Origin of the sequence: Streptomyces sp. 7N604 (assembly GCF_052245475.1) — a bacterium.
Taxonomy (GTDB): domain Bacteria; phylum Actinomycetota; class Actinomycetes; order Streptomycetales; family Streptomycetaceae; genus Streptomyces.
The window spans coordinates 1-56,896 of sequence record NZ_JBQQBX010000022.1; the positions used below are offsets into that span (position 1 = coordinate 1).

Consider the following 56,896-nt stretch of genomic DNA (forward strand, 5'->3'; position numbering starts at 1 on the left):
TGGGTGGGGGGGGGTTTTTTCCCCCCTGGGGTGCCGTCTGGGGGGCCCGGGGCGGAACGAATGCCCACAACCGGTCAAGCCGGGACCAGTTCCAGGCGGGCGCCGAACTCCCGTACCACCGACTCCTCCCCGAACGGTGCCAGCCGGTGCCGCAGGTCCCTGAGGTATTCCGCCCCGCGGTTGGACCGTAGCCCGTCGAGCATTTCGACGGCCCGCGTGCCCGTGTGGCACGCCAACTCGATCTCGCGTTGCTGGACTTGCGCGGAGGCGAGCAGGACGAGGCCGATGGCCCGCCGCCGTACGCGCGACTCCGGGTGCCCGGCGAGCGATTCCTCCGCCTTGCGGCACGCGGCCTCGGCCTGGCCCAGGTCGCGGTGGCAGTGCGCCAACTCGTCGGCCAGATAGGCGTAGTCGAAGTGCGCGATCCACGGTGGATCGTCGCCCGTTCCCGCGGAGGACGAGCCGTCGGCCCTGTCCATGGCCGCGACCGCCCGCGCCGCCACCTCCTGGAACGCCCGCGCATCCCCCATCAGCGCGTGCCCGCGCGCCTCCGCCGCGAAGAACATGGCGTCCGCGCGCGGGGTGACCTGCCCGCGCGTCCCCTCCTGAGCGGCGCGCGCGAGCTGCGCGATCTCGCGCGGGTTGCCGAGCGTCGCGGCCAGGTGGCTCATGCCGGCCGCCAGCACGTATCCGCCGAAGCCCCGGTCCCCCGCGGCCTGGGCGAGGCGCAGGGCCTGGATGTAGTAGCGCTGCGCGAGCCCCGGTTGGCCGGTGTCGACGGCCATGTAACCCGCCAGCTCGGTGAGTCGGGAGACGGCGGCGAAGAGGTCGCGGCCGACCGCCTCCGCGTAGGAGCCGCAGAGCAGCCCGGACACGACGCTGTTGAGGTAGTGCACGACCACGGGCCGTACGTGACCGCTGCCGAAGCGGTGGTCGAGTTCGACGAGGGCCGTTGTCATCGCCCGTACGGCCGCGACGTCCGCGCGTCCGACCCGCGCCCCCGCCGTACGCTCCACCCGCGGGTCGCCACCCGTGATGAGCCAGTCGCGGCTCGGCTCGACGAGCGCGGAGGACGCGACCGAGGAGCCGGAGAGGAAGTCCCGGCGCCCCACGTCGCTCCGCCACAGCTCGCAGACCTGCTCGATGGCGCCGACGACCGTGGGGGAGAACTGCAGGCCGATGCCTGAGGCCAGGTTCTTGCCGTTCGCCATGCCGATCTCGTCGATCGTGACCGTGCGGCCGAGTTTGCGGCCGAGGGCCTCCGCGATGATGGCGGGGGTGCGGCCGCGCGGCTGCTGGCCGCGCAGCCAGCGCGCGACGGACGTCTTGTCGTAGCGCAGGTCGAGACCGTGCTCGGCGCCGCACATGTTGACCCTGCGGGCCAGGCCGGCGTTGGAACAGGCGGCCTCCTGAATCAGCGCCTGGAGCCGTTCATTGGGCTGACGCGCTACGAGTGGCCTGGCGGCCATGGCACTACCCCCTTAGTCGATGCAAGTGATCTCTGCCCCGCCGTGATCCCGTAAATTCCTTGTATTGGCGCAGTTCAGCGTCTTCAGTGGTCTTCGTCAGCCTTCAGTGTTTTTCAATGGTCTTCTGTGGGACTGACCGGAACTCAGCGGGTACTTCCGGATGACTCGTGCGCTCTATGCCGCATTAGGGGATACCCACGCGTCGCAAACCATTCGCGTGCGCGCCCCCGCCAGTGCACCTGTGCGCCCCGCGTGCCAAAAGGTTGCTGCCGGGAAACGGCGGCCGGGCCCGTAACCCCTGGTGACGAGGGAAGTTGTGATGAACGTGGATGAGACCATCGGAGTTCCCGGAGCCGCCGGAGTCGCAGGAAACGTCGGCGCGCGTGGAGTCACCCGCGTCGGGACCGGCACGGGCACCGGCCCCCCTCAGGTCCCCAGGCAGCGGGGCGAATTGCTGCTCGACATCGCGGTGCGGTACGCGGAGGAGCGGCAGTGGGATGTGTTCCCCGGGACGTGGCTCGAGGCGAGCCGGGGAAACGTGGGCTGCTCGTGCCGGGACGCGAACTGCCCGGCCCCGGGCGCGCACCCGGCCCGGCCGGACTGGGCGGCGCAGGCGACGGCCAGCGCGGTCGGCGTGCGGCGGCTGTGGTCGAAGCAGCCGCTGGCGTCGATCCTGATGCCGACGGGGCGTACGTTCGACGCGCTGGACGTGCCGGAGTCGGCCGGGTGCCTGGCGCTGGCCCGGATGGAGCGGCTGGCGCTGCCGCTGGGCCCGATCGCCTCCACGCCGGACCGGCGGATGCTCTTCTTCGTCCAGCCGGGCGCGGCGACGAGGGTGCCGGAGCTCGTACGGAAGCTGGGCTGGCCGCCGCGGGCGCTCGATCTCGTCGGGCGGGGCGACGGGGACTATGTGGCGGCGCCGCCGACGCGAGTGGGGGCGCGGGGGTCGGTGCAGTGGGCGCGGCAGCCGACGGCGGTGAACCTCTGGCTGCCGGACGTCGAAGAGCTCATCAGCCCCCTCGCGTACGCCTGCGGCCGCGAGGCGGCAGCTTCCCGCGCACGCTAGGGGCTGCTGCTTTCAAGCTTGGGGCGTAGGGCTACGGGGCGGTCGGCTTGAAGAGATCTGCGGCCGGGTGAGCAGTGGGCGGCGTCCCGGTGGCTTCGACGAACCACTCCCGACCGAGCAGCAGCCCGAAGACGGGGGAGGGAAGCCGGACCAGCGCCCTGAAAATCCGCGCGCCCCGGCCGGTTCCCGTCACCTGGGAGCGGTGGGCGGCAAGGGCTGCTTGCTTCTGTGCGGCGAACCGACGCACGTCGACCGAGTGTGTGATCGCCTCGCGCGGGCTGTACGCGGTACGAAGCGTCTCGGGGTCGTAGCGCAAGGGGACCCTCAGTAAACGTGCCAGCCCCACCAGACGGCCGACGACATCGCGCGGCATGGTCGCCTCCAGCAGCCGGGGCACGCCTGCCAGTTCGGCGGCGCGCTTGCCCACCTGATGCGCCTTGATGTGATCGCGGTGGCCATAACCGCCCTTGGCATCGTGGATCAGCAGAACGTCGGCATTCTCCTCGCGAAGGATCTTCGCGAGTCGCTCGGCGGCCTCTTCCGTTTGCGCCCTCATAAAGCGTGCTCGATCCGGCGGATCCGGGTAGAGGTCCTTGCCGTGGCCGCTGTCGGCATATCCCAGGTGGGCGACACGAACCACGCCGAGCACGGACGCACTCGCCCGCAGTTCGCCCAGACGGGGCGGCTCGCTGCCCTCCGGGGCGGCGCCCATCAGCCCGTCGGTCGCGGCCACGATCACCGTCCGATGGCCGTCGGCAGCGGCGCGAGCGAGCGTGCCCGCAGTGTGCAGAACCTCGTCGTCGGGGTGCGCGGGAAAAGCCACAACAGTTGCCATGGGCCCATTCTGGCGCCCTTGGCAGCAGAGGCGGCATAGTGCCCGGCAGGGGGCAGGGGCGGCCGGGCAGGGGCGGCAACCACAACCCGGGCGAAGAGACCACCGCGGCGCGAAGCAGTACCCTGCGCCCGCCCCGTCATGGGCGGGCGGTCGTGACGTCACCGGCGGGCGGTTGTGACGGTCCGCTGCGGGGAGAAGCTTCCCCACGTGCCGTCGGGGAGTTTGGCGCGGATCTTCACCGAATACGTCGTGCCCGGCTGCTCGCCGACGTAGAAGCTGTGCGTGGCGCGGCCCTTGGGTGGGGCGGCGCCCCATGTCAGCGTCGTGGCGAACTTGCCGTCGAGGTAGATCTCGTACGCCGCGATCTCGCCGCCCGTCTTCGGCGGCACCCAGGACAGGTCGAGGTAGTGCTTGCCCGCGGCGGCGTGGGTCTTCGCCCGGAAGCCGGTCGGCGCTGTGCCGCCGCCGCCCGGCCCCGGGGCGGTGGTGAGGTCCAGAGCGCGGGCGGCCGGTGAGCCGTTGTCCGCGGAGTCTCGCGCCCGGACCGTGAACGTGTAGTCCGTGCCGGGCCTCAGCCCGGTGAGCAGCGCCGTGGTCTCGTCGCCGCTGACGCTGTGGATCTTCGCGTCGCCCTGGTAGATGTCGTACGAGGCCACGCCCACGTTATCCGTCGACTTGCCCCAGGTGAGGGTTGCGGCGCGGCCGCCGTCGGCCCGGCCGCGCAGGCGTCCCGGACGGGTGGGCGGCTCGCGGTCGTCGGCGGCGGCCGCGGACAGTGTGGTGACACGTATGTCCTTGCTCGCCATGGAGAGGTTGCCCGCAGCGTCCCGGGCCCGGACGGTGAACGTGTAGACGGCCGACGGCTTCAGGCCCGCGACATCGACCATGTACCGCTCGCCGGTGACCTTCTTGACCAGCCTGCTTCCCTCGTACACCTCGTAACCGGCGACCTCGACGTCATCGGTGGAGCGGCTCCACATGACGTGGACGGAGGTGGAGCTGCTGGCATGGACCGTGACGCCGGCCGGGGCCGAAGGGGCCTGCGTATCCCCGCCGTTCGCCCCACAGGCGGACAGGCGGGTGGTCAGGCAGGCCGTCAGGAGGAGGGCGGGGGCGGCAGAGGTCAGCACGGCGAGCCCGGGAATCCGTCTCACGGTCATGCCTTCCATTCGGCGACGATGAACGGAATGGTCTAGACATATATGGCACAGGTGCCGGTCCTCATCAAGAGGCCACAACACAGTGTCCGCACCGTGATCCGCCGCCCCTATCGTTGGCCACGGTTCGGGGGCTCAGCGAGGCCCCCCGCCCACGGGGACATCGACACGGGGACACGAAAGGCGCCATACGTGGTACTGGAGCCAGAGCACATCGACCAAGCGGCGGGATCGGCGGCTGCGGGAGCCGCAGCGGCGACAACGACCGGGGCCGCGCCGCCCGCCGTCCGTATCCACGGACTGTGGAAACGATTCGGCGAGCAGGTCGCGGTCGCCGGAGTCGATCTCGAGCTGCCCGCAGGCCAGTTCATCGGGCTCGTCGGCCCGAACGGCGCGGGCAAGACGACCACGCTCTCCATGATCACCGGCCTCCTGCGGCCCGACTCCGGCCGCGTCGAGGTCGGCGGCCACGACGTCTGGCAGGACCCGGTCGCGGTCAAGAGCCGGATCGGCGTACTGCCCGAGGGCCTGCGCCTGTTCGAGCGGCTGTCCGGCCGCGAGCTCCTCGCGTACACCGGCCGGCTGCGCGGCCTCCCCGGCGAGGAGGTGGACAAGCGGGCCACCCAGCTGCTGGACGTCCTGGACCTGGCGAGCGCGCAGCACAAGCTCGTCGTCGACTACTCGACCGGCATGCGGAAGAAGATCGGCCTGGCGGCCGCCCTCCTCCACAATCCCCAAGTCCTCTTCCTCGACGAGCCCTTCGAGGGGGTCGACCCGGTGTCGGCGCAGACGATCCGGGGCGTGCTGGAGCGCTACACCGCGTCCGGCGCGACCGTCGTCTTCTCCAGCCATGTGATGGAGCTGGTGGAGAGCCTGTGCGACTGGGTGGCGGTGATGGCCGCGGGGCGGATCCGCGCGCACGGGACGCTCGCCGAGGTGCGGGGCGGCGCGGGCTCGCTCCAGGCCGCCTTCCTGGAGCTGGTCGGGGCGGGCGGCCGCGGCTCCGGACAGGACCTGGACTGGCTTGGCGGCGGCGCCCGATGACCACCGCCGCTGCTGCTGTTCCTCCTTCTTCTCCTTCTTCTCCTCCTTCCTCGCCTTCGGCCGCCTCCGTCACGCCCGTCTTCGTACGGCTGAAGCTCTCCCTGCTGCGGAACGGGCTGCGCCAGTCGTCGGGGCGTACGGCCGCGTACGTCGCATCGATCGTCGTGACGCTGCTTTTCGCGGCGCTGCAGATGCTCGGTCTGATCGCGCTGCGCGGCTACGCGCACGCGCCCGCGCTCGTCGTCACGGTCATCGCCGTCATCGCGCTCGGCTGGACGGTCATGCCGCTGTTCTTCCCCAGCGGCGACGAGACCCTGGACCCGACGCGGCTGGTGATGCTGCCGCTGCGGCCGCGCCCGGTCGTCGTGTCGCTGCTCGTCGCCTCGCTGATCGGCGTCGGCCCGCTGTTCACGCTCACGCTCGCGCTGGGCTCGGTGATCGCGGTCGGACGCGGGGGCGCGGGGGTAGCGGCGGGCGTGGTCGCCGTACCGCTGGTGGTGCTGGTGTGCGTGGCGCTCGCACGGGCGGTCGCGGCCGGGAACATACGGCTGCTGACCAGCCGCAGGGGGCGTGATCTTGCGCTGCTGAGCGGCCTGGTCGTCGCGGTGGGCGCGCAGTTCGTGAACATCGGCGTGCAGAAGCTGGCCCAGCCGGACGGGCTGAAGGTGCTGGAGCCGGTGGCGGACGTGCTGCGCTGGGTACCGCCGGCGTCGGCGGTGGACGCCGTACGCGCGGCGGGCGACGGCTCGTACGGGCAGGCCGCGGTTCAACTGCTGCTCAACGGGGTGGCGCTGGCGCTGCTGGTGCGCTGGTGGCAGCACAGCCTCACCCGCCTGATGACCAGCCCGGACGGCTCGACGCTGCAGGCGGCCACGCGGGAGGAGGGGAAGGAGGGCCGCGGCTTCGGTATCGCCGGGCTGACCCGGCTCCTTCCGGCCGGCCGTACGGGCACGGTGATGCTGCGGACGCTGCGCTACGCGTGGCGCGACCCGAAGGCGAAGGCCGCGTGGGCGACTTCGCTGGCCATCGGGCTGCTGCTGCCGGTGGTGACGGCGGTGCAGGGCGGCGGCAGCGTGTATACGGCGTGCTGGTCGGCGGGACTGCTCGGCATGCTGATGTACAACCAGTTCGGGCAGGACACCTCCGCCTTCTGGATGGTGGCACTGACGATCTCGACGCCGCGCGACGCGTACCTGGAACTACGGGGGCGGGCCATGGCGTTGGGCGCGGTGGCGCTGCCGTACGTGACGCTGGTGGTGCTGGCGGCGGCGGCCTTCATGGGGCAGTGGCAGGCGATCCCCGACGCGCTGGGCCTCTCGCTCGCCCTGCTGGGCGCGCTCCTGGCCACGGGCGCGCTGGCCTCGGCACTCTTCCCGTACTCGATCCCCCAGGACAGCGGCTACAAGAACGTGGCGCCGGGTCAGGTGGGCCTGGCCTGGATCAGCATCCTGGGCGGGACGCTGGTGGGTGCGCTGCTGTGCGCGCCGCTGCTGGCTCTGGACATATGGCTGCATGTGTCGGGTGGCCACGCCTGGCTGTGGCTGATCCTCCCGCTGGGCGCGGCGTACGGGCTGGGTGTCGCGGTCCTGGGCCTCCGCTTGGCGGCACCGCGGGTGGCGGCGCGCCTGCCGGAGATCCTGACGGCGGTCAGCAGGAAGTAACGGGCTTACTTGCCGCGGCTGCCCGCGCGTACGGCCCCCTGTGGGCCTTGCTCCGACCTGGCCCCGCGACCCTGGGACCGGCTGGGCCCCGGACGTCTCGGCCAGTGGGTGACGCCGGCCCCGGGCCAGTACGGGGAGTCACCGGAGGCCCTTCTCAGCGCACCGCGCTCACCAGTCCCGCAACGGCCGCTCCGCCCAGCGTGTACGCCGCTGCGTACGGGGAGGCCGTGGACACAGCACCTGAAGTCGTCGGTGTCGCAACCCGGTCGCGGCCTGCGCCTGCGGCCGCCGAAGGACACCAGGAAGGCCGTCAGCGACAGCACGCAGAGCAGCCCGAAGGCTCCCGCGACGGGGGGTGAGGAGCCACGCCTGCCTGCGGCCGTTCCGTCGGAGCCGGACGAACCACACTGCGCCCGCCAGCGCCACCGCCGGGGTGGCGACCACGAGGAAGCCCGCGGACGCCGCGAAGGCGCGGCCGCCTCCCGGCCAACCGGGGGCCAGGGACCGCCACAGCCCCTGGCCTAACACGAACGTTCCGGCGATGCCCCCGGCGATGGCCGCGGGCACGGCCATATAGGCCAGAGCGTTCCGCCACTTCGACTCGGGCGGGTGCTGCCTGCCCGTCTCGCCCGCGCGCGCCGCAGCCGCGGCCTCCGCCTTGGAGCGCGCGCCTGCGGCGGCGCTTCTCGGCCTTTACGGCCCGTCAGTTGGCGGCGGCCTGGGTGGTGCGCCAGGTCGGGAGGAGCTCGTCCAGGAGGGCTTCCGTGCGGGGCGGGAGGCCGCGGGCGCCGCCGCTCAGGGCATGGTTGCGCTCGATCAGGGCCTCCGCCGTCGACGTCAGCAGCGCCGTGTCGCCGGTGGCGTGGACGGCGCGGAGGAGTTCGTTCCAGAGGCGCTCGTCGGCCGGGGCGGACACCAGCGAGGTGTTGAGGGACTCGATGGCCGCCGCCGGGTTGTCCGCGCCCAGGTGGTGCGCCGACAGCGCCAGCGCCACGTCCGCGACCAGCAGCGGCAGTTGAGCCTCGATGATCTCGTGGGAGAGCCAGCCGTAGCGGCCCGCGGGCCGGTCGGCGAGCAGCGGGCCGCGGGCGAGCGCGAGGGCGTCGGTGAGCAGCCGCTCCCGTACGGACGCGCGGCGGGCGCCGCGCCCGGCCGTCGCCTCGTGGTGGAGGGTGCGCAGCACGTCCAGGTCCGAGACGACGGACGAGGCCAGAGTCAGCCGCCCGGTGTCATCGGTGCGCAGCCGCGGCGCGCCGTCCGGGTCGTTGCCGAGCCAGCTGCGCAGCCGCTCGATCAGCGCGTCCCGTACGTCCTCGGTCGCGCCGCGCGGCCACAGACCGGACGCCAGGACGCGCGGGTGCACGCCCTCGCGGTGCAGCAGCAGCATGGCGAGGGCCTCGTGGAGCAGCGGGCTGCGCTCGCCGTCGGGGTCCTCGAGGCCCATGACCTCGTACGGGCCCACGAGTCGCGCGTACACCGCGGGCCGCCCTCGCTCGGTGATGTCCACCATGAAGGGCAGCCGGGACACGTCGGCGCCGCCGTCGCCGCCTCGGCCGCCTTCGCCCGCGCCGCCGTCCGGGTCGAGGTCCGCGGCCGCGAACAGCTCGACCACCGCCGCGTGCTGCTCCTGCGGCAGCAGCTGGGCCTTGAGTTCGAGGCCGAGCAGCGGGGCGAGCAGCCGGCCGTCGGAGGTGATCTCCAGCTCCCAGGTCGCGCCGGGGAGGCCGTCGGACGTGGCACCGACGAGGTAGCCGATGCCCAGCCGCCCCGAGTCGGCGGCGAGTTCGGCGATCTCAACCGCCTCTTCCTCAGTCGGCTCGGCGGCCAGCAGTACCAGGTGCGGGGCCCACTGGGTGTGCTGCGCCTGGCCGGTGCGGCCGGTGAGCACCGAGTCGTGTCCGGCGTTGCCGAGCGCGCGGCGCCGCTGCCCGGTCTCGGCCCGCATGTCCTCCAGCAGCGCGGCGACGTCCTCGACGTGGCGTATGCGGGTCGGGGCGAGGGCGCCGAGCTCGGCGCCGAAGCCGACGAGGGTCACGGTCAGCCGGTCCGACCAGCCGTTGGTGGCGAGTTCGGCGGCGACGGACGCGAACACGGCCGTACGGTCGGCGGCCCGGCCGGACAGCGAGACGATGCCGGGGACGGCCTCGAGGTTGAGCAGCAGGCGGGCGTCGTCGAGCGTGCCGAGACTGACGAGGCCGGGGTACGGGGCGGCGGCCTCGTCGACGTTCTCGATCGACCGGAGGTCGGAGCGCTGCACACGCCAGAACGTCTGGTCCTGGCCGAGCTGCCAGGGCGCGGGCGGCTGGCCGGCGGGGTGGGCGAGCTGGAGGTGCAGCTCGGCGTCGGTGAGCCACGCGGCGTAGACGGTCGGCAGCGTCTTGGACTCGGCGCCGAGGGCGGCGGCGAGCCAGCGCAGCGCGCGGTCCAGATCGCGTACGGCGTCGGGGTCGGCGCCGACGAACAGCGAGTCCTGGATGTCGGCGGCCGCACCGGTGGGCGTGGCGAGCTCGGGTGTACGGCCGCCGACCGCGCGCATCGCCGACTGCCATAGCGCGGCGCGGCGGCGCCGGCCGAGGGCGGCGAGCAGGCCGGCGGCGAGCAGCGGGGCGCCCATGAGGGCGTCGGAGAGGCCGAAGGAGGAGCCGGATTCGGCGGCGGGGGTGGCGACTTGCTCGTGCCCCCCGGTGGGGCCGGGGTCGGCGGGGAGCTGCTCGGGCCCTGTCGGGGAGTCGGGCGTGACGGAGATGGGCTGCGTCACGCTGTCGCCGCCGCTCGGGCTCTGCGTGGGGCTGGACTTGTCGTAGTCGGCGATCTGCTCGCGGACGTTCTCCGGCACCTTCGGGCCGTCGTCGGGCATCTCGACGAGCTCGCCGCCGTGCGCGTCCGCGGGCATCTCCATGATCCAGCCGGGGCGGATGAGGCTGGCCTGCGAGAGCCGCGAACCGTCCGGCTGTACGCGGTCCTTGTTGAGCTCGTAGATCTCCTTGTAGCGGCGGCCGTCGTCGAGGTGCCGCTCGGCGATCTCCCAGAGGGAGTCGTGGTGGCGGCCCTCGGGCGGCTGGATGCGGTAGAACTTCGTACCGCCCTGCTCCATCCGCGCCTTCTGGCCGCCCTGCACCTTGGTGTTGTCCGCGTGCTGCGCGACCTGCTGCGCGGCCTCCGCGACCTGCTCGGCGACGAACTGACCCGGCGTCTGCTGCGCGGCGGCGACGGTGGGGCGCTGGTTGCCGTCGAGCTGCTGGCCCAGCTGCGACAGGCCGGGCGTAAAGCTCGCGGCGGTCGCGCCGACCAGCAGCAGCGCGGCGACCAGCTGCCGCGCCAGCATCTGGCTCGGGCCGGCCCCGGGAATCCGCACGGGCACCCCGACCCCGGACAGCTCCGCCCTGGCCTCCACGAGCACACAGGCCGTGAACTGCGCCCACGCCACCCAAACGACCACGGTCAGCACCTTGATGAAGACGGTCGCCGTGATCTCCTGCTGCAGCGTGTCGAGCGACGGCACAGTCCTCGGCAGCGGCCACCCCACCTGCGACGCGAGCGCGAGCGGCACACCGACGAGCAGCACGGCCAGCGCGATGAACGCGAAGAAGGCCTTGACGAAGTCACCGGCGGTGCGTTGGCGTCCGATCCGGACGGGGGTGGGGCTGCTGGTGCGCGCCATGGCGGGGTTCCTACCTATGCCTTCGTTCAGGTCACTTGGGCCCATAAGGGTGTTGGTCTGATGAGCCTAGTCACCGGGCGACGGGGTGTCGAAGCCCGTATCGAGCGCCGGGTTCCGCGCGCGGCTCCTTCCCGGATGGCGGCGGTGACTACGAGCAGCCGGGGCAGGACCGCAGCGAACATCCCTGGCCAGACGTGTCGACCTGACACCGCCTCTGGGCCCGGTGCCAGCTCTGACTCGCAAACGCGACGTATCACATGACCCAGCGCAGTGACTGTGCGATGGCCTCGCACAGCCTGCCCAGCGCTCCTCCCATGCCACTCAGCGGGACGGAGAACGAGAGCACCAAGTACCCCACGCCGCCCGGAATGTGGACGTGGAAATCCAGGTTGGTCGCACCGAGGACGTGCACGGCCTCGCCAGCCGGGAGAGCGAAAGTGGAGATGTTAGCCGTGCCCTTCCTTTCCGCGAGGGCCTTCGCCAATTCCTCGGGGCAGATGGGGGTTTGGCCCCGCGTAGGAACCATCGACACCAGCAGCGATGCAGGCATGACCCTGCCATTGTCGGATTCCGACTTCAGAAAGAACTCCAGCGCACCGTGGGCCACACCCACTTCTGCCGTATTACGCAAACTGGCCCAGATATTCTGTTTCACCTCTGACGAGAGGCTCTTCCCCCTAGTATGCGAATCCACGAAGGTCTTCAGCTGTGGGCGCCAGTGCTCATGGGTAAGGTCCACTCGAAACCAGTCGCGGGGTACAAGGAGCTTGTAGTCCCGTGGTATCGCGGGAGGAGGCCCTTCACGAGTCACTTGGCCATCACAATGGGTGTGCCGCTGGCGTCGAACAGGCGAATGCCCCGTACGATTCCTGCAAACATCTTGGAAAAGGTGTCCCAGCCTTCTGAGGTGGGGGTACTCATCTCCATCACGATCACCGTACCGTTGGTCAACGGCACCTGTACTTGTATGAACGACGTCCAAACCGGCTCGTCCACGCCGGATTGCGTGAGTGCACCGTCCACGCTGCCCTGTCTGTTGCCTATGCAAGAAACAGCTGGCCCGCAAGGCAGTTCGATCTCTGAAACTTCGCCGATGTCCAGATTGCGGAGCGTGGCAGCCAGAAGCTCGACGGGGCGCTTAGAGTCTGGATTGTCGAGATCGAACTTGGAGACAGCCACTGTGGCCGTGCAGCGCGCGCCGTCAACCTCCACCAAACAAAAGCCTGCGTACTCTATACCAGCATACAGGAAGTGATCATAGTTCGCAGCGCACATTGCTGCCCACTCGACCTGTAGCTCGGTATCGGCGCTTGGCAATACCTCCTGGGCCAGCTCCAACAGCAGTTCGGCAGTGTGGTCCAAGTCCTCGACTGTCAGAGGGATTTCCCAGAATTCCTCCGGCATCAACCACCGGACGTAGATGTCCCCACCGCCACTTGGTATTTGCAGCTCTTCCTGGGTGGTTGGCGCGGTCATGCTGGGCCCTTATTCTCTGGCAATTCAAGTTCCTTCGCCGCGGGGTGATAATTGGCAGCGAAGGGGTACGGCCCGTAATACGGATAGCGGGGAGGCACATCGGCTCCGCCCGCACGGGCGATCCGCGCGACGTTGCGGTACTCGCGGGCACGTGCGCGCACGTTCTGCCGACTCGGATCTCTCCAGTGAGCGAGGGCGCTCCGGACATAGAAGTACAGCAGGGTGCCCAGAAGTGTCCCCGCTACAACCAGATAGATCAGCTGGTTCCTGCCAGATTCCCAATACTGGACGTACGCCCCCCAGTAGACCCCGAAACCGGAGCCGATGAGCGCCAGCGGAACTCCGAGTACGGCACCGGACCGGAACATATGAAGCTCATCGAGGTGACGCAGCCTGAGCATCTTCAACACAGCTTCATCATCCATGAAGTTGAGTCCCAGTTCTTGGCTGGCCTGCTCAGCCGCCCGCCGTGCAGCGGGAACTGAGCCAATCACCTCGGCGGGGATCAGATTGTGTACACCACCCCCTCTACGTCCCACGAATTCCCAGTCCTTGAGCTCGCCGAGTTCCTCGTACACTGATACCTCCACTCCAGCCACGTGTTCGCTATGCGGCGAGCGCCGCGTGGAACGGCTTTGGTGAGACCTGGGGAGCCGGTTGGGGCGTGCTCGGGCTGTTGCTCGAACTCGAAGGCTGGTTTGGCGCAGGGGACGGACCGGTTGTCGGGGTCGGCGTCGTCCGGCTGCTGCCCGCCGAATCCTGGTCGCCATAGATCTTGTGTAGAACATTGGCGAATCCAACACCCTTGATCACGCCGGTGATGTAATTCCCCTTGCCCCTGGGCTTGTAGGTCTTGCCCAGAGCCTTCGCTCCGAGGATGAATACCTTGTTGGTGAGTTTGACACCGATTCCGTTGAAGAAGTTGTGCCCAATGCCGTCGATTGCTCCAAGGGCCTTCATACCCCTCCCGGCTCCTGGGATCTTCGAGGCGAGCTTGAACCCCTTGATGGCTCCCAGGCCCGGGAACACCCCCAGAACGTCGACACCCAACTTCAAAAGATCGAATTTCCCGCCACGTGCAGTCATGTCGTAGATGTGGCCAGCCAATGCCAGCCCGCTAGAAATCACGGCGAGGGTGGCGAAGATGGGTGCCAAGAACTGCAGGGGTGGGACAAACGCGCAGATGACGGCCAATACTGACAAGACTGCCGAGATGTTGGACAACGTGTCCGCCCAGTCCGCGAGCCAGTTCATGATCCCGCCGGGATCATGAACGCCATCATGATGGACCACATTCTTGATTCTTTTCGCAGCAGCCTTCGCGGCATCGTCACGAATCGTCTTCGCGTGTGCTACACCGCCGTGCGCGGCACGCATGCGATCGGCCGCATCATCGCGCTTCTTCTCGAGCCTGGTGCGCTCGGTGATGTCGTCCTGGCTGGGGGCCTTGCCCTCGTACTTCTCGAGTTTCTTCAGCGCCAGCTTGTGGTCAGTCTCGGCTTCGCGGAAGTCGAGTAGCGCCTTGTCCGCCTTCTTCTGGGCTCGATGGAGTTCGCTCGCATACTCGTTGGACTCGCCCTCGCGGACCTTCGTTCCGAGGGCCTTTGCCGCCTCGTCGTACCGGTCAAAGGCCTTCTTCAGCCTGCCGGCCGCTCCGTCGGCGACCTCGTGGAAGGCACGTCCCGCATCACTGTCCCAGTGTTCGACTGTGGACAACGCTTTGATGTTTCGGGCCTGCGTGTCGATCTCGTCCGCCATGTTGCGCAGATGTCGGCCAAGTCTCGCGACATCGTGGGGGTCTCCAGCGACTGGGTCCCCGTCGTGCAACGGCTCCCAATCCCTCGGACGGTTGCTCACTTCTTCCCCCTGCGCTTCTCTTTGGCGGCATCTCGGAGAGCCTTCTCCAACTCCCGGTCGACCTCGTCGTACTTCTCAGCGGCTGTGGCAGTAGCCTCCGCAAGAGTCTTGATTTCGTCCATCAGCTTCTTACGGGTCTTTTTCCACGTGTCTGAGAACTCGTCGAAAACGTCCCGGAGTTCGGCGTTCCCAAGCGCGTCGCCATAGTCGTCCGCGGGATTACTGTGATTCTTGAACTCTCGGTGAATGATCTTTAGAGATCGTGAGCACTCTTCGATCAAGCCAGTATTCGCCCTGAGCTTGTCACCCATGAGTCAGTCCCCCGTTATCTGCTAGCGGTTGACGGCCTGGACTTCCTGCACAGTGACGTCTGTGGCCGTGCCGAAGGTGCCGTCGGGCAGTTCACCACCTTGGCCGTTGGAACCTTTCCAGGTGATTTTCCAGGTAAGGGTGGCATTGAGCTCGTGCGGCCCGGTGTTGGCCGTGGAGCGGAGGTATGTTATGCCACATGGCGGGGTCTGGTTCTTCTTGTCCGCGGAGTACGGAGTCCCGATGCTGCCGCCCTTGCCGATGAGGCAGTTCCCGGAGCGGGGAAAGACCTCAGCCTCCTCAGTTCCCGGTTCGATGTGGAGACTCGTTGGGGTGGCGGTGGTGGTGGCCCACAGACCGGTGCCAGGGAGGCTTGCGGTGACAGAAACTGGCTTGAATTTTGCGACGTCCAGCCACATCCAAGTCGGCAGATTGACGGTCTGGCGTCCCTCGGGATTCATGGAGACGTCCACTTCCGGAACCTGGGTCTCCTGATAAGCCAACTGTGCAAGCAGTTTGGGGCTGATAGCCTCGGGGACATCAGGGGCGGTGCCCTTGTCCACCCAGAACCAGGGTTTGTCGCACTGTGTGGACCGGGGATCCTTCTTCATCTTGGGGTTCTGAACCCCGATCCACCACATGCCCTTCCCCTCCTTCGCTATGTTGAAGTTCTTGTAGGGCTTTCCATTCTTATAGCGATCCTTGGTCGGGGTGCGAGATTCCTCGGGACCCCCGACACTCTCGGAGATGCTCCACTGGGCTTCCATGACCTTCTTGAAATTCTTCGCAGAGAAGAATGGTTCATACCAGCATGGCGGGGGACTCCAATTGGTTGTAGCTTCGATTGGGCCAGAGGAAGACGTCTTGCCACCCTTCCGAATGAAAGTCACTTTCGAGGCAACATTAGGCCCCTCTGACAATCCGGTCTGGTCACTCTGCTCCGCCTCTCCTTTGCCCTTCCTCGCGTATGCGGGAGAGGCTGTGACGAGGACGGCTGCCATAAGGACAATTCCAATAGCGCGTGCCCTCAACGCTGGCACTCCTTAGCCCCCCGTTCGGACGTGACGAACGTCGTCTGCCATACGCCCGTGGCGTTCTTCTTGAGCCGAGTGTTGTAGAAGACGTAGCTGTCTGCCGACGGAGCTTCCCTGTCGACTTTTCCGGTCTTTCGGTCCTTGTTGAACGCTTGGCTTTCATCCGCGCAGTAGGTGACCGTCGCCGCACCCTTGCCCGACATTGTCACGCTTCGGTCGAAGTAGCGAGTGGTACCGGTGAAGCTAATGCCCTCATCCAGGAAACTCTTGACCCACTTGTAGCCGGAAACTAGAGCGGCATCTGCGGAATAGAAGGACAGCGCTGGGGATTTGAGGTCTGCACGAAGCACGGCATCGTCAATTGAGTTGATGCGGCGCTCGTTGTCCGCCAGGACCGCGTCCTTTTCCGTGTCTCCCGTCTGCCGTTCCTCGAAGATGTTCTTCACGTCCTTTGGAAGGTTGATCTCCGGTCGGTCGATACCGTCGTCGGAAGGGGATGCGCTTGACGATGATGACTCCGACGAACTCTCAGCACCAGCAATCTTGTCGTTGTCGGTGGACTGCGCGTCGTCACTGCATGCAGTCAGGGTCATCGAGGCGGCAACGGCCAAGGCTGCTGCCATGCCCCGGATGCGCGTATGCATAGTCATATTCCGTAAGGTCTGGGGCTGATGTGTGGAAGTGATCGCCCATCAAATGATGGCATAGACACGTAGCGTGATTCGAGGGGGCCGCGAGTGAGCCCCTGACGAGCAGGGACTGCGCCCCTTGAGGTGCGTGGTTTCGTGCCCTTTGTGCGCCTGTTCTGCCCTGGAAGGAGCGACTCATGACGGACTCTCCGCGTATGTGGGTTTAGCTTGGCCCATGCACTCGAGCGACGATTCGGCTACCTCACTCACCTCGGGTCTGGTTCCTTTGCTTCGCCGGGAGAGGAACGTCAAGGACGCCGAGCTGAGCCTGCCGCTGACGGGCGGTCAATACCGTAGTGCCCTCCTGCAGCCTCTCGGTACGCTCGCACTGAGTACGAGACCAGATCGGTTGACTGACAGGAGCGCCGGAAGCATGTTGCCCAAGCGCGTGCAGCGGAACGTGCGAGAACGCCTCGGCATCGAGGCGAAGATCGGCGCGTGGTGCGGGATCGGCAATGTTCCCGAGCCGCCCGAAGAGGTACATGATGCAGCTGGTAGGGGACGCCTGCACCCGGCGCTGATGCGCCCGCTGGCCATGCTGGGGACTGCTCTCTCCTACCCGTTCAAGATCGTGTTGATCCCGCTTGCTTGGCTCGACGATGTCACCAACCGCATCGATGAAACGAGATGGGACCGCGAACAGCGGCAGGCCAAAGCACAGGTGGTTGGACGGCGCGATGCAGCGATTGCTCAAGAGGGCCTCGACAAGGTATTCGACGGCGATTGGGATGGCGCAGCGGGTCAGTTCCTGCTGCGCTGGTACAGCCACTCCTCGCATCACCGGCGGCTGATCCTCTTGGTGGAGGGCCGTATCGTGCTGCTGGCGCCGGCCAAGCGGGTGTCCGTTCGCGTCCCGGAGAGGATGCGGATTGTGGCAGAGATCCCTGTGGGCCAAGCGGTCATCGAAGATCCATTGCTCGGCAGGTACGAGAGCAATAAGCTACGCATGCGCTTCACGGATGGTTCCTGGCTGATCCTCAACACAGAGGAGACGCCCAGTGACATTCATCGTTGGTTGAAGCACCTGAATGAACTCGGCGCGGAAGCGGATCAGGCATCCGAGAACGACGTGGATGAATTGGGTGCGCCTGGCCGTCATCGTCGCCGCTGAGCAGGGGCCTGGTCCGGCCTCCCAGCCCCTGAACCAGCGCATCCCGGCGGCATCGGAACGGACACCTACGCGCTCGCCCAGGCGTGTGCACGCTGCGCCTGCCCCCCACCACAGAAGCCAGTAAGCCTGGACGTTCCTTCCCACTCGTCACCTCGTGCGGATTTCTGCTCCAGTTTGCCGTGGACGGTGATCGAGCCGTAGCTGAAGAGGCCTGTGAGTATCTGCTCGCACCTCAGCGGGATCTCCTCGACGAAGTCCCGCCCCCGTCCAGGCAGTGGGAGCCCGGTTACGAGTACGCCCGAGTGCCTATCTCCGCGGGCGAAGTCCCAGACTCGGGCGCTGAGTGCCGGAACAGCTGACAGATTTCTCAGCGGGTTGGCCTCGCCAGCCGCTTATGGAGCTACGGCGTCCGCTCCGGCCGCGGGTACACCTCGGGACCACAGTTCCTCGGAGTGCTCCATGAAGCGGGAGAACATTCCTCGGTCGTCACATCGTCGCAGATGGAGCAGCGGTGAATCGTGCCCGACGAGCCTCGCCAGATGCGGGGTGACAAGCGCCTCGTCATCGAAGCGGAAGACGGACAAGGAGACGTGGTTCATGGCGTCGACCGGTGCGGAGAACCGCACTTCCAGCCCCTCCACTTCGCCCATCTTGTCCAGCTGTTCCAGGGTCATCCTGATGCGCGTCGAGACCGTGAGGGTGACGTCCTCGATCTCTTCCCGCTGGCGTGTCACCTCTCCGTCGGGGGACCCGAGCAGAAAACGGACTCGGCAGCCACTCTGCGTCTTGCGGCGCAATGCGTCAGGAAGGGCCGGCGCCTGGGTCCACAGGAAGTAAGAAGTGAAGCCACCGAAGAACAGGTCATCGGTCGCATCTGCGATGAGGTCGGCCCACACCGTGGAAGGGCATGCCGAGCGATACGGGTAGCTGTGCACAATTTCTCGGTCATTGCCGGTCTTAAGCCGGTCCTTGACCGCCTTCGGCCACAACATCTCTGCTTCCACTCCCAGCGCCTTGGAGGCGTCTTCCCGGTTTCTGGCGTGCGGGATCAAGTCCTCGTCTGCGATCCAGCGTTCCACCGTCTTGCCGGAGACCCCCACCCGGACTGCCAGCTGCCTAGGCGATAGGCGAGCGCACTCCATAGCTGATCGCAAGGCCGTATTCAAGTCTCCCCCTGCGGACGTTTGGGCGTTCTTCGACCGTAGCGCCCGAAGGGCCCAACCGTCCTGAAAAGGGTGCCGGTATGACCCTCATGGGCCATCAGGCTGTCGTCGTGCAAGGCACCGTGAACGCTGCACGCGGCCTAGGCATGGCCATGGCCCATCTGAATGGAGCAGTCCAACATGCAAGGTCTCATCCATCGCTTCGCCCGTTGGCTGGTTGTGAGCCTCCTCAGCCCGAACGAGATGAGCAGTTCACTGGACACATCCCATCCAGCCGCGCGGGTGCCAGCCTCCCGATCGACGCGCCGCACCTTCATCGAGGCCGCACGGCGACAGCGCCAGGAGGAGACGAGCCAATGAGCTCCGACCGGAAGCCTGACGAGGCCGGTCGTTCCCGGATGACCCTGCGCGTCTACACCGCCAGCCGCGACGGAGTCGTGACCGCGCGGCGGGCACTGGTTCGCGTTGCAGCAGGCCAAAACACCGACGTCTACGCGCTCGCCCAGGCGTGGCCGCCCTGCGCATGCCCCCGCCACAGGGGCTGTAGGTAGCCCCTGCTCAGCACGGAACCGCCTGTCCCTCCGCGCGAGTCATTACGGCGTTCCCGGGCCGCTATCGGAGGCGCTCTCGACGAGATGCAGCAACAGGGCGGCCGCGGTCTTGACTTCCATGGTCTGGCCCGGCAAGACGAAGCCACCCGCATGGTTGCCCCACCCCGGCGAGACGTTGTACTGGGTGCCATTGACCAGCAGGGACAATGTCTGGCCACGGGTGAAGCGCACCGGTGATGCGGTGACGGAGGACAACGGGGCGCTTTCGATTGGCTGTTGGTCAGACCCGAGCAGCGTCAGCGTGGCGTTGTCCACGGTTACATAGCCTTGCTGGGCGAGGGGCGCAGCCCCTTGCCGATCTGCACTTGGTCGAAGACATACTCGGGCTCGCTCATGGCAGTACCGGTGCTTTCACGTGTGGGGACGGCGGATGGGGGGCGGAGCGACGATAGACCTAGGCATCCTGTTGGCATGACTTACTCCCCCTCGCACCCGAGTACTCGGTTACCTGCCACTCCCCGGCGCTGCCCTTCTCGAGTACCGTTCGAATCTCGATGAAGGAGTCCAGGTTGGGCTGGGCCCTGTCGACCTTGCCGCTCTTCACGTCCTTGTCGAATGCCTTGCTCTGATCCTCGCAGAAGGTCACGAGCGCCTTCTTACCGTCCTGTGACATCACGGCTCGGCCGTAGAACCGGTCGGTTCCCGTGATCGTCGTGCCGCGCTTCTTGTATTCGGCGAAGACGGCCCGGAATTTGTCCGCGGCTTCGTTCTGCCAGTAGCGGTCGAAGTTTTCCGTGGCCTCCGCTTTGGCGTATGCCTCCTGCATCGCCATCAGCGCGTAGCCGTGGTCCTTCAGGACCTCGTCCTTGGGCTTGTCACCGGTCTTGTCGTCGTCGATGACCACCTTGACGTCCGGTGGCAGGTCGAACTTCGGCGCGCCCTTCTCCTCCGTGGATGAGGCGGCCGTCTGCTGGTCCGGCTTCTGTGCGTCCGCGATCTCGTCACCCGCCCTGCCACCGTCGTCGCCGCTCCCGCAGGCAGTCGCCAGCAGCAGGACTCCAGCCACGGCCACAACCGCGGCGCTCACGAATCGGATCTTCATTGAGCAAGCACTCCCAGTGCCTTCGCGGGTGGAGCGGTCAACGGACGATGGTCTGGATCTCCTTGACCGTGACGTCCTCCTCGTACACCGACAGCCCGTCCGGCAGGGCCGGCTGCTGAGGGGCGTCGTCGGGGTTGGCCGAAGCGGTCCAGTGGACGTCCCAGACGATCTCGGCCTTGAGGGGGTACGTGCCGTCGCCCGAGGACTTCTTGTACTGGATGTTGCAGTCCGAGCCCGCGCTGTCGACCTTGTAGCCGCCGTCGCCCTTCACCATGTCGTACTCGCAGGTCCGCGGGTCGGCGTACTCCGTACCGGCGTCGATACGCAGCTTGCTGGGCGTGGCGACGGTGGTCGCTGCGATGTTCACGCCGGCTTGGGGGTTGTTGAGGCTCGCGGTGACCCATACGCGGTCCAGCGGTTGGGCGAACTTGACCTGGGTGTCGAGGTTGACCACCTGCTTGTCCGGACCGGGGCGCAGCTCCACCGGCGGGGCGGGCAGCTTGGTTCGGTCGTACGCGAGGCCGGCGAGGATTTCGGGGTCGATCGCCCCTTCGGGGGGTGCGGGGTCCTGAGGTTCGACCCAGATCCAGAGCTCACCGATGTCGCACTCCCGGGGCGACATCACCGGGGTCCGCTCCCACCACATCCCCTTCTTGCCCTTGTGAGCGTCGGTCTCCTCTTGCCGACGGTCCGCCGTGTCGTGGTCGATGCCCTCGAACGGGCCCTTGCCCTCGAGTTCTTTGTTGTGCTTGGCCAGTTCCTCGTTGGTGTACCGCGGCTCGAACCAGCACACCGGCGGGGACCAAGAGCCGCTGGAGCTGGTCATCGGCTTGCCGTTGCCGTTGTTCGTCACTTTGAACTGGACCTGGGAGCCGATGGCGCCGTTGCCGCTCTGGGGTGCCGTCTGACCGTCCTTGCCCCTCCTCTCCCAATCTGCCACTGCCTCTCCGGCAGTCCAGGTGGTGATCCCCCACAGCAGAGCGAGCGCGAAACCGACTCCTGCTGAACGCTGCCTCAGGCATCCTGCTGGCATGACCTGCTCCCCTCCAGGCGCTGCTCGTCGATGACTTGCCATTCGCCCGTGCTGCTCTTCTTCAGTTGTGCACGGAGCTCGACGAAGGATTTCAGGCTCGGCTTGGTCTTCTCGACCTTCCCAGTTTTCACAATCTTGTCGAAGATCTGGCTCTGGTCCTCGCAGAAGGTGACGAGCGCGCTGTTACCCTCGACAGACTTGACCTCGCGGCCGTAATAGCGGTCAGTCCCGGTGACCGTGGCGCCATCGTCCTTGTAGATCTTGAAGTTCGCAACGTATTTAGCGTGAACTCCATCCGCCCAATAGCGGTTGAAGTTGTCCGTCGCCTCGCCCTTGGCGAAGGACTCCACCATCCCCATCAGCGCGTACCCGTGGTCCCTCAGGACCTCGTCCTTGGCCTTGTCACCGGTCTTGTCGGCATCGACGACGACCTTGACATCTGACGGCAGGTCGAACTTCGGCGCGCCCTTCTCCTCCGGGGACGGGGACGCCGACTCCTTCTCCTCCTTCTGCGCGCCCGCGATCTCGTCGTTGGCCTTGCCGCCGCCGTCGTCGCTCCCGCACGCTGTCGTCAGTAGCAGGACTCCCGTCGCCGCCACGGCCGCGGCGCTCACGAATCGGATCTTCATGGGGTAAGTACTCCCAGTGCCTTCGTGGTTGGTTTGAAGGTGAGTCGGGTCCAGGGGAGATCAGGGTAGTCAGCCAGTGTCACGAAACCCCCGTCATCCTGTGCGGACTTCGGCACGGGCCTCGCCATGGACCGTGATCGAGCCGTCGTAGAAGAGACCCGTCAGGATGGGCTCGTACGTCAGCTGGACCTCCACCTCGACGAAGTCGACGTCGCCGTCCAGGCAGCGGGAACCGGCGATGTCGGCGCCCGAGAGGCCGACCTCGCGGGCGAAGTCCTGGACGCGGGCGCCGCAGTTCTGGTAGTTGATCGGGGCCTGGCCCCCGCGGCCTTCGCGGAGGGCCTCCTTGTCGAGGTCCTGGGCGGCGTAGCGGGCGGCCTGTTCTGCGATGTCGGCCGCGCGCTCGCGCTGGGAGATCGACAGGCCGCCGTCGATGACGAACGCGGCGAGGGTCAGGAACAGCACCGCGAAGATGATGACAGCGGCCGCGCCCGAGCCGCGGTCGTCCAGGCGAGTGCGGAGCGTGCTCAGGCGGGCGGATACGGCGGCGCGGACTCGGGCCGGGTACGGGCCCGGTGCGGCGGCGCGGGTACGGGCGGGGGCCGGGGCCGATACGGCCTTCAGGGTCTTCACGCCGCTCACGCTGCCCTCCGGAACGGGTCGAGGGGGGACGTCGAGCGGCCCGTCAGCTTCGTCGGGATGTCCAGACCCAGCATGCCGAGGCCTCGGATCTGGCAGCTGACCTCGACCGTGAAATAGCCTCCCGGCTGGAAGCCCGGGCTCGTCTTCACCACGTCGACGCCGCCCGCGCACACGTCCGCGAGATCGGACTCCGCGACCTTCCGCGCCTCCGCCATGGCGATCCCCTGCTCCTTCTGGATCGACCCTGCGCGGGCGGCGTCGCGTGCCGCTCCGTCCACCGCGCCGCGGCCGTCGACCAGTTGGCCGAAGGCCACCAGCACCAGAATGAACATGATCATCACCGGTGCGAGGATGACCACCTCGACCGTCGACAGGCCTGAGTCTCCTGCATCACGTGGGCCCCCGGCCCGTTCGGCTTCGGCCCGTACGGCTTCAGCCCGTACGGCCTCAGCCCGTTCGGCTTCGGCCCGTACGGCTCCGACCCGTCCGGCTCCCGCCCGTTCGGCCTCGAGCACCTTCGCCTCGTCCATCGTCCTCAGCCCTCAGTCCTCGACGAATCGCTCGACCGGGCCCCGCGACTGCGCGTACACGGTCAGGTCAAGACCGGGGAAGACCGTCGGCACGTTCGCCTCGACCTCCACGCCCACCGTGTTCGCCGCCGGGGCGATGGGGCTGGTCTGCGGGCCGATGAGCAGGTTCGGGCCGAGCTGTTCGATGTAGTCGTCGGCCTTGGACTTGGCCATGCCGCGCCAGCCGCCCGGGTTCTCGTCCGCCTGGGCGCGGGCCTCGCGCGCGCCCGCCTGGGCCGCCGCCTGGGCGACGTGGTCCGCGAAGAAGTACAGCGCGAACTGCACCGTCGCGAAGATCATGAAGAACAGCACCGGCGTCAGGAGCACGAACTCGATGGCCGTCATGCCCCGGTCGTCCGTACCCCGGCCGCCCGAACCCCGGCCGCCCGAACCCCGGCCGCTGCCGCCCGTACGACCACCCGCGCAGCACCGGCGTACGCCCACGCCGCTGTCGCCGCGGGCGGCCTCCAGTCTGCGTCGCACGGCATGGCGCGCCCGTGCCTTGGTGCGTCTCATGATTCGAGTCCCCGTTAAAGCCTGGTGAGTTCAGCTGTCAGTTCAGCCGTGAGTTCAGCTGTCAGTTGAGCCGTACGCCGCGTCAGCAGGTCTTGCTCGCGCTGGCGCCCTTGATGCAGTCGCCGACCTTGTTCGCGCCGTCGCTCAGCGCGGTGTTGATGATGGCGGCGACCACGCCGACGATCGCGACCACGACCGCCGAGATGATCACCCACTCCACCGCCGAGGCGCCGCGGTCCAGCTCACCCGAGCGGGCGCGCTCGACGCGCCCCCGCAGGAAGGTGACCAGGAAGTCGACGGCCGGGTGGTGGCCCAGTCCGCTGAGCCCGCCGAAGCCGAATCGAGATCCGGAGTTCATGGTTCGTGTGTCCTCTCAAATGGGTGGGGAAGCAGGGAAAATCGGACCGTTTCAGACCTGGAACACGCGCATCGCCGCCGGAAAGATCAGGAACACCAGAAAGCCTGCGCACAGCAGCAGTTGCGCCACGAGCATCGACTGCGATTTCTCACCGGCCGCCCCCTCGATCTCCGCCAGTTCCCGGTGCCGCATCGTCTCGGCACGCGAGGCGAGCGACTCCCGCACCTTCGCGCCGTCGTCGGCGACGAGCGCCAGCGACGACGAAAGGTCCTTCAGTTCTTCCACGCCCAATTCCCCGCCGAGGTTCCCGAGCGCCTGCCACTGACTCGTACCCGTGATACGCGCGTCCGCAAGGCAGTTGCGGACGCGCCGCAGCGCCCAGCCGTCGCTGACCTCGGCCGCCGCCATGAGCGCCTCGGGCAGGCCGCGCCCGCCCGCGAGGTTCATCGAGACCAGGTCCAGGTACGCGCCGACGACGCGCCGCAGGTCACGCCGCTTGTCCGCCGCGTCCCGCCGTACCTCCAGGTCCGGCAGCATGAAGAAGATGCCCGCGAAGACCAGCGCCAGCCAGATCGGGATGACCGGGCTGCTGCCGACGCCGAGCGTCCAGATGACCGCGAAGACCAGCGGGCCGAAGAAGAGGCCCACCGCGCTCAGCAGCACCTTCGTGGCCAGGAACGACTCCCAGCTGCGGCCGAGGACGGCCAGGTCGGCGCGCAGCGACCGCTGCTCCCACCCCTGCTGGAGGTAGATCTCCGCGACTCGCTGTCCGACGCGGGCCCGCATCGGGCCGAGCCTGCCGCCGCCGTCCCCTGCCTGATCACCACCGGCGTACGTCGCGCCGCGAGCCCGCAGCGCGTCGATCTGCGCGACGGTCGACACCGAGCTGCGCCGGGAGGGCATCATGGCCCGCAGCAGTACGTAGAGCCCGAGGCCGAGTACCGCCCCGATCAGCACCGTCTCGGTCATCGCGACGCCACCTCCTCATGTGCGGACTGCTGCGGATGCCCCGAGCGCGGCCGTACGAACGTGACCGCCGGCTGCTCCCGCGTCAGGAAGCGGTCCGGAGTGTCGATGCTGGAGAGCTTGCGCAGCCACAAGAAGCCCATCGCGAACAGACCGCACACGCACGCCAGGACCAGCTGCCCGACCGCCGTGCCGTACGGGGCCACGAAGTCCCGGTTGAAGACGGAGAGTCCGAGGACGAAGGCGATGGAGACGCCGACGACGATCTGCACGCTGCGCCGGGTGCTGGACCGCTGTGCCATCACACGCTGCCGCATGTCGACCTCCTCGCGCGCCGACTTGGCGAGCGCGCCGAGGACCTCGCGCAGACCCGGGCCGCGCAGCCGCGCGTTGAGGATCAGCGCGGCGATGATGATGTCGGCCGACGCGTCGTCGATCTCGTCGGCGAGGTGCTGGAGTGCGTCGGGCAGCGGCGTACGGGAGCGCAGCCGGTCGACGAGCGAGTCGAGGTGCGGCCGCAGCGCGGGCGTGGCGGCGCGCGCGGACGCCGGAATGGCCTGTTCCAGGCCGACGGCGCCCGCGATGGTGTCGCGCAGCGACTCGGTCCAGGACGCCAGGCCCTCGACACGGCGCATCGCGGCCCGCTCCTCCGCCGCCCCGCCGAACAGCTTGTCCCAGGTGAAGACAAGGATGCCCGCGGCGATGCCCGCGACGGCCCAGCGGGTCAGCAGCAGAACCAGCAGGCCGGCGCCGGCGGCGATGGAGCCGCGGCGGGAGGCGAACCGCGCGAGCTCGGCGGCCCGTTCGCTCGCCTTGGCCTTCTCGTGCTCGGGCTTGGCGGGCAGTCCGCGCACCGCCGCGATCAGCAGCGCGAGGCCGCCGCCCGCGACGACGCCGCACAGCAGCGCGTACAGCACGGGAAGCGAGAAGAACCCGCCCATGGAAGAAATGGAGTTCATACGCGCTCAGTTCACCCCCAGGTCCCGGTCGGCCGGTAGCCGTGGACGGTCAGTTCTTCGAGGCAGGCGATGGGCGCGTGCGGCACGATCCGCCCGTCGGGCGTTTCCGCGAACACCTCGCTGGACAGCACGCGGCCGTCGACGCCGTTGACCTCGCGGATGGAGGTGACGGTACGGCGCAGCCGCCCGCCGCTCTCGTAGTTGTTGCGGCGCTCGATGAAGACGACGAAGTTGATCGCGCCGGCGATGAGCATCTGGCTGGCCTCGATGGGCAGCCGCTCGTTCGCCTGGAGCGCGTAGGTCGAGATGCGGTTGAAGACCTCGCTCGAGCTGTTCGCGTGGATCGTGGACAGCGAGCCGTCGTTGCCCTGCGACATCGCGTTGAGCATGGTGACGATCTCGTCGCCGAGGACCTCACCGACGATGACGCGGGAGGGGTTCATACGGAGCGAACGCCGCACGAGCTCGGCCATGCTGATCGCGCCCTGCCCCTCGGAGTTGGGCAGCCGCTCCTCGAACGCCACGACGTTCGGGTGCAGGTCGTGGAAGGTGTCGAGGCCGAGCTCGAGCGCGCGCTCGACGGTGATGAGGCGCTCGTGCGGCGGGATCTCGTTGGCGAGGGCGCGCAGCAGCGTGGTCTTTCCCGCGTTCGTGGCGCCCGCGATCATGATGTTCTTGCGGGCGCGCACGGCGCAGGCGAGGAAGTTGCCGATCTCGGGGGTGAGCGTGCTGTTGCCCACGAGGTCGGACATGAAGACCTTGCCCATGCGGGCGCGGCGGATGGAGAGGGCCGGGCGCCGGGTGACGTCCATGACGGCCGACAGACGCGAGCCGTCCGGGAGCCTGAGGTCCAGCTGCGGGTTGGCCGAGTCGAACGGGCGGGAGGAGAGGCCGGAGTAGGCGCCGAGGACCTGGATGAGCTCGATGAGCTCCTCGTCGGTCTCGGCGACGGCGTCGCCTCGCACCTCGCGGCCGTCCGCGTAGCCGACGAAGACCTGGTCGCAGCCGTTGATGTCGATGTTCTCGACCTCGGGGTCGTCGAGCAGCGGCTGGAGGCGGCCGACGCCGAAGAGGGCGGCGTGCACGGCCGCGGCGTACGCCTCCTCGGTCTCGGCGTCGAGCGGCGTACGCCCGTAGTTGATCTCGGAGCGGGCGTGCTCCTCGAGTATCTGGGCTATGACGGCGCGCGCGTACTGCCGCTCGTCCTCGGTCGACATGGGCGCGACGCCGGACGTCTGGTCCATACGGCGCTGCTCGGCGATGCGGTCACCGGCCTCCTGCCGGAACCGCTTGACGAGGGAGTGGTCGACGGCGCTGCGGGACTGCTGCCCCGCGGAGCCGTTGAGAGTACGGCCCCGCCCCATGGTGTGACCGGTGCCGCTCACCGGACCACCCCTGCGGAGCCGGTGGGCGGCGGCGCGGAGCCGCCGCCGGGCATGGGACCGGAGGCGCCGCCGTGCGCGGCCGGGCCGCCCGGCATCGCGCCGGGACCGACGGGGCCGGCCGGGCCGCCGTGCGCTGCGGCGCCGCCGTACTGCATGGTGCCCTGGCCGCCACCCGGCGCGGCCGAACGGCCGCCCGGCGCGGGCCGACCGCCGCCGTGGCCGGGCTGGCCGGATGGGCCTGGCTGGCCGGAGTGGCCGGGCTGGCCGCCGCCGTGGGTGCTGCCGTAGCCGGCCGGCCCGCCCGGTCCGCCGCCCGGCATGGGCCGGCCACCGCCGTGCGTGGACGGGCCGCCGCCATGCGCGGACGGGCCGACGGGGCCGGGCATCGCGGACGGCCCGGCCCACGCGGCGCCGAACTGCTGGTGCAGATCGCTCGCCACCTTGCGGGCGGAGCGGATCAGCAGCGACTTCTCCAGCCTGCCGCGCTTGCGGCCCGCCAACTGGTCCGCCCCTGCGGGGTCGTGGGCGATGACGCCGACGACGCGGGCGCCGGTCTGCGAGGCGACGAGCATGTCGTTGACCTGGCCCGCGATCCGGGTGTTGCCCGGGTCGGCCACGAGCAGCACGCCGATCAAGGGCAGCCCGAGCTGGGCGGCGCCGCGGTGCGAGCCATGCAGCTTGGCGGACAGAGCCGCGGCCCGGTCCCGTATCCGGGCCAGGTGCTCCGGCTCCGTACGGGCGACCAGGAGTACGAGCGCGGCCTGCGGGAACATGTCGATGCTGGGCGAATCCGGGCCGATCCTGCCGCAGTCGGCCACCACGTCGGCAGCGCCGTGCGCGGAGTCGGCGAGCCCGGTGAAGGCGCGGCCGAGGGTCGGCCAGAGCCCGGCGAGACCGGCGGCCTGCTCCGAGCTGCTGAGACCGACCAGCACCTCGAGCCCGCCCGACATGGGCTGGGCGTGGTCCCAGAGCTGCTCGGCGGCGAGGCCGCGGCGGGCGGTGGCGGCGACGGAGAGCATGCCGAGGTTCGGATCGAGCGGCCCGCCGTGCGCGGCGGCACTGCGGTACACGAGGTCCCCGCCCGCCTGGTCCGCCTCGGCCAGCAGCACGCGCCGCGGCCAGACGGCGGAGAGCGCCACGGCGGTGGTGGTGACGCCGGGCGAACCCTTGTCGGCGGCGAGAGCGATGAGCGCCATTGTCCTTTTGTCCCTGTCCCCTAGCTGCGCCGGGTGGGCTCGGTGCCCCCCAACACCCTTGTCAACTGGCGCTCTTCGGCACGCGTACGACGGCGACCTCACCGGCGGAGGCGGAGGGCGTCAGCACCCGCGCCTCGTCCGCGGTGACCAGGACGGAGACGGGGAGGTCGCCGCTGCTGATGGTCTCGCCGCTGGTCTCGGTCACTTCGCTGACCCGGGCGCTCGCCACGAGCAGATTGTCGGCTGCGGTGCCGGATCCGGTGTCCGAGTCGGAGCCGCTGGAGCCGGACTCCCTGGCGGCATCGCTGCCGACGCGGTAAAGGGCCACTGTGTCACCGGCCTTGAGGCCCTTCGGATACTGGCCGTCCTTGAGGGAGAGGCCGACGAGGGCCTTGCCGTCGGCGATGTCCGGCTTGCCGGTCAGCATCGACCCGACGAGCAGCGAACCCTCGGTGAGATCGGTGGCGGCCCAGTACTCGGTGCTGAGCAGATCGCGCTGATCCCATGTCACGTATTGCACACCGGAATCCTTGGCGACCATCACGGATTCCACCGCGCTCTGCGGGACGCGCTTTCCGGCCGGCACCGGCTCCGTAACCTTCACAACTTCAATACGTTCTCCGGCGCGCAGCACCAGAACCGTGGTGCCGAGGGCACCGATCAGGATGAGCAGCACGGCGAGGGCAGCCAGCGCCGGCTTACGCTCGCGGGGTGCCGTAGGAAGCCTGTCCCCAACCGGCTGACCAGCTCCGGAAGCCCTGTGACTCCCCGCCCCCGCACGCTCCTGGACCTTCACGTCACCCGTCCCCGCAACTCAAGTCAACATTCGGGCATCTACGCCAAATCAGCCCCACCCGGCGCGAATACTCAGCTGGCGTGAGGCTGTCAAGTCATCGCACCGTATCAGCAGCACATAAGCGCCTCAAGGCGAGCCATTGATCGTGAAACGATGCAGGGAGCGGTCGTTATCGGGCCGCAAACCCTCAGCTGCGATCAGCTTGCGCATCCATGCCATTATCTGGGCGCGTGAGGGAGCTTCACGGGGACGGGGACGGGGGGAGCAGGGTGCGGGTTCGCGGAGTGCGGTTGCGCGGAGCGCGGGTGCATCCGGCGCGCGGGGTACGGGCCGGACTTGCCGCGGTCGGGGCGTGGCTGGCCGTTCTGACGACGGGCACCGGTGCCGCGCTCGCCGCACCCGCCGAGTCCGGGCCGACAACGTCCGTACGGGCAGAGTCCGTACGCGCCGAGTCCGGGCGTGCCGAGTCCGTACGCGCCGAGTCCGCTCGCGACGAGTCCGGGCGGCCCGACCGCGCCCAAGTCGCGTACCTCGCCGGGCAGCTCCGCCGTAACCCGATCCACATCAGCGACCAGATGCCCCGCGAACTCGCCCGCTCCGCCGCCCCGGTGCTCGCCGGGGCCGCCGAGCGGCTCGGCGGGCCGGTGTACGTGCTGGCGCTGCCGGTCGGGATCGCGGACGTACCGGACGAGAAGCTGCTGGACGCCGTGCACGCGCGGCTCGGGCGGGACGGCTTGTACATCCTGCTGGACGAAAGCAGCGTGGGCGCCGCACGCCCCTACGGGATCGGCATTTCCGCCGAGGAGGCCGCCGACGCCGCGTACGCCGTCTCGTACGAAATGCCCTACGACGCGGGCGCCGAGCGGAGCTTCCGGCGCTTCGTCGAGATCCTCGACTCGGGGAAGGCACGGCAGCGCTACGAAGCGGCGCGAGTGAAGTACGACCACGACTCCGGCGAGGAGCCCGCCGCCCTGCACACCTCCCCCACCGACCGCAAGAACCAGAGCTTCGTAACCGGGATCGCGCTGGCGGGAGTTCCGGTGCTGCTCCTGGTGCTCGCTCCGTACGTGCGGCACTGGCGCCGGACCCTCCCCGCCCCCTCGGAGGAACGGGGGAACCAGGCATGAGCAGCAGACTCCGTACGCGCGCCGGCGCGGCCGCACGGCCCGGCACACGGCCCGCGTCCCGCCTCGGCCCGTTCCTCGCCGCCGTGTTGGCCGCGGCCGTCGCGTCCGCCGTCCTCATCGCGCTGGCCGCGCAGTGGCGGTTCAACGACACCTCGTCCAGCGACAGCACCCCGCCCACGGCCGCCGACATGACCGCCCGCACCGAACGGGTCTCGGAGGGGCTGCGCCGCGGGCCGCTCTACACCGACCCCGAGAGCCCCGACCCGTTCACTGCCGCCGAGCGCTCCGCGCTGCGCGACCGTATCGAGAGACTGGACGTGCCTGTCTACGTCGCCGCTGTGCCGTCCTGGCCGGACGACGAGTCGGCGGGCGACAGCCTGCTGTTCGCGCAGCGCCTCCACGACGAGACGCGGCGCGACGGCCTGTACGTCGTGGCCGACCCCCTCGACGGCGACATCGAACTCGTCAACTACGGGGCGAGACTGGACACCGCGTCTCTCCAAGCCGTCCCCGACGCCATCACCAGCCCCGGCTACGACGACCCCTCCGACGATCTGAAACTGGCCGAACGGCTCGGCAAGCTCGTGTCGTACATCGCCAAAGCCCCGGCCGGACCTGCCGGTTCGCCGCCGTACGAGCCGCCTGCCGCGCCCGATCCGATCGCCGAGGACACCCTGCCGGGGCTGTTCTCCGGGGACTTCGTGCCGGGCGTGGTGCTCGGTGCGTTCGGCGCACTCGCGCTCGGCGGGCTGACGGTCCCGGTGCTGTGGGGCGTACGGCAGTACCTGATCGGCCGTGCGGCGACTCGTACGCGTGGCGGCGTGCGGCTGCGCAAGGGCGCGGAGGAGCCTGCGACCCCGTACGGCAAGCTGCTGCGCCGCGCCGCGGGTGCCGTGGCGGGTGTCGCCGGTCTCGTCCTCGTGACCCTGGTCGCCACCGTCCCGGAGGGATTCGGGCTCGGGAGCTCACCCGCGCTGTTCGAGGCCATTTCCGACCAGGACCGGGCGCTGGAGGCGATCATCGTCGGCTGGTATCTGCTCACGGTCCCGATCGCCGGTCTGCTGCAGACGCCCGTCGCTCGCTACCGGCGCGCCCGGATCGGCACGGGCTGGGCGCTCATCGCCGCGTACTGGGCCGTGGGGCTCCTGGTGGCCGTCGGCGCGTGGTACGCGGAAGGCGCCTTCCCCGCTCATGGAGGCAGCGGCAAGAGCGGCGGCCTGTTCGGCGCGGCACTGGCCCTGATCCTGGGCGTGCCGGCCACGTACGCCTGCTCCGGCGCCGTCTTCCTGCGCCCGCGCGCTCCACGGCAGGCCGAGGGGGCGGGGCCCGGGGCAGGGCTGGGGGCAGGGCCGCGGCCGGGGCTGGGGGAACTCGTTCGTGGGCAACTGACCATGGTGGCGCTGGGCGTCTTCGGATTCTGCGGCGTGTTCGGCGGCATGGTCAGCGCGGCGCTGACGATTCCGAGGGAGGGCGCGCTGGCGATGTTCTGGCCCGGCGCGGCCTGGGGCGGGGCACTCGGCGCGGCTCTCGCGCTGGCGCTGTGCGGGGTCGCGGAGCGGGGCGGTGGCGAGGCGCGGGCGGAACGGCGCCGCGCTCTGCTGGGAAACGCGGCACGCCTGGCCCGTATCGGCGGCCTGATCTTCGCCGTCGCGCTCGGCATCGCGCAACTGGGCTGGTTCCTGCCGCCTTTGGCGATCGGCCTGGGGGCGATCCCGGCGGTGGTCGCGACCCTCGTGCTGCTGGCGAAGTACACCCGCGCCCGCAGCTGGTTCAGCTTCACACTGCCGGACCCGCCGAAGGCTCCGTCGGACTGAGCGGGGTCGACCGCAGCCCGAGACCGAGAGACGCTGAGGAACGCCCTTCTTGGGCCGCTCTTGGGCCACCGAGCAGCTGCGGCTATCCTCAGCGAGCCCGCGGCCCCTCATGCAGAGGACACCGAACGATTATGGCCAATCCGCCCCCGGCCTCGCGCGCGCAGCAGGCACAGCAGCAACGGACGCAGAAGTCATCGCTGGGAAAGCTCGGATTCACCCTGAGCCTCTTGCTCGTTCTGGCGATCATGACCGCGGCCGCGATCGGTGGAATGCGGGTCATGGTCGTCGCGAATACCGGACTTCTGTCCGCTGTCCTACCGGAGGACGGCCGCGGGGCCACGGTGGTCGGAGGCCTGGCGTTCGGGGCACTGGCAGGGATGCTCGTGCCCGTGATTCTGCTGTCCGTCGTCAAGCCGGATGCCCACGGTGACCGTGTCTCCCTTCAGCAGGGGACCTGGCGACTCCTGGGCGTCGCGTGCATCACGATCTACCTGGCTGCGGTGTCGGTGCTCGTTGCACAGCTGGGTTGGCTGCTTCCCGAGAATGTGACGACTGCCCTGGCCGTCCCGCTGATTGGTCTCAGCTGGCTTCCGGCCGCCGTCCTCGCCTCATCGGACCGTTTCAAGGCATCCGGTCTGGGACGTCTGCTGCCGAAGTCACGCAAGACGGGCTGAAGCCGCGATCTCGTCGGCCATCGCCGTGAGCGCCTCACCGAGCTCAGGGGTGTCCCAGGTCATCACAAGTTCAAGGGCGGTCCCAGGGAACTGGCTGGGCAGGACATAATGCGCGACGCCTTCCAGCACCTTCGTGGAGTCGCTCTCCGGATCGGTCGGTTCCATCCTGTGCACGCGTAGAGCCGGTCCGAGGGGCAACGCGACTTCGGTGAGGCGTGGCAGCAGGAAAAAAGGGCCTTCGATCTGTTCTGCCTCGGCCCGCAGCACCTCCAGGCGGCAGGACTCGATGGGAATCCTGAGTTCACGGACGTGGAGGAGGGCGATGGAGGGGCCTCGGGCGGGTGCCAAGACACCCGCCGACAGCGCCCGTCTGGCCCGAGCGACCTCCGCCAAACGCATCAGGTCCTGGGCGAAGGCGTAGTGGAACCGGCGCTCGGCGTCCTCGCCCAGGTGTCGACGTGCCGTATCTTGCGCCCATTCCTGGGGAGCCTCGGAGTTCAGGTCGAGGACCAGCCAATTGTCCGGCTCGGGCAACGACACGGTGCACGTCTCCCAGCCCGATACGTCCGTCGTGTGCGCCACCGCTCACCTCCCTGCCAGTGAACTGTCAGCGCCGGTGACGTCGAGGCCGGACCGGCCCAGCAAGAATTCGTTGACGACCGACCCTGAGACGTCCTGGGCGGCGTTCACAGCGCTGACCGTATCCGAGGTGCCCCCGACGGTCATGGCTCCCATTGACAGCCCGCTGAATACCGCTGTCTGGCGGAAGGCGTTCGGAGTTCCGATCTCGGCCAGCGTCGCGGGGCTGATGGCCTTGATCCTGCCGAACTCGTCCACCATTCCGGGACCGGCGTACATGTTGCCGACGCCTCGCAGGCCGCCTGCTTGCCACGCGTCTTTGAGCGCACCGAAGTTGCCTCTGACATCGCCCAGAACACGAAGGTTTCCACGGATCGTGGCGAGATCATCCGTGAATCCCCCTCGCAGGCCTCGGAAAGCGGCGCCGAACGACACGTTCGGCGGCGCGGCGTCCCAGCTTCGCGCACCGGCCCGCCTGCCCACCATCTCGACCACACGCATCCGGCGCTGCGCCGAGTTCAGCTGCGGCGCGGTTGTCCGTACGAAACGGTTGGCCGCGTCCCACACCTTGCTGCGCCCCAGAGTCGCGGCGAGCTTGGAGGCGCTGGAGAAGACCCGCCCGATACCGAACGTGGCCAGTCCCAGGACGTCCATCGCCACATCCGTCCACTCGGCATCACCATTGATGAAGAGCAGCAGGTGGCAGACGAGGGAGATGGCCGTGGCGACGAGGGCGATGGTCCCCAGGACGCCCGCGATGGCCTGGCCGATCACGGGTATCCAGCCGACCAGGAGCGAGACGATGCCGCAGAATGCAGCGATCACTCCCGCAACATTCGCAATGACATTCAGCGCATCCCGAAGCTCGTCCAGCCAGGAGTCGTTGAGGTCGTCCCCCTCCGTGACGTCATGGATCAGCTTCGCCGCGGCATCTCCCGACTCCTTGTGCCGCGTCTTCAGCTTCCCGAGCTTCGCCCGCAAGTCGTCCAGCGCTCCCTGCGCTGTATCGGCCTTGTCGTCGAGGTCCTTCTGGCCCTTTTGGTCCGTCCCCTTCGGGGGGTTGTCCGCCTTCCGCCGGGCGGCCGTGACCTCGCCCGCCGCCGTCTCGGCCTGCTCGAGCAGCCGGTCGGCCTCGCGCTGGATCTCCTCGAGATCGGTGTAGTAGTCCTTGAGGGCCTTGCCGGCCTCGTCGTACCGCTTGTGGGCCTTGCTGACGGTGTCCGCGGTCTCCTTCGCCTTCTCGGCGAACTCCTTGCCCGCATCGGAGTCCCAGCTCTTGAGGTCGCCGAGGCGGCGCAGCGCGGCGGCGGTCTTCGAGATCGTCTCCGCGGTCTTGGTGAAGCGGGTGGACAGCGACTTGAGGTCGTGGACGTCTCCGGGTACGGGGTCGGAGTCCTCGCCCAGCGGCTCCCACTTCCAGTCGGCGGGCCTGCTCACTTCTTCCCGCCCTTTCCGCCGTCCTTGCCGTCCTTGCCCTTGCCGAGAAGGGCCTTCATCAGCTCGGTGTCGATCTGCTCGTACGCCTCACCGGCCTTCTCGGCGACCTCGCCGAGGCCCTTGATCTCCTCGATCATTTTGGTGCGGTTGTCGTTCCAGCCGTCGGAGAAGTCCTGCAACCGCTCCTGGAGCAGCTGGTGCCCGACGGTGCGGCGGTCGTAGACGTCCATCAGCTTGTCGAGCCCCTCGAACTCGGTGGCAACGGTCCGCAGCCCGCTGCCAGCGGTCCGCAGGTCCTCGGTGGACACTTTCAGCTTCTCGCCCACGCCGATTCCCCGTTCTCGTTCTCGTTGTTGTTGTCGTCGTTGTTGTTGTCGTCGTTGTTGTTGTCGTTGTCGTTGTCGTCGTGGTCATGGTTCGGCCAGCGGAGCGTGCCCGCCACGGCATCGAACAGCTCGGCCATCGCGTCGGCGATCGGCTCCAGCGGAGTACTGAAGGTCAGCATCAGCGTCTCGTCACGCCGCGGCACGGGTACGAAGTATTCGACGACAGTGTCCGCGAACTCCGTTCCCAGACGCTTCGATTCCCTGCTTCGCTCCGTGCGCCGCCGCCGCGCCGCGGCCCCAGCAGCCGGCAGCTTCACGGGCTCCACCTCGCCCTGGCCTTCTCTGGCCAGCGCGGCGACGGTGTCGAGCGCACGGAAGCGCTCCTTCACGACGGACACCAGGAGAGAGGCCGAAAGCGGCACTCCTCTCACGTCCATGAAGGAGAGGTAGAGGACCACCCCGCCCTTGTCGGCCCCCGCTTCCGCGGCTCCGCGCAGCAGCTCTTCGGACTCGCGGCGCAGGATGGGCTGATCGTCGACGCCCTTGAACTGCCGGTCGATCAGAGCTCGTACGGACGCCTCGCGCCGCTCCGGCGGCTGCAGCGGGATGCGGTACCAGTCCTCAGGGGTGAGCAGACCGAAGCCGCTGCCCCTGCGCGGGCGCGCGGGATCCCCGTCGGATCCCGGCTGATGTGTCATGCGTCGCCTCCGCGCCGTCCGATGGGCGGCCCGTCCATACGCCTGCTGGGGGCCAGGGCCGAGCGTCACCCGGCCGCTGGGCGAGTCACTCTACGGGAATGTTTTCGGCCACGCAGCCGCGCTGTTGCCTCGCTCTGCCGGGGTCGGCGACGGCTTGGTTCGGCTCGATGGGGTGCGGGCCGCGGGCACCGTCCTTGAGACCGTCCGCAGCCTCCACGGCCGCCTCCGCGACCTCGCCCCGGCTCCTCGCCGTGGCCGCGGAGGGCCGCCACTCCTGGACGGGCCCAGACCGCGCTCTCGCAGTGCCACAGCCGCGAGGTGAAGGCGACCGTCGGCCAACAGACCGTCACGAATGGTGTAACACCCCGTCGATCCCGGCGAGGGCGGTGCCCAACACTGTCGGTACGAGGAACCGATCCCGCGCGCGCAGCCAGAGGACGGCAGTCGGCCCGACCGCCAGGCCCACGATGCTGCTCGGCAGCGTGGCCAGCTCGCGTGAATCGGCCCCCTGTGAAGTCGTCAAGACGACGTCGAAGAACTCGCGTCGTTCAGCCAGATACTGCGGGCGAATTCATCGCATTCCTCGATGTGCGCTGCCAGCCAGCCAGGGTCGTCGGAGACTGTTCGCAGCTGCAGGTCCACCCCGAACTCCTCCGACCGCCAGCCAAAGTTGACGGACATCATCAACGCACCTTCGCGCGATCCGAAGTAACGCAGTGATCGAAGGCCCTCTCCCATGCGTTCGGTGGTGAAGGGCTCCACCTCGACCGGACGGACCGGGCTCTCCTCGTCGGCTTGAACCGCCTCACGCAGACGTGCTGTGCGGTCTCCCTCGATGGGGACTTTGAGCGCGAAGAAGGGCAAGGGGATCCGGCGGGGGTCGGGCGCGTACAGAAACACCTGGTGCGCGGGGATCTTGCCGGGGATGCCTTCGGCGAGCATGGAGAGCCGCACGGCGAGGGCCTTGACATCGCGCCGTTTCGGCCGCTTCACGTGAAGCTTCCAGAGAAGCTCTGCCTGCTGGTGGGCCCATTCTTCAAGGTCCCCAGGGCGGTCCCATACCAGCGGCATCAACAGCCACTGCGAGGGATCCGAATCCGTCTCCACGAAGATCATGCGTAGCTCCATCGGAATGTGGTCATCACAGCGTCGAAGAGTTCCACGAGAACTTCGGCGAACTCGCTCTTCGGATCACCGTCAGCGATAGTGCTGAAACAGACCGTCACCCACTGTGGAGCACCGCTCCGCGGAACGGGGAGAACGTATTCGATGCGCCGTGAGGGGAACTCCACGTCTCGATCCGGGTCAGGCGGCGTGATTTTGTCCACGCGGATGCCATCGGAACCGTCGACGGTGATCGGCTCACTGTTCGTCGCGTCTGCCAGAAGTTGGGACACGATCTCATCGGTGCCGACACTGCCTCCGGGGCCCGAGAGCACCTCGGACACGACGAAGGAAGCCGCGATGTGCGTGCCGTGGATACGCTCCACCGGCAGGTAGAGCGTCAATCCGTCCGCCTTGCGCGCCTGCTTCACGGCCTTGCCGAGCTGCTTGATCAGCTCCAGGCGGGCCTTGATGACGTCGTCCTTCGGTATGTCCTCCGGCAGTTGGGCCACCGCCCCATCGACGATGCGCTTGACCGCTTCGTCCGCGCCGTTTCGCAGGGGAATCAGATCCCATCCCGGCGGAGGGATGAGGGTGTAGCCGACGGGAGGCGACCGTACATCCTCGAAAACGTCAGGCACTCCGGTTCCTTTCCACGATCGCGAAGCCCGCAACCAGCAGTGGAGTGATGAACGCGCCGACGACGCCCGGCCAGAAACCCGTCACCACTGCAGGCAGCACGAGCAGAAAGGAGACGGCCAGAGCATGGGTGAGACCCTCGGGCCGACGACCGTGCCACGGGTGCTGCACGAAGATCCACAGCACACCGAGAATTCCGGCGGACACCACGGCGCGCTCCAGCCAGACCCAGACAGGAACGAGGGATCTCGGGCTCACGATGGCCAACAGGAAATACACAATGATGAACACCGCCGGCACGATGACGCAGAGCCGTGCCGCTGCCACAACTCCGCCACCGAGGCGGTTCACCACCGAAGCGACCAGGGACCGGTTGGGAGGCATCAGTTCTTGACCTTCATTCGGGCGTGCGAGTGGAGCAGCTTTACCAGTGGGTATCGACCGGAGGCTTCCATGTGTTCCCCTTCCAGTCGTTGTAAGTCTCGCTGAACGGTTTGTCCGGAGTGCCGAACTCCTCGTGCGCGGCAGCGATGGCGTCGCTCTGACCGAACGTCTTGTCGATCACGTCGGCGCCGGTTCCGACGTACGCAGCACCGAGGGACAGTCCGTAACCGCCCCCAGCCGTCAGGCGAGTAGCCGCGGAAGCCGCGTCAGGGAACGCATCCGAGTTCTTGGCAATGTTGGCGTAGAGGCCCGCGGCCTCGTCATCACCCAGGTTGGCGACCTTGGCGAGCTTGCTGATCTGCGGCGGATCCATCGAGACCCTACCCGCGTCGTCAAGGATCTTCTTACGGATGAAGTGCCGAAGCTCCTTGGCGAACACCTTGGTCGCGTCGTCCGACGTCGTGGCGATGGTCCTGCCGAGCTCGTCCATGACGCGCGAGTGAGCGCGGATACCGTCCTTGAGCTTGGCGACCCGGGACAGCGCCGCCGCGCCCTTGGTCGTCGCATTCGCGCCCTTCAGCATGGCGACACCCAGACGCCCCATGCCCATCGTGACCAGGCCGATGGAATCCATGGCGACATCCATCCAGCTGGCGTCACCCGACGCCACGAGCAGGAGTCTTGTGCCGAAAACGATCAATCCGGCAACCAGGAGGAAGACGGCGATATTGAGCCCTGGGATGAACATGGCGATCACGCCCACGATCGTGGCGACCCAACCCAGAACATCGATCACGACCTTGATCCAGTCGGCGTTCTCGTGGACCCAGCCCTTGACGTCGTCCCACCAGCTGTCTTCGATGACGTCGTCAAGCTGGTCGCGGATCTTGCCCGCGTGGTGGCGGGCCCGTTCGTCGCGGTCTCCCTTGATGCGATCAAGCTGATCGCGATACTCCTGCAGCGGATCGTGTTCCGTGCCGCTTTCCGAAGGATTGGGCGTCTTTCCGTCGCCGGACGCCTTCTTGGCTCTGTCCGCGTCGACTTCGTCCTGCTTCTTCTTGGCGTTGGCCAGGACCCTGTCGGCCTCGCCCTGGAAGTCCTCGAGATCGTTCGCCCAGTTGGTCAGATGGCCGTGCACCCGCTCGTAGCGGCCGGCCACCTCGCGCAAGTGCTTCTCCAGTACCTCGGATTCTTCGCGAAGTTTGCCGGCGTACTTGCCCCTGAGCTCATTGTCGTCGCCGACGTCACGGAGCAGTCGGGCTTGCTCCCGGAGGGATTGCGCCACGCCCTTCATGTGCTTCACTTCGGAGCGGATTTCCTCCGGATCGCCCGGTATGGGATCGGAGTCGGCGAGTGGCTGCCAGTCGCGGGGGCGGTGCCTGGAGGATGCGGTCACTTCCTCTTCTTGCCCTTCCGCAGCTCCTTGGCCAGTTGGGCATCCTGGCCGGTAAATCCGTCGATGGTCGCCGTAATCAGCTTTCCGACCGAGTCGACGCTTTCCAGCATCTTCCCCCGATAGTCGTCCCAGTTGTCCACGAACTCATCCATGGCTTCCGTTATTTCACCACTGCCCCAGTACTGGCGCATGTCATCCTTGCGGTTGCCCAGGTTCTTGAGCTCCTTCTGTATGCCCTTGAGTCGTGACTCCGAGGCCACGAGGAGATCAACGTTGACGATGAGGTCCGAGTCGTCTGCCATGGGTTGTTTCAGTCTCCTGGGTCGTGCACCTTCAGCGAGGCTTCGGGCTCGGCCTTCGGGCTCGGCGGTTCACTGGCGCTCCCGGTTGGGCGAGTGTTGTCCTCAGCGAACTGACGCTATCCATGGGGCACATGGTTTCGCCAGCTCGAACCTTTGGACAAGAGCGGAGAGGCCAGGAGGAAGGCGGGTGAACCAGCCCTTGTTCTCGGTTACTTCGGTGAGCAGTTTGCCAACCCTGCGGCAACTGGGCTCCCCAGGCCCGGTCGCGTCGGGATGGCCCACGAGCGTCGTACTGGCGCCCTGGCCGATTGCCGCGGACCGTAGGGTTGGGACGGTCGGGCCGATGACGAGCGGACGGGGAGCGGGAGCATGAGCCGGTGGGTCGAGGCGCAGACGGTTGAGCGCGGGGGATTCCGGATTAACGTGCCGGAGTCGTGGTGGGAGTTCGACGTGCGGCCCGAGTCGCGGGACGACAGCATCCGGCAGATGGTCAACGAGCGCATCCGCGCCGTACCGGATATGGCCCCGCACCGCGATGTCCTGACCTCCTTCCTCCAGCGGTCCGCGCGCGAGGCGTGGGAGTCCGGGGCCGTCTACTGCGGTTGCATGGCGGAGAGTTTCGGCGGCGAGGTACCGATCACGGCTTCGGTCACCGTGTCCCTGGTCGGCGCCCGTACGTCCGACGGGACCGTCCTGCCCACCGACCCGGCCGCCATCGTCGGGCAGCTGAAGCCCAGGATCGCCAAGCGGGAGGGCGACGCCTGGCGGAAGGTCACGACGGTCGACATCCCCGAGGTCGGCATCGCCGCCCGCACGCACGGGATCGAGGACATCGAGATTCCTCCGGACAACCGGACCGTACGCGCTGTGCTGATGCAGACCTTCATCCCCCTCCCCGGTGAGGAGGGGAAGGTCGCCCTGGTGGCCGGAAGCAGCCAGGTCCTCGATCTCGCGGACTCCTTCTTCGACATCTTCGACGCCGTGACCTCCACCTTCCGCTTCGCGTAACGGCTGTCACTGCGGAGCCGGTACGCCAGGCGTAGCGTCATAGGGTTTGAGACCGTAGGTGGGCTACTACCGGGCTACCGCAGGGGGAGGTAATCGACATGGGTGGCAAAAAACCCGATTTCGCGATTCCGCTGAGCGAGCTGGAGGGCTTCGGCGGGCGGCTGAGGTCGATCAAGTCCCGGATGAACGGGACGAAGAAGATGTTCGAGGACTACCGCGAGGACATCGGGGACGGCGGAGTCGTCGACAAGCTCGAGGAATTCGAGTCCGGTTGGGAAGACGGCCGCGAGGACATCGGCCAACAGTTGGGGGGCCTGGCCGACATGGCCGACGCGGTCGTCCGCGAGGTCCGCAAGGTCGACCACGACCTGGAGAAAGAGCTCAAGAAGAACACCAAGAAGAACGAGAAACAGATCGGCAGTGGCAAGGGCGGCGGGACGGTCAAGGTAGGCGGGGACGGGGACGGCGGCAAGGACGGCGGCGGCAAAAGCGAGAAGTAGGGCACTCCTGCTTCATGAGAACCCTCGCCGTCTGTTGGCCGTTCGCCTGCCCGAAATGCATCAGGCCTGGCGGGAGCACCTCGCTGCCCGCGCCGCGGCACGTCCCGCCAGGCCGGGCGTCGCCACCATCCGCCGGCGCGTCGTACGCAGGAAGTCCCGCGCCCCGCGGCGACGCCTGAGCCCGTCTCCCGCGGCAACTCGATCCGCCCGGTCGCGTCTCTCCCTTCCCCCGTGACGTCCTCCCGAGAACGGCCGCGGGCCCGGCCCCGCGGCAGGTTTTTGCAGATTGCCGCGGCGCCGGGCCCGTACAACACATGAGGCCGAGACGGCCAAGTCGGCCGAGCGGGCCGTGACGGCCAGAAAGGCCGGAAGAGCTACTTCTTGAGGCCGCGCTCGAGTTCCGAGTCGAGGTTCCGGAAGGCCTCGGCGGCCTTGTCCAGGAACTGGGCCATGCCGTCCATGCCCTCGATGGTGTCCGTGGCGCCCTTGGTGAACTCTTCGTAGGACTGGTCGAACTGCTTCGACGCCTTTTCCGTGACGAAGCCGTCGTTGATGAGCTTCTTCACGTACTTCTCGGCAGCCTTCAGGTCCTTGTCGATGGCTTCCCGGTGCTTCCGAATCTTGTCGGCCGCGTCCTCCATGTCCTGGTAAGTGAGATTCACATCGCCCTTGCCCATAAGGCTCCCCTTCTTGTCAGATGTGCCGCAGGGCAGACCCCCGTGGCTACCGTGCTTCTCGTGATGCGGATTCGTGTGATGGTCCGCTCGGTAAGGCAGCTTACGGGTGAGGACACCGCCAACGCAGCCGCGGTTCCCGGGGCTTGGCATCCTCAGCCGTCCCCGGGAGCCGACAAGTCCGATAGGCCCCGTTGTCCGTCGGGCCCGTTGTCCATCGGGCCCGCAGGCCGGATATCGTCCCTTGTGCAGTGAGGTTCGCGTACCGGGGGAGCCTCGTACGACTCGAGGAGGTCGATCGTGCGCCTGACTCTGACCGTCGTGGATCCGCTCGGCGGTGCCGGCGCCGATGTCGTGCTCGATGCCGACCCCGAAGCGCAGATCGGCGACGTGGCGCGCGAACTGGCGCAGCAGGTGGGCGCGGCGGGCGCCGGCGGCCAGGCGGGTGGCGCCCAGATCATCCCGCTCCAGAGCCAGCGCGGCGTGGCCGGCGGCCCAAGCGGCCCCGGCGGCCCAGGTGGTGGCACGGGCGGCCGAGGCGGCGCCTCCGTAGCGCCGCTGGTGTACGTCGACGGGTACGCGCTCGACCCCTCCCTCAGCGTCGCCGGTTCCCCGCTGCGCGAAGGCGCGGTGATCAGCCTCAACGACCCGGCCGGGTGCCTGCCCGGCGAGCCCGCGGGCCTGGTCGAGCTGCGCGTCGTGAGCGGCCCCGAGGCCGGTTCCGTCCACCGGCTCGGCATCGGCCGGTACGAGATAGGCCGGGGCACCGCGGCCTACATCCGGATCGACGACCCCGAACTGCCCGACCGCGCGCTGGTCCTGTCCGTCGCCGCCGACGGCACCTGCCAGGTCGCCCAGCCCACCGGAGCCGGGGCCGGGACGCGAGCGTCCCAAGGCACCCGAGCATCCCAGGGTGCCCGCGGATCCCAAGGGACCCAGGCCTCCCAGAAGCTGACCCTCGACGGCAAGGAGCTGGAGGGCGACAAGGCCGACTGGCCACTGGGCGGGCAGATAGGCGTCGGCAACACCCTCCTCGAAATCGTCCGCTACGCACCCCCGAACGCCGCGCTGAAGTGGTCCGAAGACGGCGCGGGCCTGGACTACAACCGCCCGCCGCGGCTGCGGCCCCCGGACCGTACGACGAGGTTCCGGCTGCCCAGCCCGCCCCGCGAGCACGAAGCGCGCCCGCTGCCCTGGCTGATGGCGTTCATGCCCCTGGTCGCCGCGGTGACCATGGCCATGCTCATGGACCGCTGGTACTACCTGATCATGGCCGTGATGAGCCCGATCATGCTCTTCGCCAACTACTTCATGGACAAGAAGCACGGGCGCAAGTCGCATGCCAAACAGGTCGCGGAGTACAAGGAACACAAGGCGCGCATCGAGAAGGACGCCCAGGACGCACTCGTGGCCGAGCGGCTCGACCGCCGGGCCGCCATGCCGGACCCCGCCACCGTCCTGACCCTCGGCACCGGCCCCCGCACCCGGCTGTGGGAGCGGCGCCGCACCGACCTGGACCACCTGCTGCTCCGCGTGGGCACCGGGCAGCTGCCCTCGGAGGTCGTGCTCGACGACCCCGAGCAGGACGACCACCGCCGCGAGGTCACCTGGAAGATCGAGGACGCCCCGGTCGCGCTGCCCCTGCGCAAGCTCGGCGTCGTCGGCCTCGCCGGCCCCGGTGACTCCGCTCGCGCCCTCGGCCGCTGGGCCGTGGCCCAGATCGCGGCCCTGCACAGCCCGGTGGATGTGCAGTTCTACGTGCTCACGGAGGGCTCGGCCCGGGACAGTTGGGACTGGATGCGCTGGCTGCCGCACGCCCGCCCCTCCAGCGGGCAGGACGCCAACGCCCTGATCGGTACGGATGCCGAAACCGTCGCGGCCCGCGTCGGCGAGCTGACCCAGCTCCTGGACGCCCGCCAGAAGGCGGCGAAGGAGTCGGGCGGGCGCAACGCCGGCTTCTCCGACCCCGACATCGTGGTCGTCTGGGACGGCTCGCGGCGGCTCCGCTCGATGCCCGGTGTCGTACGGCTGCTCCGCGAGGGCCCGGCCGTGGCGATGTACGCGGTGTGCCTCGACGACGAGGAGCGGTTCCTGCCGGGTGAGTGCCAGGCCTTCGTGATCGCCGAGCCCAAGCCCGAAGACCTGTCCCGCCCCGACGCCCGTACCGAACCGGCCCAGGCCGGCCAGGCCGTGCAGGCGGGCGGCTTCCCGTCCTTCCAGGCCTGGCACCCCGGCGCGCCCGGCGCCTCCGGGCACACCGACGCCGTGCTCGCCGCCCCCCTGCTCCGGCTGCGTGTCGAGCAGACCGGCGCCGAGACCGTGAAGAGCGTGCGGCCGGACTTCGTCTCCCCCGCCTGGTGCTCGCGGCTCGCCCGCTCGCTGTCCCCGCTGCGCGACATCAGCGGGGAGAGCGAGGACGCTGGACTGCCCGGCGCCAGCCGCCTGCTGGACGTCATCGAGATGGAGCCGCCGACCGGTGACGCGGTCGCGGCCCGCTGGCGACTCGGCGGCCAGTCGACGATGGCCGTGATCGGCGAGTCGTACGACGGCCCCTTCGGCATCGACATCCGCAGGGACGGCCCGCACGGCCTCATCGCCGGTACCACCGGCTCCGGTAAGTCCGAGCTGCTGCAGACCATCGTCGCCTCGCTCGCGGTCGCCAACACCCCCGAGTCGATGACCTTCGTCCTCGTCGACTACAAGGGCGGCTCCGCCTTCAAGGACTGTGTCCAACTGCCGCACACCGTCGGCATGGTGACCGACCTCGACGCGCACCTCGTCGAGCGGGCCCTGGAATCCCTGGGCGCCGAGCTCAAGCGGCGCGAGCACATCCTCGCCGACGTCGGGGCCAAGGACATCGAGGACTACCAGGACCTGGTGCGCCGCGACCCGTCGAACCAGCCGCTCCCCCGGCTCCTCATCGTCATCGACGAATTCGCGTCCATGGTCCGCGACCTGCCCGACTTCGTCACCGGCCTGGTCAACATCGCGCAGCGAGGCCGTTCGCTGGGCATTCACCTGCTGCTCGCGACCCAGCGGCCGAGCGGTGTGGTCTCCCCCGAGATCCGGGCCAACACCAACCTGCGCATCGCGCTCCGCGTGACCGACGGCAGCGAGTCGACCGACGTCATCGACGCGCCCGACGCCGGCCACATCTCCAAGTCCACGCCGGGCCGGGCGTACGTACGCCTCGGCCACGCCTCGCTCGTGCCCTTCCAGTCCGGCCGCGTCGGCGGCCGCCGCCCTGGCGCGGCGGACCCGCAGACCGAGGCGCCGTGGTCCGGCCGTCTCGACTGGCAGGACCTGGGGCGTGCCGCGCTCAAGCGCCCCAAGGCGGCCGCCCGCGAGGAAGAAGAGATCACCGACCTCAAGGTCCTGGTCGACGCCGTCCGGGAGGCCAACGAGCGCCTCGCCATCCCGGCGCAGCACAGCCCGTGGCTTCCGGCCCTCGACACCACCCTGCTGCTGGAGGACATCCCGGCGGTACGGGGCGCGGGCACGCTGGCCCCGGCCCCGTACGGCATCGAGGACCTGCCCGCCGACCAGGCACGCCGCCCCGTCGCACTCGACTTCGCGACGTTCGGCCACCTGATGATCGGCGGCGCCCCGCGCAGCGGCCGCTCCCAGGTGCTGCGGACCATCGCCGGCTCGCTGGCCCGTACGCACTCGGTCGCGGACGTCCACATCTACGGCATCGACTGCGGCAACGGCGCCCTCAACGCGCTGACCCGGCTGCCGCACTGCGGCGCGGTCGTGGGGCGCGCGCAGACCGAGCGGGCCACCCGGCTGATCAGCCGGCTGTCCGGTGAACTCACACGCCGTCAGGAGCTGCTCGCCGCGGACGGCTTCGCCGACATCGGCGAGCAGCGCGCCGCGGTCGCAGAAGAGCAGCGGCTGCCGCACATCGTGCTGTTCCTCGACCGCTGGGAGGGCTGGCTGCCGACGCTGGGCGAACTCGGCCACGGGGAGCTGACGGACGAGCTGATGGCCATCATGCGGGAGGGCGCGAGCGTCGGCATCCACGCGGTGATCACGGGTGACCGCCAGCTGCTCCTGGGCCGCATCGCCACGCTGACCGAGGAGAAGTACGCGCTGCGGCTCGCGGACCGCTCGGACTTCTCGATGATCGGCGTCAACGCGCGGAAGGTGCCCGAGGAGATCCCGCCGGGCAGGGCCTTCAAGAACGAGTCCGGCATCGAGACGCAGTTCGCGCTCCTCGCCCCGGACGACTCGGGGCAGGGGCAGGCCGCCGCGCTGGCCGCCATCGGCGAGACGGCGACCGCGCGCGACGCCGGACTGCCGCGCTCCCGGCGGCCGTTCCGGGTCGACGTACTGCCCAGCCGGATCTCGTTCCAGGACGCGTGGGAACTGCGCGACGTCGAGACGGCGCGGTCCCCGCTGTGGGGCCTGGTCGGTGTCGGCGGCGACGAACTCACCGCCTTCGGGCCCGATCTCGCCCAGGGAATTCCGGCCTTCGTCATCGCTGGACCCGCGAAGTCGGGCCGCAGCACCGTCCTGCTGAACCTCGCCCGCTCCTACCTCGAGCAGGGGACACGCGTGGTGCTGGCCGCCCCGCGGCCGTCGCCGCTGCGCGAACTCGAGGGCCGTGACGGCGTACTGAAGGTGTTCACGGGTGAGGACATCGAGGAGGACGAGATGGCCGAGGTGCTGAGTTCGGCCAGCCGTGAGACGCCGGTGGTGGTGCTGATCGACGACGGGGAGATGCTGGACGACTGCGACGCCGGCGACGAGTTGAAGAGGATCCTCACGCGGGGCGGCGACAGCGGCCTGGGACTGGTGCTCGCGGGCGACGAGGAGGAGGTCTGCTCGGGATTCCGCGGCTGGCAGGTCGAGGCGAAGAAGGCGCGGCGCGGGGTGCTGCTCTCGCCACAGGACTCCTCGAGCGGTGACCTGATCGGCATCCGGACCACCCGCCAGATGGTGGGCGACCCGGTCGCCCCCGGCAAGGGGCTCCTGCACCTCGGAAGCGGCGAGGCGTTCACGGTGACGACGCCGATGTAGGCGCCCTGAGTGAGGGGTTGTGAACTGGTGTGGGACGAGTGTGTTTTAGCCAGCGCGAGTACGCATCAGCGAGTCTTTGATCACGGATTGCCGTGTGCATGAGCGTGATCGAGGTGGTTGTCGGTGGTGGCCGGTAGGTTCGAGGTCGTCACGATGAAGGGAGGCGGGCGGATGCCGCAAAAGGCGAGCATGCAACGGCAGTTGCGGTCCATCATTGCTTCCTTTGTTGCTCCGGGGCCGTCGGGTGTGGCGGTACGCGGTCGACTCAAGGGCCTGACCGTCGAGGATGAGAGGGTCCTTACCCTGGTCGGTCAGCATCTGGGAATGCTCGCCTCGCGCGATCTCAAGGCCCGTTGTGCTGATGGCCTGGGCCACGACAACGACAAGTGGGCCGCGCGGAAACGGGCGCTGACCAAGGAGTCGTCCTCTCGGCAGGCCGGTGCGATCACCAAAGCGACCCACGATCAGTGGGCCCTCGCCCGGCGTTGCCTGGCCGCCTACATCGCAAATCTTGAAGCCGGCATCAAGACGCTGCGGCACCGCCTGTCCCTCCCCGTCGGAGAGCGCGGCAGCAGGCGCGTACCGGGCGGCTACCGGTCCAAGAGCGAGTGGTTCCACAAGTCCCGCCGACTCGCGACGCTGGAGGCCAGGCACGCTGCCGCCGTGGCCGACTGGGAGGCCGGACGTGTCCGCGTGGTGCGGGGCGGGCGGCGCCTGCTCAACACCCGACACCACCTCGCCGAAGCCCAGCTCACCGAGGAGCATTGGCGTGCTCGGTGGGAAGCCGAGCGGTTCTTCCTTGCTGCTGACGGCGAGTCCGGGAAGCGGTTCGGGAACGAGACGATCCGCGTGACCCCCAACGGAGAGGTCAGCATCAAGCTGCCCGCACCGCTCGCGCACCTGGCCAACGCCAAGCACGGCCGGTACGTCCTCGCCTCCCCCATCACGTTCGCGCACCGGGGCGAGGAATGGGCCGACCGGATCGAAGCGAACCGGGCCGTGGCCTACCGCATCCACTACGACGCAGAACGTGACCGCTGGTATGCAACCGCCTCTTGGCAGCGCACCACCGTGCAGACGATTCCCCTGGACGCCGCCCTGGCCTCCGGCTGCATCGGCGTGGACACCAACGACGATCACCTCGCCGCCTGGCGCTTGGATATCCACGGCAACCCGATGGGCGAGCCGCACCGCTTCTTCTACGACCTGTCCGGAGCGGCTAAGCGCCGCGACGCGCAGATCCGCCACGCCCTCACTCGTTTGCTCCACTGGACTGAACAGGTCGGAGTCAAGGCCATCGCGGTTGAGGACCTGGACTTCGACGCCGAGAAGACCCGAGAGAAACACGGCCGACGCAAGAGGTTCCGGCATTTGATCTCCCGTTTCCCCACCGCCAAGCTCAAGGACCGGCTCATCTCGATGGCCGCCGAGCAGAACATCGCGGTCGTCGCGGTCGATCCCGCCTACACCAGCATGTGGGGCGGCCAGCATTGGCAGAAGCCGCTCGCTACCCCCACACGTAAGACCACCCGTCACGATGCCGCGAGCATCGCGATCGGGCGACGCGCCCTCGGGCATCCGATCCGGCGACGGACGGCACCGCCCCTACACGACCGGAGCGATCGTGCAGGGCATCGGACCGTCCAGGCCGGACCAGACACCCAAGGGCGTGACGGAAACCGCCCACCTGCCACGGACCGCGCCCCCGGAGGGTCGACGCCGAACAGGAAGAGAAAGCGGGGACCGAGTACGCCCAACACCGTTCGGGGCGTGCGCAGCGAGCAAGGACTTACTCCTGCTCACTGATGAGGAACGGTTGCTCTCAATGCGATCACAAACACTGCCCGTGCCCTGACCGACCTCATACCGTGATGCGTTACGTACCCCCACGGACTCAGGAGCAGCAGACGTGACTCCCCGCCATCTGACGGCCGCAGCGGCGCTTGCCGCCTGTGCGGCCATCCTTCTCAGCGGCTGCGGCGGCAGCGACGACGGCAAGACCAAGGACGGCGACGAGATCGCCGGGGCACAGAGGGAGGGGTCCGCCTCACCATCCGCCTCCACCTCGGACGGCGCCGAGCGCCCGAAGATCACGCTCCCGAAGGACGACGTTCTGGTCTTCGAAGGCGGCAAGACAGGCGACGCCAAGAAGGATGCGGTTCTCGCCGACAACGAGCAGCGTCTGCGCGCCATCGACGCCGCCATCATCAAGGGTGATCCGGACTTCGAGCCGGTGCAGTTCTACTCGACAGGCGATGCTGCTACCACAGCAACCAAGTCAATCCAGAGCTACCTGGACGACGGCCTTTCAGTGACGGGCATCGTTCGCTTCTTCGACCGCGAGGTGGCCTTCCGCGGAGACGGTTCAGCCCGGCTGACCTACTGCAGCGACGAGACCAAGGGATTCGCAAAGGAGCGCAAGACCGGCAAGGTCCTCAAGACGGAAGCCGACAAGGACTCCTACGTCTTCTACGACACCCGGCTCGATCGCAACAAGCAGGGCGTGTGGCAGACCAGCGGAGTCACTTCCAAGAGGGGGGCGGACGAGTGCCGGCCGTAGTGCGATCGACGCGAAACGGCCTGACTGTCATAGCCGTCGCGCTTCTGGCGCTCGCTCCCGCTGACGCGTATGCAAAGCGGCCTGGCGGGGACAAGGACGAGGGGAGCACCCAGCAGTCAGGCAAGAAGCAGGGCAATGAACTCGTCTCCAAGGTCCGCAACGCCTGAGCAGCTCAAGAAGCAGCACGAGGAGACCAAGAACCTCCCCCACGCGAGCGGCCTGGGCGAAGCGATCCAGATGTTCGAGAGGCGTTACGTCGAAGGGCACCCGTACACGAACTACAACCTCGCCAAGAAGGGCAAGGGCATGTGGTGGGATCGTGCCGCCCTTCCTTATGAGGAAGGCGGCGACATCTTCGCCTGCATGGATCCGATCTTCTGGGTGGACAACGGCCAGCCACCGAAGGTGAAGAACGCCGTCACGCCCAAGGTGCTCGCTGAGCTCGCCTACTCCAAGATCCGGGTCCCCGACACCGAAGTCGAGCTTTCCCCGAAGGCCGAACAGAAGGTCAACCTGCCCACGTGGGCCTGGCTGGACAAGGCGGATTTCAAGCCGGTATCCGTCACGGCGTCCCTTCCCGAGCTGAATATCGCGGCAACGACAACCGCCACACCCGTCTCGTTGAAGCTCGAGCCGGGTACGAAGGACGCCGAGTTGCTCCCTGCTTCCGGAGAGTGCGAGATCGGCAAGGACGGCAGGATCGGCGCTCCTTACGAGAAGGGCTCGGGCGACAAGACGCCGCCGTGCGGCCTGACGTACTTGCGCGCCACGAATGGCGAGCCGTACCAGTTCAAGGCGACGGTCACCTGGGAGATCAACTGGACCGGCACGGGCGGAGCCGGCGGCGACCTGCCGGACGGAACCTTCGGCACCACTCAGGACGTCGTTGTCCAGGAGGTGCAGGCGATCAACCGCTGAGGGGGCGGCCGCTGAGGTGGCCACGATGTTGTGCGCCACGGTCAAGTGGCGTATGACATCCATGGGTTACGGCCTGCGGCAGGAAGGCCGTCTGTATCCTCACGCTACGCGGCGGATCGTTTCATGCGTGCGAGCGTTGCTCGTGCACCGTGACTGGCTGTTGGCATGACGGGGGTTGTTCGGGGTGGGGTATCGGCCGACGGATTGGCATGTCCTTGACCTGGAGTCGGATCCGGTTCCGGGGGATCCGGAGCGGGTCAAGGGTCTGGCGCGGAGGCTGCATGCGTTCGCCGACGATGTCGGGGACGCGCTGCGGCAGATCAAGGGCATGGCCGAGGATGACGCGCTGCTGAAGTGGGCGGGGAAGTCGGCTGACGCGTTCACGTCCGAGTTCGAGGATGTTCCGAAGAACCTGCGGAAGCTGAAGAAGTCCTACGACTTGGCCGGGGATGCGCTGGCGGCGTACTGGCCGGAGTTGGAGAAGGCGCAGGACGATTCGAAGCGGGCGCTGGAGAAGGGGCGGGAGGCGCGGCGGGATCTGTCGACGGCCAACACCCGGCTGGAGTCGGTGAACGACTGGGTGGATCGGGCGGGGAAGAAGGCCAAGGAGTACGAGGACTCGGGCAAGAAGAAGGATGTCCCGCCGCCGGATGAGAAGGAGGTCCGGGCGGCTACCCGTAACCACACCCAGGCCCAGGAGTCCCAGCGCGACGCGCAGACCGCGGTCGACAACGCCCAGTCGGCTCTGGACGCGGCGAAGAAGATGGCCGCGGATGCCAAGAAGCTGCGTGAGGACGCGGCGACGAAGGCGAAGAAGAAGCTGGAAGAGGCCTCCGACGCGGGTATTCAGAACCGTAGTTGGTGGGAGGAGGCGGTCGACTGGGTCTCGGACAACTGGGACACCATTGTCGCGGTCTGCAAGGTCGTCGTCGCGATCGTCGGCATCATCGCCATGATCATCGGCGGCCCGATCCTCGGCGCGATCGTCCTGATCGCCGCCCTCGTCGTCCTCGCCGACACCCTCCACAAATACGCCAACGGCGAGGCCACGCTGTGGGACGTGGCCTTCGCGGCGCTGGACTGCATCCCCGGCATGAAGGGCCTGACCACCCTCGGAGGACTCGCCAAGGGCCTCAAGAGCCTCGGCAAGGTCGGTCTGAAGGGCATGGCCATGGGCGTCAAGGGCCTGGGCACGCGCATGCAGGGTCTGGGCCGGCAGATGAAGAACCTCTTCACCTGCGGCGACCCGATCGACATGGCCACTGGCCAGATGGTGATGTCCGTCCCGGACATCTCACTGCCGGGCGTCCTGCCCCTTGTCGTTGAACGCAGCCATCGCACTGGCGTAAAGGCGGGGCGCTGGTTCGGGGCGAGCTGGACATCCACCCTCGACCAGCGGCTTCTGATCGACGGCGAGGGTATCCGGTTCGTCGGCGACGACGGCACCGTGCTGTACTACGCCATTCCGGAAGCCGACGAGCCGATGAGGCCGATCGTCGGCCCCAACTGGCCTCTGAGCTGGGATGGCACCCCGGACGGTGAAATCACGGTCCGGCAGCCGGAGAACGGCACAACCCTGCGGTTCCAGAGGGTGCCGAGTGGGCGCACCGCGGAGCTGCCGCTGGTCGGCGTCGAAGACCGCAATGGCAACACCATCGATATCCAGTACGCCGCCGACGGCTCCCCGTCGGAGCTGGTCCACCACGGCGGGTACCGACTGGGTATCACCACGGCATCGGGCCGCGTCACCGCCCTCACTCTGCTCAACGCCCCTGAGCAGCCCCGCCTAGTGGCGTACGAGTACGACGAGCAGGGCCGCCTTGTCGGCGTCACCGACTCGTCCTCGGTATCCCAGCGCTACGGCTACGACGATCGACAGCGGCTCACCGGCTGGCAGAGCAGGAACGGCGACTGGTACCGCTACGCGTACGACGACGTCGACCGATGTGTCCGGACAGGCGGCGTGGACGGCGTCCTCGCCTACTCCTACACGTACGACGACGAGACGCGCACCACCGTCGCGACCGACTCCCTCGGCCACACCATCACGTACCGCTTCGACGAGGCCTACCGCCCCGTCACCGAGACCGACCCCCTCGGCCACACCACCGCGCGCACCTGGGACGACGGCGGCCACCTGGTGACCCTCACCGATCCGCTGGGCCGTACCACCCGCTTCAGCCATGACGCGGCGGGCAATGTCACGGAGATCGTCCGTCCCGACGGCGGTGTTGTCGTCAAGGAGTACAACGAGCTGGACCTGGTCACCAAGGTGACGCAGCCGGACGGCAGTTCCTGGGAGTCGGTCTATGACGACCGGGGCAACCGTGTGGCCGTGATCGATCCGCTCGGTGGTACGACGTCCTACACCTTCGACGAGCGCGGCGGCCTCACCAGCATCACCGATGCCCTCGGAAACCTGCAGCAGACCGTCGTCAACGACGACGCCGGACTGGTCATCGGCACCTCGGACGCGCTGAGCGCGCGCAGTTCTTTCGTACGTGACGCCTTCGGCCGTATAACCGAACTCACGGATCCCTTCGGGGCGGTCACGCGCGTCGGGTGGACCTTGGAGGGTCAGGTCTCGTGGCGGGAGCTGCCGAACGGGACCGTCGAGCGCTGGTCGTACGACGTCGAGGGCAACCCGCTCGAGTACCGGTCGTCCAACGGCCGCCATATCACGTACGAGAACACCCAATTCGATCTCTGCTCCGTGCGCGAGAACGAGGACGGGACGCTGGAGCGCTTCGTCTACGACACCGAGCTGCGACTGCGCAGTGTCACCAACGGGTCGGGTCAGACCTGGAGTTACGAATACGACCCCGTGGGCCGCCTGGTCGCCGAGACGGACTTCAACGGCCGTGCGCTGACGTACCGCTACGACGCAGCGGGCCAGCTGATCGAGCGAACCAATGGCGCGGGCCAGGTCACGGCCTTCGGCCACGACGCACTCGGCAACATCATCGCCATGGACGCCGACGGCGCCACGACGACATACGACTACGACCTGCTCGGCAGGCTTGTCCACGCACGCAACGCCGATGTCGAACTCGGTATCGAGCACGACGGCATGGGGCGTGTCGTCGGGGAGCGGTGGAACGGGCAGGAGGTCCGTTCCGAGTACGACATCACCGGGCGCCGGACCGCGCGCAGAACGCCGAGCGGGGCAGTCACCCGCTGGACGTACGAGCCCGCGCGGCGTTCGCTGGTGCAGCGAATAGGGCAGCACGACGTCACCTTCCAGTACGACGTCGCGGGCCGCGAGATCGAGCGCGTGCTCAGCGAGGCTACGCGCCTGACCCACGAGTGGGACGCGGACCGGCTGCGCACGACACAGCGGCTGACAGCCGGGGGCAGCGGCGGCGACGTACGGGAACGCACCTTCGTCCACCGCGCCGACGGCGCGCTCACCGGGATATCCGACCTGCGCCACGGTGAGCGGTCCTTCGAATTCGACCGGGCCGGGCGGGTGACCGCCGCGCGGGGTGGTCCCGGCTGGGATGAGACGTATCAGTACGACGACCTCGGCAACCTCACGGGCTTCGCCACGTCGGCGCCGGTGCGCGACGAGGAGACCGGCCCCGGCGACCGCGCGTACTCCGGCACTCTCCTCCAACGGGCGGGCCGCACCTTCTACCGCCACGACGGGCAGGGCCGGGTGGTCAGGCGGGTTACGAAGCTGCTGTCCGGCGGTCGGCGCGAGTGGCGCTACACATGGAACGCCGAGGACCAACTCACGGATGTCCTCACTCCGGACGGTCGTCACTGGCATTACGTGTACGACCCGTTGGGGCGGCGCGTGGCGAAGCAGTTACTCGGGGACGATGGCGCGACCGTGCTTGAGCAGGTGTCCTTCTTCTGGGACGGCGATCAGCTCGTCGAGCAGACGGACGGGTTCGTCAGCACGTCGTGGGACTGGAACGACGGGCACGTACCGGTCGGCCAGCGCGTCCGCACGCTCCGTACGGATGCTTCACAGGACGAGTTCGACGAGCGTTTCTACGCGATCGTCACCGATCTCATCGGGACGCCGACAGAACTGGTCGACGCGGATGGCCATGTCGTGTGGGCGCAGTCGTCGACGCTGTGGGGCGTTCCCACCGGGTTGGTCGGCGACGACCGTGCTGCCGGTGATCGCGTCGACTGCCCGCTGCGTTTTCCGGGCCAGTACTTCGACGCGGAAACCGGGCTGCACTACAACCACCACCGCTACTACGAGCCCGGTACGGCGCGCTATCTGAGCCCCGACCCCTTGGGGCGGACGCCCGCGCCGAATCATTACGCGTATGTAAAGAATCCGCTGCAGTGGAAGGACCCGCTGGGGCTCAAGGCGCCCTGCATGGTGGATCTCTACCACGGGACGCTCGGCCACCATGCGGACAACATCATGAAGAACGGAATCGACATGAATTCCTCCACGCGCAACATGGACTTCGGAAGGGGCGGCTTCTACGTCACCAATGACCCGAGGCAAGCCATCGATTGGGCCAACAAGCTCGTGGAACGGAAGGGCGGCGTACCGGCGGTGATCCACTTCCGTGTCCCCAAGGCCGAGCTGGACAACCTGAGCAGCAGGATATTCAATGGCCCAGGCGATGACGTGGCCGAATTCATCCGCCACCACCGGAATGGCGGCGCAATGCACAACTACGACATGGTGGAGGGCCCGATGCTGACCAATCTCAAGGGCTTCCTGAAGCGCGGCGAACCCGCCGACCTCGTAGGCCACCAAATTGCTATATTCGGGGACAGAGCAGCCGAACTGTTCTCCAATTCCATCCATAGGCGAGTAGGACCCCCGACATCATGACCGCAGAATTCCTGATGCGCCTCGACGAGGGCATGCTTGAATACTTTCGCGATATGACCAACGAAATGGTCGAGCGCTTCGAGATCCCCCGCGCGGAGGCGGTGGCGAGGATCAACGAGAGGTACCGCAACTCGAAGATCTCTCCTTACCCAGACCTCATGTGCCACGAGTTCCCGGAATTCTGGGCTTACGGCGTCTACTACTACCCCAACGACGAAGGACAGCTCCCGTCCGGCGAAGAGGACGAGGACTTCGACCTCTCCACCTTGCAAATCCGGCCGGCTCCGCCGAAGGACTCCCCCGTCTGGACCCTCAAGGAAGAGGACGATGGCTGACCGGATCACGGCTCCCGAGGACGCGTGAGGCGGGCTGGATGTCAAGGGCGACGGGGGTGATACCAGAAGTTGGGTGAGAAACTCCCTCCGGACTGGTCCACGTTGACCGACCGCGTCTTGCGGAAGGCCGGGTGTTATCCCGGCTGTTCAGTACCCACTGTGACGGGGGAAAGCATCCTGCGTGAGCGCGGCGGCTTCGAGATCCACGAAGCGGCACGGTTCCTCTCCGAGTTCGACGGTGTGGGGACCCACGGGTGGCCACCGGACCCGGTCACGGCCCAGTGGCCGTTCGGGCTCAATCTCCTCACGGCCGAGTGGGACAACGAGACCTTTGCGGGGCTCAGCTGGAGGCAACGTACCCAGCCATATTCTCATCGAAGCCGTAGATGACTTCGGCTGGTCGTTCAGAGACAGGATTCCCAACCTATAGAAAGGCGCAAGAGTCGTGAACGACACGGCCGACGAGAACCACTTGGACGATCTGCGAAGCCTCACCGCCCTCTGCCCACCACCCGTGGATGCCGAACCACCAACCCCCATCCAACGGGAGAAAGCGGCGCGGGCGATTCCCGCCAGTCACAGCAGCCTGATCCGCACATACGGCACTGGCTGCTTCGATGAATTCTTGTGGGTCTTCGCGGATGGCGCCGAGAACAGACACCTTGACATCAGCGCCTGCACCAATGAGACGCAATCAATTCTTCGGGGCAAGCAGGCTCCCAGGCTTCGCGAGATCCTGAACGAATACAATGCCGCCCCCGATGACCTTGTGCAGTGGGGAGTGACCGATAACGGCGACTTGCTGACGTGGATTCCCATCGGAGATCCTGACAGATGGCCAACCCTTGCGCTGCAGGCCGGTCTGCTTGATTTCGCCATCTCGCCGAGAAGCTCGACGGGGGTCGTGCTCGATCTGCTCGCCGGAGCACTGCGCATCCGGTTCTTTCCTTACGACTTCCCGAGCAGTCACCCGGGGTTCTCGACAAACCCCTACGCGTAGAGAGACAGGGACGCGAGCGTGGATGCACCGGCACGGGCGGCGCGGGGCGGCAGGGGTTGCGCCCTGAGCCGGCCCTACGGCCCCCGCCGGATCGCCGCGTAAATCACCCGCAGCGTCAGGATCGCGCTCACCGCCAGCAGGTTGTAGCCGAGCAGTGGGAAGAGCTCCAGGTTCGAGGTGACGTGCGGGCCCCGGCCCGTGCCGAGGGCCAGGAGGAAGACGGCCATCAGGCCCGTGCCCGCGGCCAGGAGGGTCACCAGGAGTTGGTGGACCAGGCCCGCGATGAAGCGGCGGTCGCGGTCGTCCGCCAGCAGGCGGACGCGGGCGGTCAGGCGGCCCTGCTCCAGGGACGTCG

At 68.1% G+C, this 56,896-nt stretch carries 53 protein-coding genes and 1 pseudogene (1 of these 54 cut by a window edge); 17 read left to right on the forward strand and 37 right to left on the reverse strand.

The window, feature by feature from the left end:
- Positions 1–74 precede the first annotated feature (74 nt).
- Positions 75–1,469 carry a transcriptional regulator gene (locus ACTWP8_RS23785; RefSeq protein ID WP_443324164.1) on the reverse strand — a complete coding sequence of 465 codons (1,395 nt, stop codon included), beginning with the start codon at positions 1,467–1,469 and terminating at the stop codon, positions 75–77.
- Between the two features lie 319 nt (positions 1,470–1,788).
- On the opposite strand from ACTWP8_RS23785, the gene ACTWP8_RS23790 reads away from it, so the two are divergent.
- Positions 1,789–2,535: a bifunctional DNA primase/polymerase gene (locus ACTWP8_RS23790; protein ID WP_443324165.1), complete on the forward strand. Its 747-nt coding sequence runs from the start codon at positions 1,789–1,791 to the stop codon at positions 2,533–2,535.
- Positions 2,536–2,566: 31 nt separating this feature from the next.
- On the opposite strand, the gene ACTWP8_RS23795 is transcribed toward ACTWP8_RS23790, so the two are convergent.
- Both ACTWP8_RS23795 and ACTWP8_RS23800 read right to left on the reverse strand, forming a co-directional pair.
- A complete protein-coding gene (locus ACTWP8_RS23795) occupies positions 2,567–3,370 on the reverse strand; it encodes a PIG-L deacetylase family protein (protein WP_443324166.1) in 804 nt (267 codons plus the stop codon).
- A gap of 158 nt (positions 3,371–3,528) precedes the next feature.
- Positions 3,529–4,539, reverse strand: coding sequence for a fibronectin type III domain-containing protein (locus ACTWP8_RS23800; protein WP_443324167.1), 1,011 nt, complete (start codon positions 4,537–4,539; stop codon positions 3,529–3,531).
- A gap of 180 nt (positions 4,540–4,719) precedes the next feature.
- Between ACTWP8_RS23800 and ACTWP8_RS23805 the strand changes: the two genes are divergently transcribed.
- Complete coding sequence (locus ACTWP8_RS23805) at positions 4,720–5,571, forward strand: ABC transporter ATP-binding protein (RefSeq protein ID WP_443324168.1); 852 nt, start codon at positions 4,720–4,722, stop codon at positions 5,569–5,571.
- Positions 5,568–7,232, forward strand: a complete 1,665-nt coding sequence (locus ACTWP8_RS23810) for a transporter (protein ID WP_443324169.1) — start codon at positions 5,568–5,570, stop codon at positions 7,230–7,232. Before ACTWP8_RS23805 ends, ACTWP8_RS23810 begins: the two co-directional genes overlap by 4 nt.
- 703 nt (positions 7,233–7,935) lie before the next feature.
- On the opposite strand, the gene ACTWP8_RS23815 is transcribed toward ACTWP8_RS23810, so the two are convergent.
- The 8 genes from ACTWP8_RS23815 to ACTWP8_RS23850 form a co-directional block, all read right to left on the reverse strand.
- On the reverse strand, positions 7,936–10,893 hold the full coding sequence (locus ACTWP8_RS23815) for a BTAD domain-containing putative transcriptional regulator (protein ID WP_443324170.1): 2,958 nt from the start codon (positions 10,891–10,893) through the stop codon (positions 7,936–7,938).
- Positions 10,894–11,146: 253 nt separating this feature from the next.
- Positions 11,147–11,548, reverse strand: coding sequence for a hypothetical protein (locus tag ACTWP8_RS23820; RefSeq protein ID WP_443324171.1), 402 nt, complete (start codon positions 11,546–11,548; stop codon positions 11,147–11,149).
- Between the two features lie 152 nt (positions 11,549–11,700).
- Positions 11,701–12,369: a hypothetical protein gene (locus ACTWP8_RS23825; RefSeq protein WP_443324172.1), complete on the reverse strand. Its 669-nt coding sequence runs from the start codon at positions 12,367–12,369 to the stop codon at positions 11,701–11,703.
- Complete coding sequence (locus ACTWP8_RS23830; RefSeq protein WP_443324173.1) at positions 12,366–12,947, reverse strand: hypothetical protein; 582 nt, start codon at positions 12,945–12,947, stop codon at positions 12,366–12,368. The genes ACTWP8_RS23825 and ACTWP8_RS23830 overlap by 4 nt, the downstream gene beginning before the upstream one ends.
- A gap of 28 nt (positions 12,948–12,975) precedes the next feature.
- Positions 12,976–14,226, reverse strand: coding sequence for a putative T7SS-secreted protein (locus ACTWP8_RS23835; protein WP_443324174.1), 1,251 nt, complete (start codon positions 14,224–14,226; stop codon positions 12,976–12,978).
- Positions 14,223–14,537 (reverse strand): hypothetical protein, encoded by a 315-nt coding sequence (locus ACTWP8_RS23840; RefSeq protein ID WP_443324175.1) that lies wholly within the window; start codon positions 14,535–14,537, stop codon positions 14,223–14,225. The genes ACTWP8_RS23835 and ACTWP8_RS23840 overlap by 4 nt, the downstream gene beginning before the upstream one ends.
- 21 nt (positions 14,538–14,558) lie before the next feature.
- A complete protein-coding gene (locus tag ACTWP8_RS23845; protein WP_443324176.1) occupies positions 14,559–15,302 on the reverse strand; it encodes a hypothetical protein in 744 nt (247 codons plus the stop codon).
- A 260-nt stretch (positions 15,303–15,562) separates the two neighbouring features.
- Positions 15,563–16,219 carry a hypothetical protein gene (locus tag ACTWP8_RS23850; protein ID WP_443324177.1) on the reverse strand — a complete coding sequence of 219 codons (657 nt, stop codon included), beginning with the start codon at positions 16,217–16,219 and terminating at the stop codon, positions 15,563–15,565.
- 412 nt (positions 16,220–16,631) lie between these two features.
- On the opposite strand from ACTWP8_RS23850, the gene ACTWP8_RS23855 reads away from it, so the two are divergent.
- A complete protein-coding gene (locus ACTWP8_RS23855) occupies positions 16,632–17,369 on the forward strand; it encodes a hypothetical protein (RefSeq protein ID WP_443324178.1) in 738 nt (245 codons plus the stop codon).
- A 392-nt stretch (positions 17,370–17,761) separates the two neighbouring features.
- On the opposite strand, the gene ACTWP8_RS23860 is transcribed toward ACTWP8_RS23855, so the two are convergent.
- From ACTWP8_RS23860 to ACTWP8_RS23925, 14 genes and pseudogenes are all read right to left on the reverse strand, one after another.
- Complete coding sequence (locus ACTWP8_RS23860) at positions 17,762–18,361, reverse strand: XRE family transcriptional regulator (RefSeq protein WP_443324267.1); 600 nt, start codon at positions 18,359–18,361, stop codon at positions 17,762–17,764.
- A gap of 764 nt (positions 18,362–19,125) precedes the next feature.
- Entirely contained in the window at positions 19,126–19,398 is a 273-nt protein-coding gene (locus ACTWP8_RS23865) for a hypothetical protein (protein WP_443324179.1), read from the reverse strand.
- A 139-nt stretch (positions 19,399–19,537) separates the two neighbouring features.
- A complete protein-coding gene (locus ACTWP8_RS23870; protein ID WP_443324180.1) occupies positions 19,538–20,170 on the reverse strand; it encodes a hypothetical protein in 633 nt (210 codons plus the stop codon).
- 52 nt (positions 20,171–20,222) lie between these two features.
- Positions 20,223–21,125, reverse strand: a complete 903-nt coding sequence (locus tag ACTWP8_RS23875) for a hypothetical protein (RefSeq protein ID WP_443324181.1) — start codon at positions 21,123–21,125, stop codon at positions 20,223–20,225.
- A 74-nt stretch (positions 21,126–21,199) separates the two neighbouring features.
- Positions 21,200–21,847: a hypothetical protein gene (locus ACTWP8_RS23880; RefSeq protein WP_443324182.1), complete on the reverse strand. Its 648-nt coding sequence runs from the start codon at positions 21,845–21,847 to the stop codon at positions 21,200–21,202.
- A 93-nt stretch (positions 21,848–21,940) separates the two neighbouring features.
- Complete coding sequence (locus ACTWP8_RS23885; RefSeq protein ID WP_443324268.1) at positions 21,941–22,378, reverse strand: TadE/TadG family type IV pilus assembly protein; 438 nt, start codon at positions 22,376–22,378, stop codon at positions 21,941–21,943.
- A gap of 107 nt (positions 22,379–22,485) precedes the next feature.
- The gene (locus ACTWP8_RS23890) at positions 22,486–23,019 is read right to left on the reverse strand and encodes a TadE/TadG family type IV pilus assembly protein (RefSeq protein ID WP_443324183.1); all 534 of its coding nucleotides are present in this window, start codon (positions 23,017–23,019) and stop codon (positions 22,486–22,488) included.
- A 12-nt stretch (positions 23,020–23,031) separates the two neighbouring features.
- Positions 23,032–23,574, reverse strand: a complete 543-nt coding sequence (locus ACTWP8_RS23895) for a TadE family protein (RefSeq protein WP_443324184.1) — start codon at positions 23,572–23,574, stop codon at positions 23,032–23,034.
- 82 nt (positions 23,575–23,656) lie between these two features.
- Complete coding sequence (locus tag ACTWP8_RS23900) at positions 23,657–23,932, reverse strand: hypothetical protein (RefSeq protein ID WP_443314370.1); 276 nt, start codon at positions 23,930–23,932, stop codon at positions 23,657–23,659.
- A 51-nt stretch (positions 23,933–23,983) separates the two neighbouring features.
- Positions 23,984–24,901, reverse strand: coding sequence for a type II secretion system F family protein (locus ACTWP8_RS23905; protein ID WP_443314371.1), 918 nt, complete (start codon positions 24,899–24,901; stop codon positions 23,984–23,986).
- Complete coding sequence (locus ACTWP8_RS23910) at positions 24,898–25,857, reverse strand: type II secretion system F family protein (RefSeq protein WP_443314372.1); 960 nt, start codon at positions 25,855–25,857, stop codon at positions 24,898–24,900. Before ACTWP8_RS23910 ends, ACTWP8_RS23905 begins: the two co-directional genes overlap by 4 nt.
- An 11-nt stretch (positions 25,858–25,868) precedes the next feature.
- A complete protein-coding gene (locus ACTWP8_RS23915) occupies positions 25,869–27,221 on the reverse strand; it encodes a CpaF family protein (RefSeq protein ID WP_443324269.1) in 1,353 nt (450 codons plus the stop codon).
- Positions 27,222–27,571: 350 nt separating this feature from the next.
- Positions 27,572–28,438: pseudogene (locus tag ACTWP8_RS23920) on the reverse strand (hypothetical protein); the annotation flags it as partial.
- 61 nt (positions 28,439–28,499) lie between these two features.
- Positions 28,500–29,114, reverse strand: coding sequence for a hypothetical protein (locus ACTWP8_RS23925; RefSeq protein WP_443324185.1), 615 nt, complete (start codon positions 29,112–29,114; stop codon positions 28,500–28,502).
- 425 nt (positions 29,115–29,539) lie between these two features.
- Here ACTWP8_RS23925 and ACTWP8_RS23930 point away from each other — a divergent pair, with 425 nt between their 5' ends.
- The 3 genes from ACTWP8_RS23930 to ACTWP8_RS23940 all read left to right on the forward strand — a co-directional run bounded on the left by ACTWP8_RS23930 (position 29,540) and on the right by ACTWP8_RS23940 (position 32,849).
- Positions 29,540–30,361, forward strand: a complete 822-nt coding sequence (locus ACTWP8_RS23930; protein ID WP_443324186.1) for a hypothetical protein — start codon at positions 29,540–29,542, stop codon at positions 30,359–30,361.
- Positions 30,358–32,175 (forward strand): hypothetical protein, encoded by a 1,818-nt coding sequence (locus ACTWP8_RS23935; protein ID WP_443324187.1) that lies wholly within the window; start codon positions 30,358–30,360, stop codon positions 32,173–32,175. Before ACTWP8_RS23930 ends, ACTWP8_RS23935 begins: the two co-directional genes overlap by 4 nt.
- 131 nt (positions 32,176–32,306) lie before the next feature.
- Entirely contained in the window at positions 32,307–32,849 is a 543-nt protein-coding gene (locus ACTWP8_RS23940; RefSeq protein ID WP_443324188.1) for a hypothetical protein, read from the forward strand.
- On the opposite strand, the gene ACTWP8_RS23945 is transcribed toward ACTWP8_RS23940, so the two are convergent.
- The 10 genes from ACTWP8_RS23945 to ACTWP8_RS23990 all read right to left on the reverse strand — a co-directional run bounded on the left by ACTWP8_RS23945 (position 32,832) and on the right by ACTWP8_RS23990 (position 39,714).
- On the reverse strand, positions 32,832–33,389 hold the full coding sequence (locus ACTWP8_RS23945; RefSeq protein WP_443324189.1) for a hypothetical protein: 558 nt from the start codon (positions 33,387–33,389) through the stop codon (positions 32,832–32,834). The two genes, ACTWP8_RS23940 and ACTWP8_RS23945, sit on opposite strands and share 18 nt — an antisense overlap.
- Before the next feature lie 45 nt (positions 33,390–33,434).
- Positions 33,435–34,865 (reverse strand): hypothetical protein, encoded by a 1,431-nt coding sequence (locus ACTWP8_RS23950; protein ID WP_443324190.1) that lies wholly within the window; start codon positions 34,863–34,865, stop codon positions 33,435–33,437.
- Complete coding sequence (locus ACTWP8_RS23955) at positions 34,862–35,191, reverse strand: hypothetical protein (protein WP_443324191.1); 330 nt, start codon at positions 35,189–35,191, stop codon at positions 34,862–34,864. Before ACTWP8_RS23955 ends, ACTWP8_RS23950 begins: the two co-directional genes overlap by 4 nt.
- Positions 35,176–35,889, reverse strand: coding sequence for a hypothetical protein (locus ACTWP8_RS23960; protein ID WP_443324192.1), 714 nt, complete (start codon positions 35,887–35,889; stop codon positions 35,176–35,178). Before ACTWP8_RS23960 ends, ACTWP8_RS23955 begins: the two co-directional genes overlap by 16 nt.
- 346 nt (positions 35,890–36,235) lie before the next feature.
- Positions 36,236–36,412 (reverse strand): hypothetical protein, encoded by a 177-nt coding sequence (locus ACTWP8_RS23965; RefSeq protein ID WP_443324193.1) that lies wholly within the window; start codon positions 36,410–36,412, stop codon positions 36,236–36,238.
- Positions 36,409–37,005, reverse strand: a complete 597-nt coding sequence (locus ACTWP8_RS23970) for a hypothetical protein (protein ID WP_443324194.1) — start codon at positions 37,003–37,005, stop codon at positions 36,409–36,411. The genes ACTWP8_RS23965 and ACTWP8_RS23970 overlap by 4 nt, the downstream gene beginning before the upstream one ends.
- Positions 37,002–37,634 (reverse strand): hypothetical protein, encoded by a 633-nt coding sequence (locus tag ACTWP8_RS23975; protein WP_443324195.1) that lies wholly within the window; start codon positions 37,632–37,634, stop codon positions 37,002–37,004. Before ACTWP8_RS23975 ends, ACTWP8_RS23970 begins: the two co-directional genes overlap by 4 nt.
- The gene (locus tag ACTWP8_RS23980) at positions 37,627–38,016 is read right to left on the reverse strand and encodes a hypothetical protein (protein WP_443324196.1); all 390 of its coding nucleotides are present in this window, start codon (positions 38,014–38,016) and stop codon (positions 37,627–37,629) included. Before ACTWP8_RS23980 ends, ACTWP8_RS23975 begins: the two co-directional genes overlap by 8 nt.
- 40 nt (positions 38,017–38,056) lie before the next feature.
- A complete protein-coding gene (locus ACTWP8_RS23985) occupies positions 38,057–39,412 on the reverse strand; it encodes a putative T7SS-secreted protein (protein WP_443324197.1) in 1,356 nt (451 codons plus the stop codon).
- Positions 39,409–39,714 (reverse strand): hypothetical protein, encoded by a 306-nt coding sequence (locus ACTWP8_RS23990; RefSeq protein WP_443324198.1) that lies wholly within the window; start codon positions 39,712–39,714, stop codon positions 39,409–39,411. The genes ACTWP8_RS23985 and ACTWP8_RS23990 overlap by 4 nt, the downstream gene beginning before the upstream one ends.
- A 369-nt stretch (positions 39,715–40,083) precedes the next feature.
- Between ACTWP8_RS23990 and ACTWP8_RS23995 the strand changes: the two genes are divergently transcribed.
- Together ACTWP8_RS23995 and ACTWP8_RS24000 are read left to right on the forward strand one after the other, a co-directional pair.
- Entirely contained in the window at positions 40,084–40,722 is a 639-nt protein-coding gene (locus tag ACTWP8_RS23995; protein WP_443324199.1) for a hypothetical protein, read from the forward strand.
- 98 nt (positions 40,723–40,820) lie between these two features.
- Complete coding sequence (locus ACTWP8_RS24000; protein ID WP_443324200.1) at positions 40,821–41,222, forward strand: hypothetical protein; 402 nt, start codon at positions 40,821–40,823, stop codon at positions 41,220–41,222.
- Positions 41,223–41,596: 374 nt separating this feature from the next.
- On the opposite strand, the gene ACTWP8_RS24005 is transcribed toward ACTWP8_RS24000, so the two are convergent.
- On the reverse strand, positions 41,597–41,899 hold the full coding sequence (locus ACTWP8_RS24005; protein WP_360845747.1) for a WXG100 family type VII secretion target: 303 nt from the start codon (positions 41,897–41,899) through the stop codon (positions 41,597–41,599).
- Positions 41,900–42,196: 297 nt separating this feature from the next.
- Between ACTWP8_RS24005 and ACTWP8_RS24010 the strand changes: the two genes are divergently transcribed.
- The 8 genes from ACTWP8_RS24010 (at position 42,197) to ACTWP8_RS24045 (ending at position 56,541) form a co-directional block, all read left to right on the forward strand.
- Complete coding sequence (locus ACTWP8_RS24010; RefSeq protein ID WP_443324201.1) at positions 42,197–46,918, forward strand: FtsK/SpoIIIE domain-containing protein; 4,722 nt, start codon at positions 42,197–42,199, stop codon at positions 46,916–46,918.
- 189 nt (positions 46,919–47,107) lie between these two features.
- Positions 47,108–48,724: an IS200/IS605 family accessory protein TnpB-related protein gene (locus tag ACTWP8_RS24015; RefSeq protein ID WP_443324270.1), complete on the forward strand. Its 1,617-nt coding sequence runs from the start codon at positions 47,108–47,110 to the stop codon at positions 48,722–48,724.
- 103 nt (positions 48,725–48,827) lie between these two features.
- Entirely contained in the window at positions 48,828–49,478 is a 651-nt protein-coding gene (locus ACTWP8_RS24020) for a hypothetical protein (protein ID WP_443324202.1), read from the forward strand.
- Complete coding sequence (locus ACTWP8_RS24025; RefSeq protein WP_443324203.1) at positions 49,478–49,645, forward strand: hypothetical protein; 168 nt, start codon at positions 49,478–49,480, stop codon at positions 49,643–49,645. The genes ACTWP8_RS24020 and ACTWP8_RS24025 overlap by 1 nt, the downstream gene beginning before the upstream one ends.
- Complete coding sequence (locus tag ACTWP8_RS24030; protein ID WP_443324204.1) at positions 49,614–50,396, forward strand: hypothetical protein; 783 nt, start codon at positions 49,614–49,616, stop codon at positions 50,394–50,396. The genes ACTWP8_RS24025 and ACTWP8_RS24030 overlap by 32 nt, the downstream gene beginning before the upstream one ends.
- 184 nt (positions 50,397–50,580) lie before the next feature.
- Entirely contained in the window at positions 50,581–55,206 is a 4,626-nt protein-coding gene (locus tag ACTWP8_RS24035) for an RHS repeat-associated core domain-containing protein (RefSeq protein WP_443324205.1), read from the forward strand.
- On the forward strand, positions 55,203–55,541 hold the full coding sequence (locus ACTWP8_RS24040; RefSeq protein ID WP_443324206.1) for a hypothetical protein: 339 nt from the start codon (positions 55,203–55,205) through the stop codon (positions 55,539–55,541). The genes ACTWP8_RS24035 and ACTWP8_RS24040 overlap by 4 nt, the downstream gene beginning before the upstream one ends.
- Before the next feature lie 445 nt (positions 55,542–55,986).
- Positions 55,987–56,541, forward strand: a complete 555-nt coding sequence (locus tag ACTWP8_RS24045) for a hypothetical protein (RefSeq protein ID WP_443324207.1) — start codon at positions 55,987–55,989, stop codon at positions 56,539–56,541.
- A gap of 74 nt (positions 56,542–56,615) precedes the next feature.
- Here ACTWP8_RS24045 and ACTWP8_RS24050 read toward each other — a convergent pair whose 3' ends face one another.
- Positions 56,616–56,896: the end of an ABC1 kinase family protein gene (locus ACTWP8_RS24050; RefSeq protein WP_443324208.1), read on the reverse strand. The gene runs 2,176 nt beyond the window's last position; 281 of the gene's 2,457 nt are visible here — the last part of the coding sequence; its start codon lies beyond the right edge, outside the window; it ends in the stop codon at positions 56,616–56,618.

Coding starts and splice junctions, on each gene's coding strand:
- ACTWP8_RS23790 (WP_443324165.1), top strand. CDS start 1,789: ATGAACGTGGATGAGACCATCGGAGTTCCCGGAGCCGCCGGAGTCGCA.
- ACTWP8_RS23860 (WP_443324267.1), bottom strand. CDS start 18,361: ATGTTGTGGCCGAAGGCGGTCAAGGACCGGCTTAAGACCGGCAATGAC.
- ACTWP8_RS23890 (WP_443324183.1), bottom strand. CDS start 23,019: ATGGACGAGGCGAAGGTGCTCGAGGCCGAACGGGCGGGAGCCGGACGG.
- ACTWP8_RS23935 (WP_443324187.1), top strand. CDS start 30,358: ATGAGCAGCAGACTCCGTACGCGCGCCGGCGCGGCCGCACGGCCCGGC.
- ACTWP8_RS23905 (WP_443314371.1), bottom strand. CDS start 24,901: ATGACCGAGACGGTGCTGATCGGGGCGGTACTCGGCCTCGGGCTCTAC.
- ACTWP8_RS24015 (WP_443324270.1), top strand. CDS start 47,108: ATGCAACGGCAGTTGCGGTCCATCATTGCTTCCTTTGTTGCTCCGGGG.
- ACTWP8_RS23795 (WP_443324166.1), bottom strand. CDS start 3,370: ATGGCAACTGTTGTGGCTTTTCCCGCGCACCCCGACGACGAGGTTCTG.
- ACTWP8_RS23855 (WP_443324178.1), top strand. CDS start 16,632: ATGTTGCCCAAGCGCGTGCAGCGGAACGTGCGAGAACGCCTCGGCATC.
- ACTWP8_RS23895 (WP_443324184.1), bottom strand. CDS start 23,574: ATGAGACGCACCAAGGCACGGGCGCGCCATGCCGTGCGACGCAGACTG.
- ACTWP8_RS23970 (WP_443324194.1), bottom strand. CDS start 37,005: ATGATCTTCGTGGAGACGGATTCGGATCCCTCGCAGTGGCTGTTGATG.
- ACTWP8_RS23845 (WP_443324176.1), bottom strand. CDS start 15,302: ATGGAAGCCCAGTGGAGCATCTCCGAGAGTGTCGGGGGTCCCGAGGAA.
- ACTWP8_RS23995 (WP_443324199.1), top strand. CDS start 40,084: ATGAGCCGGTGGGTCGAGGCGCAGACGGTTGAGCGCGGGGGATTCCGG.
- ACTWP8_RS23900 (WP_443314370.1), bottom strand. CDS start 23,932: ATGAACTCCGGATCTCGATTCGGCTTCGGCGGGCTCAGCGGACTGGGC.
- ACTWP8_RS24030 (WP_443324204.1), top strand. CDS start 49,614: ATGAACTCGTCTCCAAGGTCCGCAACGCCTGAGCAGCTCAAGAAGCAG.
- ACTWP8_RS23810 (WP_443324169.1), top strand. CDS start 5,568: ATGACCACCGCCGCTGCTGCTGTTCCTCCTTCTTCTCCTTCTTCTCCT.
- ACTWP8_RS23960 (WP_443324192.1), bottom strand. CDS start 35,889: ATGACACATCAGCCGGGATCCGACGGGGATCCCGCGCGCCCGCGCAGG.
- ACTWP8_RS24000 (WP_443324200.1), top strand. CDS start 40,821: ATGGGTGGCAAAAAACCCGATTTCGCGATTCCGCTGAGCGAGCTGGAG.
- ACTWP8_RS23840 (WP_443324175.1), bottom strand. CDS start 14,537: ATGGGTGACAAGCTCAGGGCGAATACTGGCTTGATCGAAGAGTGCTCA.
- ACTWP8_RS23850 (WP_443324177.1), bottom strand. CDS start 16,219: ATGACTATGCATACGCGCATCCGGGGCATGGCAGCAGCCTTGGCCGTT.
- ACTWP8_RS23915 (WP_443324269.1), bottom strand. CDS start 27,221: ATGGGGCGGGGCCGTACTCTCAACGGCTCCGCGGGGCAGCAGTCCCGC.
- ACTWP8_RS23990 (WP_443324198.1), bottom strand. CDS start 39,714: ATGGCAGACGACTCGGACCTCATCGTCAACGTTGATCTCCTCGTGGCC.
- ACTWP8_RS23825 (WP_443324172.1), bottom strand. CDS start 12,369: ATGACCGCGCCAACCACCCAGGAAGAGCTGCAAATACCAAGTGGCGGT.
- ACTWP8_RS24005 (WP_360845747.1), bottom strand. CDS start 41,899: ATGGGCAAGGGCGATGTGAATCTCACTTACCAGGACATGGAGGACGCG.
- ACTWP8_RS23940 (WP_443324188.1), top strand. CDS start 32,307: ATGGCCAATCCGCCCCCGGCCTCGCGCGCGCAGCAGGCACAGCAGCAA.
- ACTWP8_RS23815 (WP_443324170.1), bottom strand. CDS start 10,893: ATGGCGCGCACCAGCAGCCCCACCCCCGTCCGGATCGGACGCCAACGC.
- ACTWP8_RS23800 (WP_443324167.1), bottom strand. CDS start 4,539: ATGGAAGGCATGACCGTGAGACGGATTCCCGGGCTCGCCGTGCTGACC.
- ACTWP8_RS23785 (WP_443324164.1), bottom strand. CDS start 1,469: ATGGCCGCCAGGCCACTCGTAGCGCGTCAGCCCAATGAACGGCTCCAG.
- ACTWP8_RS24040 (WP_443324206.1), top strand. CDS start 55,203: ATGACCGCAGAATTCCTGATGCGCCTCGACGAGGGCATGCTTGAATAC.
- ACTWP8_RS23980 (WP_443324196.1), bottom strand. CDS start 38,016: ATGCCTCCCAACCGGTCCCTGGTCGCTTCGGTGGTGAACCGCCTCGGT.
- ACTWP8_RS23880 (WP_443324182.1), bottom strand. CDS start 21,847: ATGAAGATCCGATTCGTGAGCGCCGCGGCCGTGGCGGCGACGGGAGTC.
- ACTWP8_RS23910 (WP_443314372.1), bottom strand. CDS start 25,857: ATGAACTCCATTTCTTCCATGGGCGGGTTCTTCTCGCTTCCCGTGCTG.